The sequence below is a fragment of the Streptomyces sp. AMJ-169 genome, from assembly GCF_055597585.1.
In genome coordinates, this window is record NZ_JBVLTJ010000008.1 from 285,869 (window position 1) to 343,539 (window position 57,671).

At 72.8% G+C, this 57,671-nt stretch carries 40 protein-coding genes and 1 pseudogene (2 of these 41 running past the window's edge); 20 read left to right on the plus strand and 21 right to left on the minus strand.

Features of this window, described 5'->3' with window-relative positions:
* From meaB to ACYUD3_RS21815, 7 genes are all read right to left on the minus strand, one after another.
* Positions 1-542: the 5' portion of a methylmalonyl Co-A mutase-associated GTPase MeaB gene (gene meaB, locus ACYUD3_RS21785; protein WP_470972341.1), read on the minus strand. 457 nt of this gene lie to the left of the window's left edge; the window shows 542 of its 999 coding nt (coding positions 1-542); its start codon is at positions 540-542; its stop codon lies beyond the left edge, outside the window.
* Positions 539-2,713, minus strand: coding sequence for a methylmalonyl-CoA mutase (gene scpA, locus ACYUD3_RS21790; protein WP_470972343.1), 2,175 nt, complete (start codon positions 2,711-2,713; stop codon positions 539-541). The genes meaB and scpA overlap by 4 nt, the downstream gene beginning before the upstream one ends.
* Positions 2,713-4,512: a methylmalonyl-CoA mutase subunit beta gene (locus ACYUD3_RS21795; protein WP_470972345.1), complete on the minus strand. Its 1,800-nt coding sequence runs from the start codon at positions 4,510-4,512 to the stop codon at positions 2,713-2,715. Before ACYUD3_RS21795 ends, scpA begins: the two co-directional genes overlap by 1 nt.
* A gap of 175 nt (positions 4,513-4,687) precedes the next feature.
* A complete protein-coding gene (locus tag ACYUD3_RS21800; RefSeq protein ID WP_470972347.1) occupies positions 4,688-5,368 on the minus strand; it encodes a polysaccharide deacetylase family protein in 681 nt (226 codons plus the stop codon).
* A gap of 1 nt (position 5,369) precedes the next feature.
* Positions 5,370-6,065 (minus strand): glycoside hydrolase family 11 protein, encoded by a 696-nt coding sequence (locus tag ACYUD3_RS21805; protein WP_470972349.1) that lies wholly within the window; start codon positions 6,063-6,065, stop codon positions 5,370-5,372.
* 338 nt (positions 6,066-6,403) lie between these two features.
* Positions 6,404-7,741, minus strand: coding sequence for a jacalin-like lectin (locus ACYUD3_RS21810; protein ID WP_470972350.1), 1,338 nt, complete (start codon positions 7,739-7,741; stop codon positions 6,404-6,406).
* A 136-nt stretch (positions 7,742-7,877) separates the two neighbouring features.
* On the minus strand, positions 7,878-8,471 hold the full coding sequence (locus ACYUD3_RS21815; RefSeq protein WP_470972530.1) for an LmrA/YxaF family transcription factor: 594 nt from the start codon (positions 8,469-8,471) through the stop codon (positions 7,878-7,880).
* A gap of 98 nt (positions 8,472-8,569) precedes the next feature.
* Between ACYUD3_RS21815 and ACYUD3_RS21820 the strand changes: the two genes are divergently transcribed.
* Complete coding sequence (locus ACYUD3_RS21820; protein WP_470972352.1) at positions 8,570-9,445, plus strand: NAD(P)-dependent oxidoreductase; 876 nt, start codon at positions 8,570-8,572, stop codon at positions 9,443-9,445.
* A 256-nt stretch (positions 9,446-9,701) separates the two neighbouring features.
* Here the strand turns inward: ACYUD3_RS21820 and ACYUD3_RS21825 are convergent, their stop codons facing one another.
* Positions 9,702-10,604: a LysR family transcriptional regulator gene (locus tag ACYUD3_RS21825; RefSeq protein ID WP_470972354.1), complete on the minus strand. Its 903-nt coding sequence runs from the start codon at positions 10,602-10,604 to the stop codon at positions 9,702-9,704.
* A gap of 94 nt (positions 10,605-10,698) precedes the next feature.
* On the opposite strand from ACYUD3_RS21825, the gene ACYUD3_RS21830 reads away from it, so the two are divergent.
* The 7 genes from ACYUD3_RS21830 to ACYUD3_RS21860 all read left to right on the plus strand — a co-directional run bounded on the left by ACYUD3_RS21830 (position 10,699) and on the right by ACYUD3_RS21860 (position 22,148).
* Entirely contained in the window at positions 10,699-11,949 is a 1,251-nt protein-coding gene (locus ACYUD3_RS21830) for an MFS transporter (RefSeq protein WP_470972356.1), read from the plus strand.
* Between the two features lie 335 nt (positions 11,950-12,284).
* Positions 12,285-13,337: a threonine aldolase family protein gene (locus ACYUD3_RS21835; protein ID WP_470972358.1), complete on the plus strand. Its 1,053-nt coding sequence runs from the start codon at positions 12,285-12,287 to the stop codon at positions 13,335-13,337.
* Positions 13,338-13,413: 76 nt separating this feature from the next.
* Positions 13,414-14,190, plus strand: coding sequence for an SAM-dependent methyltransferase (locus ACYUD3_RS21840; RefSeq protein ID WP_470972360.1), 777 nt, complete (start codon positions 13,414-13,416; stop codon positions 14,188-14,190).
* Positions 14,191-14,272: 82 nt separating this feature from the next.
* Positions 14,273-14,917 (plus strand): dihydrofolate reductase family protein, encoded by a 645-nt coding sequence (locus ACYUD3_RS21845; protein WP_470972362.1) that lies wholly within the window; start codon positions 14,273-14,275, stop codon positions 14,915-14,917.
* A gap of 42 nt (positions 14,918-14,959) precedes the next feature.
* On the plus strand, positions 14,960-15,841 hold the full coding sequence (locus ACYUD3_RS21850) for an aminoglycoside phosphotransferase family protein (protein WP_470972364.1): 882 nt from the start codon (positions 14,960-14,962) through the stop codon (positions 15,839-15,841).
* Positions 15,842-16,010: 169 nt separating this feature from the next.
* On the plus strand, positions 16,011-18,818 hold the full coding sequence (locus tag ACYUD3_RS21855; RefSeq protein ID WP_470972366.1) for a family 78 glycoside hydrolase catalytic domain: 2,808 nt from the start codon (positions 16,011-16,013) through the stop codon (positions 18,816-18,818).
* A 210-nt stretch (positions 18,819-19,028) separates the two neighbouring features.
* Positions 19,029-22,148, plus strand: a complete 3,120-nt coding sequence (locus ACYUD3_RS21860; protein ID WP_470972368.1) for an amidohydrolase family protein — start codon at positions 19,029-19,031, stop codon at positions 22,146-22,148.
* 86 nt (positions 22,149-22,234) lie between these two features.
* Here the strand turns inward: ACYUD3_RS21860 and ACYUD3_RS21865 are convergent, their stop codons facing one another.
* Both ACYUD3_RS21865 and ACYUD3_RS21870 read right to left on the minus strand, forming a co-directional pair.
* Complete coding sequence (locus ACYUD3_RS21865; protein ID WP_470972370.1) at positions 22,235-22,981, minus strand: AfsR/SARP family transcriptional regulator; 747 nt, start codon at positions 22,979-22,981, stop codon at positions 22,235-22,237.
* A gap of 281 nt (positions 22,982-23,262) precedes the next feature.
* Positions 23,263-23,643: a RidA family protein gene (locus ACYUD3_RS21870; RefSeq protein ID WP_470972372.1), complete on the minus strand. Its 381-nt coding sequence runs from the start codon at positions 23,641-23,643 to the stop codon at positions 23,263-23,265.
* Positions 23,644-23,807: 164 nt separating this feature from the next.
* On the opposite strand from ACYUD3_RS21870, the gene ACYUD3_RS21875 reads away from it, so the two are divergent.
* Entirely contained in the window at positions 23,808-24,821 is a 1,014-nt protein-coding gene (locus tag ACYUD3_RS21875) for a pyridoxal-phosphate dependent enzyme (protein ID WP_470972374.1), read from the plus strand.
* A 73-nt stretch (positions 24,822-24,894) separates the two neighbouring features.
* On the opposite strand, the gene ACYUD3_RS21880 is transcribed toward ACYUD3_RS21875, so the two are convergent.
* From ACYUD3_RS21880 to ACYUD3_RS21895, 4 genes are read right to left on the minus strand one after another with little or no spacing between them, the layout of a single operon-like run.
* Positions 24,895-25,392 carry a flavin reductase family protein gene (locus ACYUD3_RS21880; protein ID WP_470972376.1) on the minus strand — a complete coding sequence of 166 codons (498 nt, stop codon included), beginning with the start codon at positions 25,390-25,392 and terminating at the stop codon, positions 24,895-24,897.
* A complete protein-coding gene (locus ACYUD3_RS21885) occupies positions 25,389-26,588 on the minus strand; it encodes a PLP-dependent aminotransferase family protein (RefSeq protein WP_470972378.1) in 1,200 nt (399 codons plus the stop codon). Before ACYUD3_RS21885 ends, ACYUD3_RS21880 begins: the two co-directional genes overlap by 4 nt.
* Positions 26,589-26,626: 38 nt before the next feature.
* A complete protein-coding gene (locus tag ACYUD3_RS21890; protein WP_470972380.1) occupies positions 26,627-27,097 on the minus strand; it encodes a nuclear transport factor 2 family protein in 471 nt (156 codons plus the stop codon).
* A 42-nt stretch (positions 27,098-27,139) separates the two neighbouring features.
* Positions 27,140-28,324 (minus strand): LLM class flavin-dependent oxidoreductase, encoded by a 1,185-nt coding sequence (locus tag ACYUD3_RS21895; protein WP_470972381.1) that lies wholly within the window; start codon positions 28,322-28,324, stop codon positions 27,140-27,142.
* 233 nt (positions 28,325-28,557) lie between these two features.
* On the opposite strand from ACYUD3_RS21895, the gene ACYUD3_RS21900 reads away from it, so the two are divergent.
* Positions 28,558-29,928 carry an aminotransferase family protein gene (locus ACYUD3_RS21900; protein ID WP_470972383.1) on the plus strand — a complete coding sequence of 457 codons (1,371 nt, stop codon included), beginning with the start codon at positions 28,558-28,560 and terminating at the stop codon, positions 29,926-29,928.
* 64 nt (positions 29,929-29,992) lie between these two features.
* Here the strand turns inward: ACYUD3_RS21900 and ACYUD3_RS21905 are convergent, their stop codons facing one another.
* Positions 29,993-30,991: an aldo/keto reductase gene (locus ACYUD3_RS21905; protein WP_470972385.1), complete on the minus strand. Its 999-nt coding sequence runs from the start codon at positions 30,989-30,991 to the stop codon at positions 29,993-29,995.
* A gap of 185 nt (positions 30,992-31,176) precedes the next feature.
* Between ACYUD3_RS21905 and ACYUD3_RS21910 the strand changes: the two genes are divergently transcribed.
* The 5 genes and pseudogenes from ACYUD3_RS21910 to argJ all read left to right on the plus strand — a co-directional run bounded on the left by ACYUD3_RS21910 (position 31,177) and on the right by argJ (position 37,644).
* Positions 31,177-32,853, plus strand: a complete 1,677-nt coding sequence (locus tag ACYUD3_RS21910; protein ID WP_470972387.1) for a thiamine pyrophosphate-binding protein — start codon at positions 31,177-31,179, stop codon at positions 32,851-32,853.
* A 3-nt stretch (positions 32,854-32,856) separates the two neighbouring features.
* Entirely contained in the window at positions 32,857-34,386 is a 1,530-nt protein-coding gene (locus tag ACYUD3_RS21915) for an asparagine synthase-related protein (RefSeq protein WP_470972388.1), read from the plus strand.
* Positions 34,383-35,345, plus strand: a pseudogene (speB, locus tag ACYUD3_RS21920) (agmatinase); the annotation flags it as partial. The gene ACYUD3_RS21915 and the pseudogene speB, both read left to right, overlap by 4 nt.
* 81 nt (positions 35,346-35,426) lie before the next feature.
* Positions 35,427-36,404, plus strand: coding sequence for a clavaminate synthase Cs1 (gene cs1, locus ACYUD3_RS21925; RefSeq protein ID WP_470972532.1), 978 nt, complete (start codon positions 35,427-35,429; stop codon positions 36,402-36,404).
* An 82-nt stretch (positions 36,405-36,486) separates the two neighbouring features.
* Positions 36,487-37,644: a bifunctional glutamate N-acetyltransferase/amino-acid acetyltransferase ArgJ gene (gene argJ / locus ACYUD3_RS21930; protein WP_470972390.1), complete on the plus strand. Its 1,158-nt coding sequence runs from the start codon at positions 36,487-36,489 to the stop codon at positions 37,642-37,644.
* Between the two features lie 86 nt (positions 37,645-37,730).
* Here argJ and ACYUD3_RS21935 read toward each other — a convergent pair whose 3' ends face one another.
* The 5 genes from ACYUD3_RS21935 to ACYUD3_RS21955 form a co-directional block, all read right to left on the minus strand.
* On the minus strand, positions 37,731-40,901 hold the full coding sequence (locus ACYUD3_RS21935; RefSeq protein ID WP_470972392.1) for a BTAD domain-containing putative transcriptional regulator: 3,171 nt from the start codon (positions 40,899-40,901) through the stop codon (positions 37,731-37,733).
* Positions 40,902-41,202: 301 nt separating this feature from the next.
* Positions 41,203-42,195 carry an alpha/beta fold hydrolase gene (locus ACYUD3_RS21940; RefSeq protein WP_470972394.1) on the minus strand — a complete coding sequence of 331 codons (993 nt, stop codon included), beginning with the start codon at positions 42,193-42,195 and terminating at the stop codon, positions 41,203-41,205.
* A gap of 183 nt (positions 42,196-42,378) precedes the next feature.
* Positions 42,379-42,693 carry an AzlD domain-containing protein gene (locus ACYUD3_RS21945; RefSeq protein ID WP_470972396.1) on the minus strand — a complete coding sequence of 105 codons (315 nt, stop codon included), beginning with the start codon at positions 42,691-42,693 and terminating at the stop codon, positions 42,379-42,381.
* On the minus strand, positions 42,687-43,478 hold the full coding sequence (locus tag ACYUD3_RS21950; RefSeq protein ID WP_470972398.1) for an AzlC family ABC transporter permease: 792 nt from the start codon (positions 43,476-43,478) through the stop codon (positions 42,687-42,689). Before ACYUD3_RS21950 ends, ACYUD3_RS21945 begins: the two co-directional genes overlap by 7 nt.
* A gap of 131 nt (positions 43,479-43,609) precedes the next feature.
* Positions 43,610-44,776, minus strand: coding sequence for a pyridoxal phosphate-dependent aminotransferase (locus ACYUD3_RS21955; RefSeq protein WP_470972400.1), 1,167 nt, complete (start codon positions 44,774-44,776; stop codon positions 43,610-43,612).
* 214 nt (positions 44,777-44,990) lie between these two features.
* Between ACYUD3_RS21955 and ACYUD3_RS21960 the strand changes: the two genes are divergently transcribed.
* Entirely contained in the window at positions 44,991-45,821 is an 831-nt protein-coding gene (locus tag ACYUD3_RS21960) for a 2OG-Fe(II)-dependent halogenase WelO5 family protein (protein ID WP_470972402.1), read from the plus strand.
* Positions 45,822-45,977: 156 nt separating this feature from the next.
* Here ACYUD3_RS21960 and ACYUD3_RS21965 read toward each other — a convergent pair whose 3' ends face one another.
* Positions 45,978-46,973, minus strand: a complete 996-nt coding sequence (locus ACYUD3_RS21965; RefSeq protein WP_470972404.1) for a LuxR C-terminal-related transcriptional regulator — start codon at positions 46,971-46,973, stop codon at positions 45,978-45,980.
* Positions 46,974-47,168: 195 nt separating this feature from the next.
* On the opposite strand from ACYUD3_RS21965, the gene ACYUD3_RS21970 reads away from it, so the two are divergent.
* The 4 genes from ACYUD3_RS21970 to ACYUD3_RS21985 all read left to right on the plus strand — a co-directional run.
* Positions 47,169-47,531 (plus strand): hypothetical protein, encoded by a 363-nt coding sequence (locus ACYUD3_RS21970; RefSeq protein ID WP_470972406.1) that lies wholly within the window; start codon positions 47,169-47,171, stop codon positions 47,529-47,531.
* Between the two features lie 180 nt (positions 47,532-47,711).
* Complete coding sequence (locus ACYUD3_RS21975) at positions 47,712-50,126, plus strand: thioester reductase domain-containing protein (RefSeq protein ID WP_470972408.1); 2,415 nt, start codon at positions 47,712-47,714, stop codon at positions 50,124-50,126.
* Positions 50,123-51,295, plus strand: a complete 1,173-nt coding sequence (locus tag ACYUD3_RS21980) for an alpha/beta hydrolase (protein WP_470972410.1) — start codon at positions 50,123-50,125, stop codon at positions 51,293-51,295. Before ACYUD3_RS21975 ends, ACYUD3_RS21980 begins: the two co-directional genes overlap by 4 nt.
* Before the next feature lie 92 nt (positions 51,296-51,387).
* Positions 51,388-57,671 carry the 5' portion of a type I polyketide synthase gene (locus ACYUD3_RS21985; RefSeq protein ID WP_470972412.1) on the plus strand. The gene runs 2,947 nt beyond the window's last position, so 6,284 of the gene's 9,231 nt are visible here — the first part of the coding sequence; the start codon lies at positions 51,388-51,390; the stop codon falls past the right edge of the window.

Sequence of the window (57,671 nt, forward strand, 5' to 3'; positions counted from 1 at the left end):
TGGAGCTGATCCCCGGTGCGGGCCAGGGTGAGCAGCAGGAACGAGTCGACCATGTTCGCCACCGCCGTCTCCGACTGCCCGACCCCCACGGTCTCGACCAGCACGACGTCGTACCCGGCGGCCTCCATCACCACGATCGACTCGCGCGTCGCCTTCGCCACCCCGCCCAGCGTCCCCGACGTGGGGGAGGGGCGCACGAACGCGTACGGGTCGACCGCGAGCCGCTCCATGCGCGTCTTGTCGCCGAGGATCGAACCGCCGGTCCGGGTGGAGGACGGGTCGACGGCGAGGACGGCGACCCGGTGGCCCAGGGCCGTCAGCATCGTCCCGAACGCGTCGATGAACGTCGACTTGCCGACGCCCGGCACCCCGCTCACGCCGATCCGGTGCGCCCGGCCGCTGTGCGGCAGCAGCGCCGTCAGCACCTGCTGGGCCAGCGCCCGGTGCTGCGGCCGGGTGGACTCCACGAGGGTGATCGCCCGCGCGATCACCGCCCGCTTGCCGTCCAGGACACCCTTCACATAGGCGTCGACATCGATCACAGGTCGTGCCCCAGGTCGGCCGCCAGCCGCCGCACCAGGTCGTGGGCCGCGTCAGGGATCACCGTCCCGGGCGGGAAGACCGCCGCCGCGCCCATCTCCAGGAGCGTCGGCACGTCCTGCGGCGGGATGACACCGCCGACCACGATCATGATGTCCGGGCGGCCCTCCTCGGCCAGCTCCTCCTTCAGCGCCGGGACGAGCGTGAGATGGCCCGCCGCCAGCGACGACACCCCGACGATGTGCACGTCCGCCTCGACCGCCTGCCGGGCGACCTCCGCCGGGGTCTGGAACAGCGGGCCGACGTCGACGTCGAAGCCCAGGTCGGCGAAGGCGGTCGCGATCACCTTCTGCCCCCGGTCATGACCGTCCTGGCCCATCTTCGCGACCAGGATGCGCGGCCGGCGCCCCTCGGCCTCACCGAAGGCGTCCACCAGCGCCCGGGTGCGCTCCACGTGCGGCGACTCCCCTGCCTCGTTGCGGTACACACCGGAGATCGTACGGATCTGGCTCGCGTGCCGCCCGTACACCTTCTCCAGGGCGTCGGAGATCTCCCCGACCGTCGCCTTCGCGCGCGCCGCGCGCACCGCCAGCTCCAGCAGGTTGCCGTCGCCGCCCGCCGCCCGGGTCAGCGCGTCCAGCGCGTCCTGGCAGGCCCGCTCGTCCCGCTCCGCGCGCAGCCGCCGCAGCTTCTCGATCTGCTGGGCGCGCACCGAGGAGTTGTCGACCTTCAGGACCTCGATCTGCTCGTCGCTGTCCACCCGGTACTTGTTCACGCCGATCACCGGCTGCCGGCCGGAGTCGATCCGCGCCTGCGTGCGCGCCGCCGCCTCCTCGACCCGCAGCTTCGGGATGCCCGCGTCGATGGCCTGCGCCATGCCGCCCGCCTGCTCGACCTCCTGGATGTGCTGCCAGGTCTTGCGCGCCAGGTCGTAGGTGAGCCGCTCGACATAAGCGCTGCCGCCCCACGGGTCGATGACCCGGGTCGTCCCCGACTCCTGCTGGATCAGCAGCTGCGTGTTGCGGGCGATGCGCGCCGAGAAGTCCGTCGGCAGCGCGAGGGCCTCGTCCAGGGCGTTGGTGTGCAGCGACTGGGTGTGCCCCTGCGTCGCCGCCATCGCCTCCACGGCCGTCCGCGTCACGTTGTTGAACACGTCCTGCGCGGTCAGCGACCAGCCCGACGTCTGCGAATGGGTGCGCAGGGAAAGGGACTTGGCGTTCTGCGGGTCGAACTGCCTGACCAGCTTCGCCCACAGCAGGCGCGCGGCGCGGAGTTTGGCGACCTCCATGAAGAAGTTCATGCCGATCGCCCAGAAGAACGACAGCCGGGGCGCGAACGCGTCGACGTCCAGGCCCGCCTCACGGCCCGCGCGGATGTACTCGACACCGTCGGCGAGGGTGTACGCCAGCTCCAGGTCGGCCGTCGCGCCCGCCTCCTGGATGTGGTAGCCGGAGATGGAGATCGAGTTGTAGCGCGGCATCCGCTGCGAGGTGAACGCGAAGATGTCGGAGATGATCCGCATCGACGGCTTCGGCGGATAGATGTAGGTGTTGCGGACCATGAACTCTTTGAGGATGTCGTTCTGGATGGTCCCCGCCAGCTGCTCCGGCGCCACCCCCTGCTCCTCCGCCGCCACGATGTACAGCGCCAGCACCGGCAGCACGGCGCCGTTCATCGTCATCGACACCGTCATCCTGTCCAGCGGGATCCCGTCGAACAGCTGCCGCATGTCGTAGATCGAGTCGATCGCCACGCCCGCCATGCCGACGTCGCCGGTCACCCGGGGGTGGTCGCTGTCGTAGCCCCGGTGCGTGGGCAGGTCGAACGCGACCGACAGGCCCTTCTGACCGGCCGCCAGGTTGCGCCGGTAGAAGGCGTTGGACTCCTCCGCCGTGGAGAAGCCCGCGTACTGGCGGATCGTCCACGGCTGGTTGACGTACATCGTCGGATAGGGCCCGCGCAGATAGGGCGCCGCGCCCGGGTACGTCGCCAGGAAGTCCAGGCCCTCCAGGTCACGGCCGGTGTACAGCGGCTTGACCGGGATGCCCTCCGGGGTCTCCCACAGCAGGTCGTCGCCATGAGCGGCGTGCTTGAGAGCCGCCCGCCACTCGTCGGCGCCGCCGTCGGCTCCCGGGGTCCCCAGCTCGATGCCGGTGAAGTCGGGGATTCCCATCAGGACACTCCCATACGGTCGAGGGTGGCGGACAGGACGGCGACGGCGTCACAGCCCGCGAAGACGTGCGCGTCGACGCCCGGATACTCGCCGCGCCCGGCGAGGAACAGATAGGTGGCGCCCGCTTCCTTCAGCCGGGCCGCCTCCGCCGCCGCCCGCTCTTCGTAGAGGGCGTCGCTGGAGCACAGCACCGCCTCGGTGGCGCCGCTGCCGGCGAAGTCCCCTTCGGAGACCGGCTCGATGCCGCCCGCCTGGAACAGGTTCGCGGCGAACGTGAGCCGCGCGGTGTGCGCGGCGGCCGGGCCGAGCGCGGCCAGGAAGATCTTCGGCCGGGCGCCGGTCGCGGCCAGATGCGCGTCCGAGCGGGCCCGCAGCGCCTCGTACGCCTCGTCGCGCCGCACCCTCGGCAGCCCGCCCGACAGCGCCTTGGGCGCGGGCTCGCGCACCACCGGCTTCTCGGCGAGGAAGGGGAACTCGCTGACGCCCGTGACGGGTTCGCGCCGCTTGGCGAGCTTCACGCTGCGCGCCGCCCACGTCGTCGCCAGGTCGTCCTTCAGCCGGCCCGAGCGCAGGACCTCGGCGAGGCCGCCGTCGCGTTCGATCGAGCGGAAGAACTCCCAGGCGGCGTGGGCGAGTTCGTCGGTCAGCCGCTCCACGTACCAGGAGCCGCCCGCCGGGTCGATCACCCGGGCCAGGTGCGACTCCTCGATCAGGATCGTCGAGGTGTTGCGGGCGATGCGGCGCGCGAACGCGTCCGGCAGGCCCAGCGCGTCGTCGAACGGCAGCACCGTCACCGCGTCCGCGCCGCCCGTGCCCGCCGCGAGCGTCGCCACCGTCGTGCGCAGCATGTTCACCCACGGGTCCCGGCGCGACATCATCACCGGCGACGTCACCGCGTGCTGCCGCTGCGCGCCCGCGCCCGGCGCCCCGCTGGCCTCGGCGACCCGCGCCCACAGCCGGCGCGCCGCCCGGAACTTGGCGATCGTCAGGAACTGGTCGGCGGTCGCCGCGTACCGGAACTCCAGCTGCCCCAGGGCCTGTTCGACGCTCAGCCCGGCCGCCGTCAGCTCCCGCAGGTACGCCACCCCGGCCGCGAGCGACGCGCCCAGCTCCTGCCCGGCCGAACCGCCGGCCTCGTGATACGGCAGCGCGTCGACCGTGACCGCCCGCAGCCCCGGGTACTCCTCGGCGCACAACCGGGCGAGTGTGAGCGGGAGTTCGGCGGGCTGCCCGGTACGGGCCTCGTAACCCAGAGGATCGGCGCCCAGGTTGCCGCGCGCCGCGTCCTTCGCGACCCCGCGCTCCGCGTACAGCCGCAGCAACTCCCGCGCGGCGGGCTCGGTCTCGGCGCCCGCGTCGAGGACGACCGGCGCCAGATCGAGGTAGACGCCCTCCAGTGTGGAGGCCAACGACGCGACGGGCAGGCCGCCCTGACCGGCCGTCAGCCACAGGGAGGTGACGCCGTTCTCCAGATCGGAGAGGACCGCCGCGTTGTCGGCGACCGTGTGCCGCTGCCGCACGTCCCAGCCGCCCAGCGCGCCGCCCTCGGCCCGGCCGCCGCGCAGATAGGGCGCGAAGCCCGGCAGACCGGGGTCGGGCGCGGTGTCACGGGCGGTGTACAGAGGCCGGGTGACCAGGCCGTCTTCCAAGGCGGTCGACAGCGCCCGCTCGGCTTCCGGTCTCTCCACCTCCTTGCCGGACTTGCGCAACACCCCGGCTACGAGGCGCTGCCACTCCTCGTGGGGCACCTCAGGGAACTCGGAGGCCAGTTCAAGCCCGTCGTCGGGCAACACCGTCATGCCCGGATGCTAGGACACCGGTGCGAAGGAGCAGTAGCGCGACGGGCTGTGACCTTGCCCTCGCGGCGACCGTGACCTGCGCCTCTTTCCGTTTCGCACCAGGTGACGGAGTGCGCGAGTCGGTAACCGGGCGCGGCGGGGGAGGGGCCGCCGCGCCGGTGTGCTACAGCGGCCCTCAGGAAGGGGCCACCGCCCGTCCGGTCGACGGGGAGATCATGCCCGCGCACAGGCCCTTGGCGGCCAGCGTCCGGGCGATACGGGGGATCGCGGCCAGCGTGTTCGCCGGCCAGTCGTGCATCAGGATGATCTGACCGTTGGTCATCCGGTTCACGGCGGCGACGATCGCGTCCTGGCTCGCGCTGTTCCAGTCCTGCGAGTCGACGTCCCAGATGATCTGGGTCAGCCCGTATTTCGCGGCCACCCCCTGCACGGTCGCGTTCGTCTCGCCGTACGGCGGTCTGAACAGCCTCGGTGTGCCGCCGCCGGCGCCCGCGATCGCGGACTGGGTGCGCGACAGCTCCGAGTCGACCTGGGCCTGGCTGAGCTGGGTGAGGTGGGGGTGGGTGTAGCTGTGGTTGCCGACCCACATCCCGGCCGATACCTGGGCCCGCACCAGCGCCGGGTTCGCGGCGGCGTTCTGGCCCGTGTTGAACATCGTGGCCCGCAGCCCGTTCGCCCGCAGCGAGTTGAGCAGCGACTGCGTGGTACCGCCAGGACCGTCGTCGAAGGTCAGCCCGACGTACCCGTTGCAAGCGGCGGCCTGAGCCGGACCAGTGTTGACGGCGATGCTCCCTACGACGGCCAGTGCGGCGACGGCGGTTGCGAGGGCCAGCGGACGTAACGCGTGGCTCCTCATCTCAGTTCACCGTGATGCTGGAGTTGCCGCTGCTCTGGTAACCCTCGGTCGCGAGGATCTGGTAGTACGAGAACGCGCCCAGGTTCAGGCCGGTGCGGGCCCACGCGTCGAAGTGGTTGCCGGCCGTGATGGTCCCGCCGGTCCGCTTCGACTGCCGCACGCTCCAGTACTGGTTGAACGTCCTCGTGCCCTCGACGGACGGCGCGTTGTACCGCGTCGTCATGTAGATGTCGTACGTGCCGCCGTCGCTGTTGACGGTGCCCTTGTACGTGCCCGTCGGCCGGTAGGTGCCCCAGTTGTCGACGATGTAGTACTCGACCAGCGGGTTCGACGTCCAGCCGTACAGCGTCAGATAGGCGTTGCCCGACGGGTTGAAGCTGCCCGAGTACGACACCGTGCGGCGGGCGCCGTTGCTCCAGCCCTTGCCGGCCACGAAGTTGCCCGTGTTGCTCCACGAGGTGCTGTAGCCGCCGCCGGCCTTGAGCGTCATGGAGACGGTGCCCTGCGCGTCCGTCCAGAACGAGTAGTAGTAACCGCTGTTCGTGCCGGTCTGGTTGGTGGAGATGGTGGTGTCCGCGTGCGCGGTGCCCGGCAGGAGCAGCGCCGAGGCGGCAGCCGCCGCGCCGGTGCCCAGGATCGTGCGCCGGGACAGCTGCGGCAGGTGGGGGAGGCTGCGGGGTGCGGGTGCGTCGTTCATGCGTCTGTTTCCTCCTCGCCTTCATGAGGCTGGTGGGGGTTCTGACGCGGAACAGTGTTGGGACAGCTCCGTCGACTGTCAATATTTTCGGCAGCCGCTTCGAAACATTCGGTGGCTATTGGATATTGAAAAGGAGGTTTCCTGCCTGATGAGGCCGCTGATGGGGAAGGTCGAACAGAATTCGACAATTAATGTCAGGGTGCTCAAGATCGGCTCTCGGCACCGGAATTCCGAATGTTTCGAAGGCTTTCCGGTCACCCGAAGGGTTTTTGGTCATGCGAAAGCCCCCGCGGGCGGGGAGCCCGCGGGGGCTTTCAGGTGCGGGGCGCTGAGATGGGTCAGCGCTTGGTGTAGATGAACCCGACCTTGTCCAGCTCGTCCCCGGCGCGGCCGTGGAAGCCGGCGATCTGCCAGCCTGCCGGGGCGGTGCGGGTGACGCAGTCCGAGGTCGTGGTGCCACCGGCGAGGGTGTTGCCCAGGTTGGTGGTGAACTTGGCGTAGAAGATCCGGGTGTTGCCGTCCTTCTGCGCCTGACAGAGGTACGCCGACGTCACGTACTCGTTGCTGCCGAGGGTCAGCGAGGACGCCGTGCCGCCGGTGCCGCCGTGGGTCAGCGACGTGCCGTCGGCGAGGGTGATGCCGACCTGGTCGACGCGGGCGGCGGCGCGCAGCGAGATCGTGGTGGCGCGGGCGCCGGGCGCGACCTTGTCGATGTCCTGGTAGTAGTCGCCGTGCGGACCGCCGTACTGGTCGCTCAGCTCGAAGGCGGTGTTCTGCGACCAGGAGAACCCGACCGAGATCGGGTCGTGGTCGGAGAGCATCTTGCCGTCCGCGTTGAGGAACTTGGCGTGCTCGTTGCTGTACGACGTCGCGTTCAGGTTCACCAGCTTGCTGCCGCGGTACAGGACCTTGTCGACGACCTCGCAGGTGTTCGGCACGGTCGCGCCGGTCTGGTCGCACACCAGCGCGTCGCTGCCCTTGGCCGGCGCGCTGCCGCCGCGGATCAGCTTGACCCACGCGTCGGTGAGGCCGTTGGCCGCCCCGAACTCCGCGATCGTGTCGGCGGCGCGGGTGTAACGGGTGTTGGTGTCACCCATCACCACGACCGCGTTGCCGGCCGAGTGGCTCTTGATGAACGCCGTCAGCTGGCTGAGGTTGTCGGCGCGGGAGGTCTGGTCGCCGGCGTTCGTGCCCGCGTTGGTGTGCAGGTTGTAGAAGTCGACGTACACCCCCTCCGCGAGCCGCTCGCGCATGAAGGTGAAGCCCTTCGGGGTGAGGCAGTCGCCCGAGTCGAGCTGGCAGGAGTTCCACCGCGCGCGCTCGAAGTCGTCGCCGTCCCACGCGTAGTTGGAGACGGTGTTCAGCCCGCTGCCGATCCCGGCGCCGCCACTGGTGGCGGTCCGGTTGGCGTGGGTGTCCGTCGAGTACAGGTAGGCGTGGTAGTTGAAGTCCTCCTGCACGTTGACGATGTCGTACGGCGCGATACGGCGGCCGATCTCGGTCGTGCTCGCGGCGCGCGGCGTCGATGCGCTCGACAGGGACTCGGGCAGTCCGGCGACGTTGTAGGTGAGCACGCTGAAGCTGCCCGAAGCGGCGGCCGACGCCGGGGCGGCGGTCGCGACGAGCCCGCCTATGGCCGCCGTGGCGGCGGCGAGGCAGGCGAAAAGTCTGCGCATGGGAAAGGGCCTCCTGGGGGTGACAGACGGTCACAGTGTTGAGGGCATGTCAGAACGTAGTGACACGGGGACGTGTCTGCCACACCTGGAACGTGTGAATCACAGGTTTCTCGCGCAGGTCTCGGCTCGATAGAGGTCAACCGGCTTGCTGTACCGCCGAGTCGAGCAGCGGCCCCAGCTCCTCCGCCACCGCCTCCAGCGCCCGCACGTCCCCCTCCGCGCGCGCCATGAGGATCGCCCCCTCCAGCGAACTGATCATCAGCGTCGCCAGCGCCTGCGTACGCGCGACCGGGACCCCCAACCGCGCGAGCGCGTCCGCCACCGGCTCCCGCCAGGCGGCGAACGCGGCGGCGGCAGCCTGGCGGGTCGCCTCGGAACGCGCGCGGTCCACGGTCGCGGCGGCCACCGGACAGCCGCCCGCGAACCCCTCGGCCGCGTACTCGTCCGTCCACTGCCGGACCATCGCCGCGAACAGGGCGCTCGGCGCCGGCTCGGGAAGGGCGGCGAGGAAACGGGCGACGCGGCTCGCGGCGTACCGGCCGGCCCAGGCCACCGCCTCGCCCACCAACTGCTCCTTGCCGCCGGGGAAGTAGTGCTGGAGCGAGCCGCGCGGCGCGCCCGCGTGCGCGGCGACCTCGCGCATCCCGGTCGCGCCGACGCCCTCGCGCCGGATCAGCTGCGCCGCGCTGAAGACCATCCGCTCCCGCGGCCCGCGTTCGGACACCGGCATCCCTCTCGTCGTCCCGTCACCCCATCCTATGACCGCTGTCATAGGGGCGGGCTACTATGACAGCGGTCATAGCGGAGCGACGGCACGGGCGGTGCGGCATGGACACAGGTTTCATCGGACTCGGGACCATGGGCCGCCCCATGGCGCTCAACCTCGCCCGCGCGGGCGTCCCCCTCACCGTCTGGAACCGCACCCCGGCCCGCTGCGAACCCCTGCGCGCGGCGGGCGCCGAGGTCGCGGCGGACCCCGCCGAGGTGTTCGCCCGCACGCAGACGGTGATCCTGATGCTGGCCGACGAACCGGCCATGGACGCGGTCCTCGCGCGCGGCACCCCGGACTTCGCCGCCCGGGTCGCGGGCCGCACGCTCGTCCACATGGGCACCACCTCGGCGGAGTACTCGGCCGCCCTCGAAGCGGACGTCCGCGCGGCCGGCGGCCGGTACGCCGAGGCCCCCGTCTCCGGCTCCCGGGTCCCCGCCGAACAGGGCGAACTGGTCGCGCTGCTGGCGGGCGCCGACGACACGGCGGCGGCCGTACGGCCGCTGCTGGCGCCCATGTGCCGCGAGACGTTCGGCTGCGGGGCCGTGCCGGGGGCGCTGCTGATGAAGTTCTCGGTCAACCTCTTCCTCATCACCCTCGTCACCGGCCTCGCCGAGGCCTTCCACTTCGCCGACCGGCACGGCCTCGACCAGGGGCTGCTGCGGGACGTCCTCGACGCGGGGCCGATGGCGAGCGCGGTGTCGCGGGTGAAGGGGGCCAAGCTGCTGGACCGGGACTTCGGGGTCCAGGCCGGCGCGGCGGACGTCCTCAAGAACAACCGCTTGATCGCGGAGGCGGCGCGGAAGGCGGGGGTCGCGTCGCCGCTGCTGGATGTCTGCCATGCGCTGTACGGGGAGACGGTCGCGCGGGGGTTCGGGGGTGAGGACATGGTGGCGGTGGTGCGGGCGCTGGAGGGGCGGACGGAGGGGAGCTGAGGCGTGCGGGGCGGGGTTCTCGGCTTCCGGCGGAGAACGCGGAGCGGGTTGAGGTGGGTTGGTGGTGGCTGGTCTCGGTGTCTTGTCCGGACGCGGGCCGGGTCGGGGTGGGTTGGTGGTGGTTGGTCTCGGTGTCTTGTCCGGACGCGGGCCGGGTCGAGGAGGGCTGGCGACGGCCGGCCCTGGCATCTCGCCCGAACGCCCGCCTCGCCTCGTCTGAATGCCTGCCGTACTTCGCCCGAACGCCCGCCGCCCCTCATCCCGACCCGCCGGCCCCCTCTCCCCCCGCCCCGATCTCCGCCAGAAACGCCGCCGCCACCGGAGCCGCCCCGAACGCGTTCCACACCACGTGTTCCACCCGTCTCGGAGCGTCGTCCAGGCGTAGGACGTGGAGCCGGGAGCGGTGTGGCAGGCCGGCGGTCACCGCCTCCGGGACCATCCCGACCCCCAGCCCCGCCGCGACCAGCTCCGCCAGGGCGTGTGCGCTGGTCACCTCAAGGTCGACCTCCGCGTTCAACCCGGCCGCCGTGAAGGCGAGTTCACGCTGGCGCCGGGCGGCGGAGCCGGCGGGGAAGTCCACGAACGTCTCCCCGGCCAGCTCCGCCAGCGCGGCCCGCTCCCGCCCGGCGAGCCGGTGCCCGGCCGGGACCACCGCCACCAACTCGCCCTGGGCCAGCGCCCGATGCCCCACCCCGGCCGGCTCCATCCCCGGCGCGAGCCCGGTGAACGCCACGTCCAGCAGCCCCTGGCGCACCTGCTCGATCAGCTCCTCGCTCATCCCGCTGCGCAGCATCACCCGCACCTGCGGCCGCCGGGCCCGGAACCGGGCCAGCGCGCGCGGCAGATCCACACACGCCACCGTCGAGATCGCGCCCACGGCGAGCCGCCCGCGCAGCCCGGCGGTCACCGCCTCGACCTCCGCCCGCGCCCGCCCGGCCGCGTCCAGCGCCTGCCGGGCCACCGGCAAGAACGCCTCCCCGGCCGTCGTCAGCCGCACGCTCCGGCTCGTCCGGTGGAAGAGCCGCGCCCCCAACTCCTGTTCCAGGCGCGCGATCTGATGACTCAAGGCCGACTGCACGACGTGACAGCGCTCGGCGGCCCGGGTGAACCCGCCGGTCTCGGCGACGGCGACGACGTAACGCATCTGCTGGAGTTCCACGCTGGCGATCGTACCCAAGCATCTCGGAACGCGATCGATGAAGTGAAAACGATGCATTGGACTCATCGCGGGGCCGGTGCCGAGACTGGGCGGCATGACAGACCCCGCACGGACGCAGCAGCCCCTGAGTGAAGCCGACGCCGAGACAGACACCCGCCCCGATCCCGCCCCGCCCGCCCGACTCCGGCGCGGGCTCCTGCTGCTGATGTCCGTCTCCGCCGGCCTCTCGGTCGCCGGGAACTATTTCGCACAGCCCCTGCTCGACGTCATCTCCCGCGACCTGGCGCTCGGCGACTCCGCCGCCGGGCTCGTCGTGACCGTCGCGCAGGTCGGGTACGGGCTCGGGCTGCTCCTCCTCGTCCCGCTCGGTGACCTCGTCGAGCGGCGCCGGCTCGCCGTCGTGCTCAGTGCGCTGACCGCTGGCTTCCTGCTGGTCACGGCCACGGCGACGAGCGCGGCCCAGCTGCTCGCCGGGACCGCGCTGACCGGGCTCGTCTCCGTCGGCGCCCAGGTCGTCATCCCCTTCGCCGCGACGCTCTCCGCGCCCGCCGAGCGGGGGCGGACCGTCGGTACCGTCATGACCGGGCTGCTGCTCGGCATCCTCCTGGCCCGCACCGCCGCCGGACTGCTCGCCGACGCGGGCGGCTGGCGCACCGTCTACTGGGTCAACGCCGGACTGATGGCGCTCATGGCCGTCCTGCTGCACTTGCGGCTGCCCGCCCTGCGCACCCCGGCCGGGCTCCGCTACGGCCGCCTCCTCGGCTCCACCCTGAAACTCCTCGCGCACGAACCCGTCCTGCGCCGCCGCTCCGCGCTCGGCGCGCTCGCGTTCGCCGTGTTCAGCGTCTTCTGGACGGCCGTGGCGTTCCTGCTCTCCGGGCCCGGCTACGGCTGGTCGGAGTCCGCGATCGGGCTGCTCGGCCTCGCCGGGGCGGCCGGCTCCCTCTCAGCGTCCCTCGTCGGCCGGCTCGCCGACCGCGGCTTCGTCCACCACGCGACCGGCGCCGCGGCCGTCCTCCTCCTGCTCTCCTGGGCCCTGCTCGCCCCGGCCGGCGCGGGCGGGGCGGCCGGGGTCGCGGCGCTGCTCGCCGGGGTGCTCGTGCTCGACCTGGCCGTCCAGGGCCTGCACGTCAGCAACCAGAACGTGCTCTACGCGCTGGCCCCCGAGGTCAGGGGCCGCATGAACTCGGTCTACATGACCCTCTACTTCGCCGGCGGCGCGATCGGCTCCGCGACGGCGTCCGCACTGTGGGGCTGGGCGGGCTGGACCGGGGTCTGCACGGCGGGGGCGGTGCTTTCGGCGGCGCTGGTCGGGGTGTGGGGGTGGGAGAGGGCAGTGCGCTGAGCGGGGGGCGGGGGCGGGGGCGGGGGCGGGGGCGGGGGCGGACCGGCGTCCGGGACGGGGCCGAGTTGCCTCGCCGGGCTCGATTCCGTCCGGGGCCGGGTGCTGGCCGCTCGCCGGCCCGGCGTCCTTGCCGGAGCCCGTGCCGTTCGCCGGACCGGCGTGCTCGCCGGAGCCCGAGCGGCTCGCCGAACCGGCGTCCGGGCCAGGGCCGAGCCGTCCGCCGGACACGACTCCGTCCGGGACCCCGGGGCCTGGCCGCCCGCCGGCCCAGCATCCTCGCCGCCCCCGAGCCGCCCCCGAACCCCTCCGATACGACGTACCGTACACTGACCCACATGACCCCTCCCGCCCGCATCTTCAGCAGTGACAACGCCGCCGGCACCGCCCCCGAGATCCTCGCCGCCCTCACCCGCGCGGCCACCGGACCGGCCCTGCCCTACGGCGCCGACGACAGCACCGCCTCGGTCCGGCGGCGGATGAGTGAGCTGTTCGAGCGGGAGGTGGACGTGCTGCCGGTCTCGACCGGTACCGCCGCCAACGCGCTCGCCCTCGCCGCGCTGACGCCCCCGTGGGGCAGCGTGCTGTGCCACCGGGAGAGCCACATCAACAACGACGAGTGCGGGGCGCCGGAGTTCTACACGGCGGGCGCGAAACTCGTCCCGCTCGGCGGCGCCGACGCCAAGCTGGACCCCGGGGAGCTGCGGGCCGCCGCCGGGCACAAGCGGGGCGACGTGCACAGCGTCGAGCCGTCCGTGGTGAGCGTCACCCAGGCCACCGAGACCGGCGCCGTCTACACCCCCGGCGAACTCGGCGCCCTGGGCGAGCTCGCCAAGGGCGCGGGCCTGCGGCTGCACATGGACGGCGCCCGCTTCGCCGGAGCCGTCGCCTCCCTCGGCGCCGCCCCCGCCGACCTCACCTGGCGGGCCGGCGTCGACGTCCTGTCCTTCGGCGCGACCAAGAACGGGACGATGACGGCCGACGCGATCGTCGTCTTCGATCGTTCCCTCACCCCCGAACTCTCCTTCCGCGCCAAGCGGGCGGGCCAGCTCACCTCCAAGATGCGCTTCCAGTCCGCCCAGCTGGACGCCTACCTCACGGACGGCCTCTGGCTGCGCAACGCCGCCCATGCGGGCGCCATGGCCGCCCGCCTCCAGGACGGCCTCAAGGCGCTCCCCGGTGTCGTGCTGCCCGGCGCCGCCGACGCCAACATCGTCTTCTGCCGGCTGCCCCGGCCGGTCATCGACGGCCTCCTCGCCGACGGCTTCGCCTTCTACCACGACCGCTGGGAGCCCGGCGTCGTCCGCCTCGTCACCTCTTTCGCGACCACCGAGGCCGATGTCGACGACCTGATCTCGGCCGCGTCCGCGCACGCGCGCCGCGAGAGGTGAACGGACCTGCCTGATCAGGGAGTTGCGGGGCACGCTTAAAGTGGCGTCATCTCCACCGCGACCGAAGAAGGCCAGGATGACCCTCGACATCGACACCAGCCGTGCGCATCCCGCCCGCATGTACGACTACTACCTCGGCGGCAAGGACCACTACCCGGTCGACGAGGCGGCGGCGAAGCGCACGATCACCCTGGTCCCCGAGATCGTCGAGGTCGCCCGCGCCAACCGGGACTTCATGCACCGCGCCGCCCGGCTGCTGGCCCGGCGCGGTGTCGGCCAGTTCCTGGACATCGGCACCGGCATCCCCACCGAGCCGAACCTCCACCAGGTCGTCCAGGAGGTGAACCCCGCCGCCCGGGTCGTGTACGTCGACTACGACCCGATCGTCCTGCGCCACGCGGAGGCCCTCCTCCAGAGCACCCCCGAGGGCAGCACCGACTACATACAGGCCGACGTCCGCGACCCCGCCAAGATCCTCCAAGAGGCCTCCCGGACCCTCGACTTCGACCGGCCGGTCGCCCTCTCCCTGATCGCCCTGCTGCACTTCATCTCCGACGAGTTCCACCCCTACGACCTCGTCGGACAGCTCCTCGACCCGCTCGCCGAGGGCAGCTGCCTCGTCCTCTCGCACGTGACCGGCGACTTCAACCCCGAGGGCTGGGCCAAGGCCGTCGAGCTGTACCGCGCCAACGGCATCCCCGCCCAGGTCCGCTCCCAGCAGGAGTGCGCCCGCTTCTTCACCGGCCTCGAACTCCTCGGCCCCGGCGTCCGTACCGCCCCGCGGTGGCACCCGGAAGGCGGCGAGGAGGACGGGGACGACCTGGCCGTGTACGTCGGAGTGGGCCGGAAGTAGGCCGCATGGCCGCGCGCCGATGAGTTTCGCCGGCGGAGGGAGTCTCATGGGACGACAGCACCAGCACGCAGGGAGAGAACCCATGGGACAGCTGCTGAGAGTCCAGAACTTCACCGTCTCCAGCGACGGCGTCGCCGCAGGCGAGGAACAGAGCCTGGAGCGGCCCTTCGGACACGTCGACCCCGGCCGCATGTTCGCCTGGGCCTGGCCCACGGCCAGCTGGCCGAACCGGACCGACCCGGGCGGCAGCAGAGGCCTGGACGACCACCTCGTCCGCGACTTCTCGCACAACATCGGCGCCGAGATCATGGGCCGCAACAAGTTCGGCCCCCAGCGCGGCCCCTGGCCGGACGAGGACTGGAAGGGCTGGTGGGGCGAGGAGCCGCCCTTCCACACCCCGGTCTTCGTCCTCACCCACCACCCCCGCCCCTCCTTCACCCTCTCCGACACCACCTTCCACTTCATCGACGCCGACCCCGCGACGGCCCTGGAGGAGGCCAAGAAGGCGGCCGACGGCAAGGACGTCCGCCTCGGCGGCGGCGTCAGCACCATCCGCGCCTTCCTCGACGCCGACCTGGTCGACACCCTCCACATCGCCGTCGCCCCCATCGAGTGGGGCAGCGGCCTGCGGCTGTGGGACTCCCCGGACGACCTCCTGGACCGCTTCCACCGCGACGTCGTACCGAGCCCGAGCGGGGTGGTCCACCACCTGTACTGGCGGAAATAAATCGCGAAGGCCGGCCCGCCCCGCGCGCGTAGGGTCCGGGGGGTGATCGAGATTCCGGCCGGCCTGGTGGCGGCGCAGAAGAGGGCGAACGGGGCGGCGGGGCTCGCGTTCCTCGCGGAACTCCCCGAGCTGGCAGGGGAGTTCTGCCGGAGGTGGGACCTGCGCCTGGACGGGCCGCCGATGCACGGCATGGCCGCGCTGGTCCTGCCCGTCGTACGCCCCGGCGACGGGCTGCGCGCCGTGCTCAAGCTCCAGCTGCTCGACGACGAGAGCCGGGGCGAGCCGGTCGCGCTGCGGGCGTGGGACGGGGACGGGGCCGTACGGCTGCTCGGGCACGACCCGGGGACCGGGACGCTGCTCCTCGAACGGCTCGACCCCGAGCGGATGCTGGCGCACCACCCCGACGCGCGCGCGTCCGTGCGGATCATCGCCGGGCTCCTCGCCCACCTCACCGCCGGGCCCGCCCCGGCCGGCCTGCGCACCCTCGCCGGCATCGCCGGGTCGATGCTGGAGCGCACCCCGGCCGCCCTCGCGAGGATCCCCGACCCGGAGCAGCGCCGGATCGTCGCCGCGTGCGCGTCCGCCGTACGGGAGGTCGCCGGCGAGCCCGGCGACCGGCTGCTGCACTGGGACCTGCACGACGAGAACGTCCTCGCCGCCGACCGCGCCCCCTGGCTCGCGATCGACCCCAAACCCCTTGCGGGCGACCCCGGTTACGAACTCTGGCCGGCCCTCGCCAACCGCTTCGACCCCGCCGACGTGCGCTGGCGGTTCGACGCGATGACCGGCATCCTCGGCCTCGACCGGGAACGCGCGCGGGCCTGGACGCTGGGGCGGCTGCTGGAGAACTCCCTGTGGAACGTCGAGGACGGGGAGCCGCTGGGCGAGGTGGATCTGGAGATCGCGCGGCGGCTGGGGGTGTAGGGCGGGGAAGCGCGGCGCGCCCGGAAGCTGAAACGTACTCAGGTCCCGGTCAACACTTCTGACACGGTGACAGCACCCGAACAGTCCCGATCCTGCTTGGAGTTGCGCTCGGGCGGCTAGAACGTCTCAAAGGCCTCGCACGACACCTTCTCCAGCGAAGGGAACCCTTGTGAGAACCCCCCACTCCGCCACCGCGACGGCGCTCGCGGCGCTGCTGGCCCTCGCCCTCCCCGACATGGCCCAGGCCGCACCGGGGAAAGCGCAACACATGCTGTCTCCCGTGGACTTGAGGACGGACGACAAGGTAGACCCGATCGGCATCGACGCCCCCGCCCCGCTGCTGTCCTGGCGGCTCGACGGCGCCGGCCGAGGGGGCAGGCAGGCCGCCTACGAGATCAGGGCGGCCCGCACGGCCGAAGGACTGCGCGCCGGGAAGGGAGGTGTGTGGCACTCCGGGAAGGTCAAGTCGCCCACGACGGCGGGCGTCTCCTTCCCCGCCCGGCTGCGGGCCCGCGACAGCGTCGTCTGGCAGGTCAGGGTCTGGGACGACCGCGGCGAGGGCTCGGGCTGGAGCGCTCCGGCGAGCTTCGAGATGGGGCTGCTGAACCCCGCGGACTGGTCGGCCCGCTGGATCGAGAACCCCGCCTACGCCTACACCAGCCCCGACGGCAAGGAGATGCCGCTGCCGGTCTTCGGCAAGGCGTTCACGGTGACCGGCCGGGTCGCCAAGGCCCGGCTCTACCTGACCGGCCTCGGCATGTACGCGGCCACCCTCAACGGCAAGCCGTTCACCCCGGCCGTCCTGGAGCCGGGCCAGACGACGTACTCCGCCGAGGTCGACTACCGCGCCTACGACCTCACCGGACGGCTGAACGCGGGCGTCAACACCCTCGGCGTCGAGACCGGCAGCGGCGCCTACCAGCGGGTCAAGACACCGGGCCGCTACTTCTTCGGCGGCAGCCTGGAGACGTACACCGTCTTCGGCGAGCCGAAGGTCATCGCGCAGCTGGAGATCACCTACGCCGACGGCCGCCAGGAGACGGTCACCTCGGACACCTCCTGGCGCACGGCGCTCGGCCCGACGACGTACTCGTCCTGGTGGAGCGGCGAGGAGTACGACGCCCGGCGCGCGGCGAGCGCGCCCACCTCGGCGGGGCGGCTGGAGGGGCCCGGCTGGCAGGACGCGGCGCTCGCGCGGCTCAGCTCCACCACCACCCCGCGCGACACGACGCCGCTGCGGGCCGACCCGCGCCCCCCGGTCACCGTCGCCCGCACCGTCCGCCCGCAGTCCGTCAAGCCCGCGGGCGCCGGCTCGTACATCCTCGACTTCGGCGCCAACTACTCGGGATGGCCGCATCTGAAGGTCTCCGGGGCCGCCGGGACGACCGTCACGATGATCCCGTCCGAGCGGATCAACACCGACGGCAGCCTGAACATCGCCTCGACCGGCGCGACCGCGACGAACCGCATCGCCTACCGCTACACCCTCTCCGGACAGGGCACCGAGACCTGGCACCCGCAGTTCACCTACAGCGGCTTCCGCTATCTGAAGGTCGACGGACTGCCCGCCGCGCCCGCCGCCGACACCGTCACCCTCCAGGTCGTGCACGCCTCCAACGAACGCGCCGGTGACTTCAGTTCCTCCAGCCCGCTGCTCGACGAGATCCACGCCATCACCCTGCGGGCCATGCAGGGCAACATGATGTCGGTCCTCACCGACTGCCCCGACCGGGAGAAGGGCCCCTACACGGGCGACAACCTCCACAACATCGACGCCCTCCTGACGGACTACGACCTGTCCGGCTACGAGACGCAGCTGGTGCGCAACATGGCGACCGCCCAGCGGCAGCCCGGCGACGAGTTCCCCGGGCTGATCGCGAACATCGCCCCCGAGTTCCACCGCGTCGCCCCCGTCAAGCTCCCGCACCCGCAGGGCATCATCGAGTACCTCGACGAGGTCAACTGGGGCGGCGCCGTCGTCCGCATCCCGTGGAAGCTGTACCGCACCTACGGCGACACCCGCACCATGAGCGAGCTCTACGACACCATGGTCCGCTGGCTCGCCTACGAGGACGGCAACAAGGCCGCCAACAACGGCGACATCCCCGGCCTCGGCGACTGGTCCGCGACCGACAACTCCACCCCGATGCAGCTGGCGATCGTCGCCGGGCACTACACGGCCGTCCAGGACATGGCGCAGATCGCCGGGGTGCTGGGCAGGCCGGCCGACCGGGACCTGTACGGGGCCAAGGCGCAGGCGCTGGCCCGCGAGTTCAACGACCGCTTCCGGCACACGGACGCGAACGGGGTGTTCTACGGCAGCGACAGCGAGACCTCCAACGCCATGGCCCTGGACGCCGGTCTCGTCGCCCCGGCCGACCGGCCGCACGTCCTCGCCCGCCTCGTCGCCGCCGTCCGCCGGGCCGGCAACCACATCACCAGCGGCTCGGTCGGCATCGGCCCGCTCTTCCGGGCGCTGCACGCGGGCGGGCGTGACGACGTGATCTACGACATGGTCGTCAACCCCACCTCGCCCGGCTACGGCTACCTCGTCGCCAGCGGGCACACCACCCTCGCCGAGTCGCTGACCGGGAGCGGCTCGCAGAACCACCACTTCTTCGGGCAGGTGGACGCCTGGCTGGTCGCCGGGCCTGCCGGGATCGACCAGGCGGCGGGGTCGGTGGGCTACCGGCAGCTGGAGATCGCCCCCCAGGTGGTCGGCGGGCTGACCCACGCGGCCGGCAGCTACCGCACCCCGCAGGGCATGGTCACCAGCAGCTGGCGCAAGGACAGCCACGGCCAGTTCACCCTCAACATCGCGGTCCCGGTGGGGAGTTCGGCGACCGTGCGGGTGCCCGCGCCGAAGGGCGCGGCGGTGACGGCGTCCGGGACGAGCAGGCCGCGGCCGGCGGGGCGGACGGGGACGGCGGCGGTGTATCAGGTGCCGGCGGGGACGTTCGCGTTCACGGTGGGGTGAGCGTTCACGGGGGAGTGGGCTGAGCGTTCTCGCTGAGGGAAGCGCGCCGGGCAGGCTCTTCGCCGGGCGCGCTTCCCGGCGGGCTCCCCAGCTGACCGGCGTGCTTTCCGGACATGCTTCCCGGCCACCCGGGTGACTGGCCGAAAACGGCTGGATAGCCCCGCCCCCTCCCCGGGGTATGGCCTGACCATGTCACCTGAAGATATTCACATGAGTGAACGTCAGTTCGACATCAGCCGCAGAGGTTTCCTCGCGGCCACCGCGCTGGCCGGGGCCGCCGGCGCGACCCTTCTCCCGGCACCGCCCGCGACCGCCGCCACCGGAGAGAGCGCGAGCCGCGCCCTGACCTTCACCGCCGGCACCAACGCGGGCGTCACCGCCTCGCCCGACGGCACACGGCTGCTGCTGGAGGTGCAGGGCGTCCTGTGGTCGCTGCCCCGCCAGGGCGGCCGGGCCACGGCCCTCACCACTCCCGACCTCGAACCGACCCGCCCCGCCTGGTCCCCGGACGGCACGCGGATCGCCTTCTGCGCCTACCGAGACGGCGGCTTCCACCTGTGGACGATGGCCCCCGACGGCTCGGACCTGAGACAGCTGACCTCGGGCCCCTGGGACGACCGGGGCGTCAGCTGGTCGCCGGACGGCCGCCGGCTCGCCTTCTCCTCCGAACGCGGCAGCGACGACGTGAACGGCGGCTCCTACGACATCTGGACCGTCGAGACCGCCACCGGCCGCCTCACCCGCCTCACCCGCGACAGCGCCGCCGAGGACTACGACCCCGCCTGGCATCCGGACGGCGACCGGATTTTGTTCGTCCGCCAGGAGAACGCCCTCTCCCGCACGATCGCCTCGGTGCCCGCGGCCGGCGGCGCGGTGAGCGTCGTACGGACCGTGGACGCCGGCAAGGTGCTCGCCCCGGCCGTCGCCCCCGACGGGCGGCTCGCCTACGTGTGGCTGGGCGACCCCGTCCTCGCCACCTACTCCGCGCACGCCTCGCTGGTCGTCGACGGTGTCGTCGTGTCGGGGGACGAGGACGTCTCGCCGCAGCCGCCGTCCTGGACCGCCGACGGCGCGGTCGTCTACTTCGCCGACGGGCACGTCACCCGCCGCGCGCGCTCGCTGACGACGGCCGAGCGGGTTCCGTTCCGGGCCCGCACGGAGGTGCCCCGGCCCCAGTACCCGCGCAAGAAGCGGGATTTCGGCTCCACGGCCGAGCGCGCGGTGCGCGGTGTCCACCTCCCGGCGCTCGCGCCCGACGGCCGGTCCGCGGCCTTCTGCGCGCTCGGCGCCCTGTGGCACCTGCCGTTCGGCGGCAAGCCCCGGCAGCTGGTGCGGGCCGAGCCCGCGCACTACGTGCAGATGCCGTCGTGGAGCAAGGACGGCCGCAGCCTCGTCTACGTCCACGACCAAGGCGGGCTCGCCGCCGTCCACCGCGTCGGCCTCGACGGCGGCAAGGACACCGTCCTCGTGGACGGCGGCCGGATCAGCCCCGTGCTGTCGCCCGACGGGACCCGGCTCGCCTGCCTCGACATCACCGGCAACCTGATGATCGTCGACCTCGCCGACGGCGGCGAGACCAAGCTCGCCGCGCCGCTGGGCGCCAACGGGGTGCCGGGCAAGCCGAGTTGGTCACCGGACGGCCGCTATATCGCGCTCTGCGACCGCAACCGGCTCAACCAGCGGTTCCGGGAGGGCTACAACGTCATCCGGGTCCTCGACACCCGCGACGGCTCCTCCCGCAGCTTCCTGCCCCGCCCGCACACCTCCGTCGCCGACCGCTACGACAGCGGACCCGTCTGGTCCCCCGACGGAAAGTCCCTCGCCCTCGTCATCGAGTCGGCGCTGTGGATCCTGCCCGTACAGCCCGACGGCACCCCGGCGGGCGAACCCCGGCGGATCACCGACGAGGCCGCCGACCACCCCACCTGGTCCGGCGACTCCCGCCACCTCCTCTACCTCTCCGGCGGCGCCCTGCGCCTGATCGCCCCGGACGGCACCGGCCGCCGCACCGTCCCCGTCCCCCTGCGCACCGCCCGCAGGCTGCCGCCGCGCACGGACGTCGTCCGCGTCCACGCGGGGAGGCTCTGGGACGGCACGGGCGAGCGGGTCCGCGCGGACGTCGACATCGTCGTCACCGGCAACCGGATCACCGCCGTCGAACCCCACCGCGCGGCCCGCGCGGGGGAGCGGGCCGTCGACGCCTCGCGGCAGACCGTCCTGCCCGGACTGTGGGACGCCCACACCCACCCCTACCAGAACATCTACGGCGGCCGGCAGTCCCGCCTGAACCTCGCCTACGGCGTCACCAGCAACGCCTCCCTCGGCGGGTTCGCCTACGAACAGGCCCGGCTGCGCGAGTCGTCGGACGCCGGCAGCCTGCTCGGGCCCCGGCTGTTCACCACCGGCGAGCTGAACGACGGCAGCCGCGTCGCCTACAGCATGGGCCGCGCCCACACCACCCGCGACGGCGCCCGCCGCACCTTCGACCGCGCCGCCTGGCTGGAGTACGACTTCGTCAAGACCTACGTCCGCGCCCCCGCCTGGCTGATGGCCGAGGCCGCCCGCACCGCGCACCGCCTCGGCGTCCCCGCCGGCAGCCACCTCCTCACCCCCGGCATCCAGTCCGGCCAGGACCTCACCACCCACCTCCTGGCCACCCAGCGCCAGGACTACGGCCGCGTCACCTCACCCACCGGACACGCCTACGCCGACGTCCACGAGATCTACCGCGCCGGGGACTTCGCCCTCGTCATCACCCCGTTCTCCGCGCTGCCCCTGCTCGGCGACGACCCCTCCCTGGCCCGCGACCCGCGCGTCACGTCCCTGATGCCGCCCTGGGACACCGCGACCGTCCAGGCCACCTTGCCCTCGACGCCCGAGCAGCGGCAGGGCCTCGGCATCGAGATGGGCATCTACCGGCAGGTCGTCGACGAGGGCGGCGCGCTCGCCCTCGGCACCGACGCCCCGCTCGTCCCCGTCGGCCTCCACCTCCACCTCGGCCTGCGCGCCCTGCACCGCTACGCGGGCCTCACCCCGGCCCAGGCCCTGCGCACGGCCACCGTCGAACCCGCCCGCCTCTTCGGCGCCGCCGACGACCTCGGGACCGTCGAACCCGGCAAGCTCGCCGACCTCACGGCCGTCGACGGCGACCCGTTCCACGACTTCGACGACCTCGTGCGCACCGCGTGGGTGATGCGCGACGGGGCCGTCCACACCCAGGCCGACCTCGTCACCGGCGCCGACCCCGCCCCGCACGCGCTCAAGGCGGACGGCACCGACTGGCACGCGGTCGGGGAGATCCTGCGGCGCGACGGGTGCTGCGCGCCCTGAGAGCGGCGCCCGCCTGAACCGGGCGCGCCTCAGGACTGACGCCGGCCTGAGCCGGGCGTGCCTCTGGACCGGGGCGGCCGCCCGGCTCAGGCGACGATCGTCTGGTACACGCTGTGCAGCCTGCCGCCCACCTTGATGCCGAGCTCGCCCAGGCTGGAACGGGTGCGCTCGTAGATGGAGAGGGCGTCGGCGCGGCGGTCGGACTGCTTGAGGGCGACCATGAACGTGGCCGCCAGATCCTCGCGCAGGGGATAGCGGTTCACCGCCGGCGCCAGCAGGTCGGCCGCCGCGCCGTGGTCGCCGAGCTTCAGCAGACACTCCGCCTGCCCGGCCACCGCCGCGAGCCGCACCTCTTCGAGCCGCGTCATCTCGGCGACCGCGAACTCGTACCGCGACAGATCGCCGTACGGGGCGTCGTCCCACAAGGCGAACGCCGCCGAGAACGCCTCCGAGGCCTCCGTGACCCGGCCGGTGTGGAGCAGGCCCCGGCCGCGGGCCGTGAGTTTCTCGAAGCGGTCCGCCGTCACCTGCGCGGGATCGATCCGCAATATGTAGCCCGGCGCGAAATACTGAATCGACGGCGACTTCGCCAGGTCGGCGCCCGATAAGATTCTGCGCAATCGCGAAACGTATGCCTGGACGCTTTTCCTGGGCTGGCTCGGCGGTGTGGAAAGCCAGAGGGAATCGATGATGGTATCCACGGTGACCATCTCGTTCCGGTGGATGGCGAGAAGCGCCAGGAGCGCCCGCTGATGCGCGGGGCCTATGTTCAGGTATTCATCGCCGCTGATTACGGAGAAACGGTTGAACGCGTTGATCTCCAGTTTCGCCATGCCCTTGTGCCCCTCTTGCAAAAGATCTGCTGCGTGCCCCCAGTTCTCGCACGTCGCGGTTGAATCGTCAAGTAGGCGGGTGACCGTTGCATCACGCAATCAGGAAACCTTTGCGGAGATTCCGCAGGCAATTTTTTGGTGATTTTTTCATTGGCAATGATTGTGCTGCTATCGGGGTGTTTGGGAGCCGCCGCGGGGCGGGGCGGCATCCGGTTGCGCCCGAACGGAAGGGGGAGGGGACACCGATCGGACGCAACCGGACACCGCCGGGGCGTTACGGGTCAGCCGACCACGGCGAGCACGTCGATCTCGACCAGCATCCCGGGCGGCAGCCCCACGAAGACCGTCGTACGGCACGGGAACGGCTCGCTCAGGAACTTCGCGTACACCTCGTTCATCGGGGCGAAGTCGGCGGCCTGCGTGATGTAGATGCGGGCGGTGACGACGTCGGCGAACGACGCGCCCGCGTTCTTCAGGATGGTCTCCAGGTTCGTCATCACCTGCCGGGTCTGCTCGGCGATGCCGCCCTCCACCATCTTGCCCGTGGCCGGGTCGAGGCCGACCTGCCCCGACACCGAGACGATGTTGCCCCGGCGCACCGCCTGCGAGTACGGGCCCGCCGGAGTGGGCGCGTCGCCGGTCGTGAACACCTGAGTCTTCATGGCACCTCCAAGGTGACGAGTGGGAACGGCTACGACGGTGGCACCGGGCCCTTGCGATCCCCTGGGCCCCGGCCTGACGCCCGCGCGGTCAGCCGTACGCAAGCGGGCGCTGGCACAGTCGACGCCCGTCAGCGGCGCCCACCCCGAAATGAGGTGCTCAGAACATGCGAACGGACGTCACACCGGCGGACGCCGGACCGGACCCGAGCGACGCGGCCCCGGCCGGAGTGAGCGAACAGGACCTGCGCACCGCCGCCGCCCGGCTGGCCGGCCGGGTGCTGCACACCCCCCTGCTGCCCTGCGAGGAACTCTCCCGCGAACTCGGCTGCCAGTTGCTGCTCAAGGCCGAGAACCTCCAGCACACCGGCAGCTTCAAGGTGCGCGGCGCGACCAACGCGCTGCTCGCCCGGCGCGAGCGCGGCGAACGCCCGCCCGAGGCCGTCACGTTCTCCGCCGGCAACCACGGCGCCGCCCTCGCCTACGCCGCCCGCCGGCTCGGCGTCCCCGCCACCGTCTTCGTGCCCCCCGGCGCGATCGCCGCCAAGGTCGAGGCGATCCGCGGCTACGGCGCCACCGTCATCGAGAGCGCCGACTTCGTGGCCGCCGCACGGGAGTTCGCCGAGCGCGGCGGCTCGCTGCTGCTGCACCCCTTCGACGACCTCGACGTCATCCGCGGCGCCGGCACCGTCGGCCTGGAGACGCTCGACGCCGTGCCCTGGGTCGACGTCCTGCTCGCCCCCATCGGCGGGGGCGGACTGCTCAGCGGGCTCGGCGCCGCCTGCGCCGCGCTCTCCCCGGGCACCCGCGTCGTCGGCGTCGAACCCCTCGCCGCCCGCACCCTCGCGCACGCCGTCGAGTCCGGCGGCCCCGTCCCGCTGCCCGCCCGCCCCGCCTCCCTCGCCGACGGCCTCAACGCGCCGTTCGCCGGCGTCCACACCTACGACCAGGTGCTGCGCCACACCCATCAGCTGGTCGAGGTCACCGAGGAGGACATCCGGCAGGCCTGGCTCGACCTCGTGCGCACCACCCGCCTGCTCGTCGAACCCTCCGCCGCCGTCGGCCTCGCCGCCCTGCGCACCGGCGAGGTGCCGGTACCGGCCGGCGGCGTCGTCGTGCTGATCCTGTCGGGCGGCAACACCGACCTCGCGGCGCTGGCGGCGGCGCACCTGGAGACGTGAGCGCCGCACACACCACGAGGCCGCTCCCCGCGGAGAAAAGCGGGGAGCGGCCTCGGAGCGTGAGCGCGGAACGTCAGTCGGGCACCGGCGCCGGGCACGGGACGCACGCCCCGAACTCCCCGCGCAGGAACAGCAGCGGCTCGCCCGGGTGCTGGACCTGGAGGCGGCGGACGCGGCCGGTGACGAACCAGTGGTCGCCCGCCTCGGTCTCGCCGGCCACGTCGCAGTCGATCCAGGCGAGCGCGTCGTGCAGCAGCGGCGCCCCGGAGGGCGCGAGGCCGTGCGGGATCCGCCAGCGGCCCGGGTCACGCGAGACGAACGCCTCGCAGACCGCCTGCTGCCCGGCGCCCAGGACGTTGGCGCAGAAGCGGCCCGCCGCCCGGATGCGCGGCCAGCTCGTCGACGACTTCGCCGGCAGGAACCCCACCAGCGGCGGGTCGAGGGAGACGGAGGTGAACGTGCCGACGACCATGCCGGCCGGCGGGTCGCCGGGGCCGGTGACGAGCACCACCCCGGTGGGGTAGTGCCCGAGCACCGACCGCAGCCGGGTCGCGTCGAGGGCCGCGATCATCGCGCGCCGAGGGGTTCGAGCGGCCCGGCGAACGCGACTCCCGGATAGGACAGCGCGAGGGTGGCGACGTCCTCGGCGATCTCCCCGGGCGCCTCGCCCCGCAGCAGCAGCCGGGCCAGCAGATCGGCGACCACCGCCATGTCGCTCTCCTTCATGCCCCACCGGGTCAGTTCCTGTGTGCCCAGGCGCAGTCCGGGCGTGCCGGTCGTCGGCAGCGGCACCGTCGTCGAGCGGACGTTCGCCGCCGTCAGCGTCCGCCCCCACGCGTGCGGCTCCGCGCCCTCCGGGAAGTGCACCCACACCTGGTGGGTGTCGGAGTACCCGAACGACTCCCCGGCCACGTCGAAGCCCCGCCGCGCCAACTGGGCGCCCAGCGCACGGGCGTTGGCGATGGTCTGGCGGGCGTAGGCGGCCCGGTGCGGCAGCAGCTCCTCCAGCGTGACGGCGAGGGAGCCCACGCTCGCCGAGTGCGAACTCGACGCCGTGTACGGGATGCGGGCGCCGATCAGCTCCGCCAGCCGGTCGCTGTTGGTGACCAGCAGCCCCTTCTGCGGCCCAGGCAGCGTCTTGTGGGTGCTGCCCGAGATGCTGTCGAAACCGCCGTCCAGGACGAGGGTCTGCGGCGCCACCGGCAGCAGGCCCAGCAGGTGCGAGGCGTCCAGGCAGATCAGCGCGTCCGGCGCGGCGGCCCGCAGCCTGCGCGCGTCGGGGAAGCGCAGCGTCGTCGACGCGTCCAGGTAGATGAGGTCGACGTGCCGCTCGGCCGCCTTCGCCGCCAGCTTGCCGTAGTCGATCTCCAGCGTGCTGCGGTCGAACGGCAGGAAGTCGACCTCGTGGCCGTACCCCCGGCAGATGACCTGGGTGGCGTAGTGCCCGCCGTCCTCGGGTGCCAGCATCAGCACCCGGTCGCCCGCCTTCGCGAGGGCCGTGATCACCGTGTGCATGGTGTGCAGCCCGGACAGGAAGTTCACGAAGCCGTGCCGGGCCCCGTAGAACCGCTTCGTCAGGTCGACGCAGTACGTGAACACGTCGTTGAGGCCCGAGACGTCGCCGTAGACGGCCACGTCCGTCTCCGAGTACGGGTAGCGGTTGTTCGCGTCGGAGGCGAGCGCCTCCAGGGCCCTGGGGGAGAGGCGGTTCTCTATCGGGAAGAGGTTCAGGCTCGGCTGCCTGCGCAAGGTGGCGAGGACGTCCATGGTCGGTTCCTTCGGGGGTGCGAAGCGGTCGGGTGAGGTCAGGAACGGGAGTCGGGCAGCCACGGGTAGCGGGCGGTGTCCTGGCCGGCGTAGTCCGGGTCCAGGTAGATGAAGCAGCGCTGGATCAGCCCGTCGCGGATCTCGAAGACCCCGCAGAACCGGCCGGCCGCCCAGTCCGGCACCCCGACCCGCCAGGGCCCGTCGCGGTGCTCGCCGTGCGTGGTGCCCTCCGCGACGATCACGTCCGAGCCGTCCTGGACCCAGTTGAACGACTCGAAGTGATGACTGATCGACTTCACCGTCGGCCCCAGGTCCCCGAAGAGCCGCGAGATCTCCGCCTTGCCCTTCGCCAGGCCCCACTTGGGGAAGAAGAAGTGCGCGTCCTCGGCGAAGAAGTCGAGGACACCGCGGCCGTCGGCGCCGACGCCGCCGTTGTCGAACGCCTTGAGATACCCGATGACGACGGCCTTGCGCCGCTCGTTCGCCGTCGCGTCCTGGTCCATGGGCATGGCTCTCCTTGAGAAGGTCGGGAAACGGGACAGGGAGGGGTCCTACAGCCAGTTGGGCGCGATCTCCGTCGCCCACAGCTCCAGGCTGCGCATCTGCACGTCGTGCGGGATCAGCCCGGAGTACTGGCACTGGAGCAGGTACTCGGGGGAGTGGTGCTCCACCAGCCGCTCGATCTTGCGGTTGATGTCGTCGGGCGTGCCCACCCACTCCAGGCCCCGCTCCAGCAGCGTGTCGTAGTCCGAACCGATCGGACCCGTCTCGCCGGTGCGGCGCAGCGCCTCGGTGAAACCCATCGGGCCGAACCAGTTGTCGAAGATGAAACCGCCGCCGCGCCGCGCCCAGTAGTGCGCCTGCTCCGCGTCCCGCGACACCAGCACGTCCTTCATCACCCCGACGCTCTCCCCCCGGGCGAGCGTCCCGCGCCCCGACAGCTCCGCCTCCTCGGTGTAGATGTCGAGCAACTGGCCGACCTTCTGCGGATCGGTGTGCATCAGGATCGGTACGACGCCCTCGCGGGCGCAGAAGCGGAAGGTGTCCTCACTGAAGCTGAACGGCTGGAACACCGGCGGATGCGGACGCTGGTACGGCTTCGGCGCGATCCCCACCTCGGTGATCCGGCCGGCCTCGTCCTGCCCCTTGCCGTAGCGGCGCACCGCGTCGTAGGGGAACTCCAGGTCCTTCGGCGGGATCGTCCACTGCTCGCCCTCATGGGTGAACGTCTCGGTCGTCCACGCCTTCTTGATGATCTCCCAGTGCTCCTCGAACAGCCGCCGGTTGCGCCGGTCGCTCTCGCTGCGGTCGGAGAGGGTGCCGCCCACGCCGTACACCTGGCCCATGACCTCCGCCCAGCGGCGCTGGAAGCCGCGGGCGATGCCGACGAAGGTCCGCCCGCGCATCATGTGGTCCAGCATCGACAGGTCCTCGGCCAGCCGGATCGGATTGTGCAGCGGGAGCACGTTCGCCATCTGGCCGACGCGGATGTTCCGGGTCCGCAGCCCCATGTACAGGCCCAGCAGAATCGGGTTGTTGGAGACCTCGAAACCCTCGATGTGGAAATGGTGTTCGGTGAAGGAGACCCCCCAGTAGCCCATTTCGTCGGCCGCGCGCACCTGGTGGGTCAGCTGCCAGAGCATGTTCTGGTAATTCGCGGGATTGGTTCCCGCCATTCCCTGGGTGATCTGCCGGTGGCTGCCCGTGCTCGGCAGATAGAACAGAATCGACTTCACTCGGCACTCCTCCTTGTTTCCCGGAGGGGACCCGCCTGTCCCGGCGGGTCCCGGCCATTGGCCAGAACCGAAGGTCTCAGGCGCGGTTTGCAAACAGCTGGATTCACCGCATGCGTGTCACCCGGCGCTCCTCGTCCAACTGCGGGCAATCCCCGCTCGTGAGACTGGCGCGGGCGACGGCGGGGCCGACCGCCGCCGCGTCCCGTCCCCCAGTTTCCGGAGGTACGTTTCCGATGACCGCTTCCCCCGAGCTCTCCCGCACCCGGCGCACGGCAGGTGAGCTGGCCCGCCTGGACCGCGAGCGCATCCTGCACCCCCTGCTGCCCGAGGGCCGCGAGGACCGCACCGTCCTGGTCGGCGGCGAGGGCTGCCACGTCCGGGACGCCGAAGGCCGCAGCTACCTGGACGCCTCCGCGGTCCTCGGCCTGATGCAGGTCGGCCACGGCAGGCCCGAACTGGCCGCCGCCGCCGCCGACCAGATGGGCCGGCTGGAGTTCTTCCACACCTGGGGCACCCTCACCAACGACCGCGCGATCGAACTCGCCACCCGCCTCACCGACCTTGCCCCCGAAGGCCTCGACCGGGTCTTCTTCACCAGCGGCGGCGCCGAGGGCAACGAGATCGCGCTGCGCCTGGCCCGCTTCTACCACCACCGCAAGGGCGCCGCCGACCGCACCTGGGTCCTGTCGCGCCACACCTCCTACCACGGCATCGGCTACGGCAGCGGCAGCCTCTCCGGCATGCCCGTCTACCACGAGGGCTTCGGCCCCGTCGTCCCCGACATCCACTTCCTGACCGCCCCCCACCCCTACCAGCGCGAGTGGTACGACGGCGAGGACCCCACCGACTTCTGCGTGCGCGAACTGGAGGCGGCCATCGAACGGATCGGCCCCGACCGGATCGCCGCCATGATCGGCGAACCCGTCATGGGCGGCTACGGCGCCGTCGTCCCGCCCGCCGACTACTGGCCCCGCGTCCGCGAGGTCCTCGACCGGCACGGCATCCTGCTCATCTTCGACGAGGTCGTCACCGCCTTCGGCCGCACCGGCGCCTGGTACGCCGCCGAACACTTCGGCGTCGTCCCCGACATCCTCGTCACCGCCAAGGGCATCACCTCCGGCTACGTCCCGCACGGCGCCGTCCTCGTCAGCGAGGAGGTCGCCCAGGTGGTCGGATCCGGCGGCGGGTTCCCCATCGGCTACACCTACACCGGCCACCCCACCGCCTGCGCCGTCGCCCTCGCCAACCTCGACCTCATCGAGAAGGAAGGCCTCCTCGCCAACGCCACCGACACCGGCGCCTATCTCGCGGCCGGGCTGCGCCGGGAACTGCTCGGACTGCCGGCCGTGGGCGACGTACGGCAGATCGGGCTGATGCTCGCCGTGCAGCTCGTCTCCGACCAGGAGACCCGCGCCGACCTGCCCGGCGGCACCCTGCGGGTCACCGACGCGCTGCGCGAGCAGGCCGGGATCATCGTCCGCGCCAACCCGCACGCCCTCGTCGTCACCCCGCCCCTCGTCCTCGACCGGCCGCTCGCCGACAAGCTCGTCGACGGCTTCCGCTTCGTCCTCGAACGGCTCGGCACGGACGGGTTCGTGCGCTGAGCGCGGCTGTGGCCGCGCCGCCCCCTGGGAGAAGGGGCGGCGCGGCCACCGGCGTGTTTGGGGGTCAGTGCCCCGTCATCGCCAGCATGTGCGGCTGGTAGCGCTCGCCGTGCACCGGGACCGCCGAGATGTCCTCCAGCGCCGCGAGGTCGGCCGCGGTCAGCGCCAGCCGGGTCGCCGCCAGGTTGTCCGACAGGTGCGAGGCGTGCGTGGTGCCCGGGATCGGCACCACGTCCGCGCCCTGATGGTGCAGCCACGCCAGCGCGAGGCGCGCCGGGGACACCCCGAGCCTCCCGGCCAGCGCCGAAAGCCGCCGCACGAGAACCAGGTTGCGGGGCAGGTTCTCCGGCTGGAACCGGGGCAGCCCCTGCCGGAAGTCACCGTCCGCCAGCTGCTCGTGGGAGCGGATCGCCCCCGTCAGGAAACCGCGCCCCAGCGGCGCGTACGCCACCACGCCCACCCCCAGCCGCCGGCAGGCGCCCAGTACCTCCCGCTCGATGTCCCGCGACCACAGGCTCCACTCGCTCTGCACGGCCGTCACCGGGAACTCCGCGTCCGCACGCCGCAGGCTCCGCGCGGACGGCTCCGACATGCCGTAGGCGCGGACCTTGCCCTCCTTCACCAGCTCCGCGACCGCCCCGGCCGTCTCCTCCACCGGCACCTCGCGGTCGGTCCAGTGCTGGTAGTACAGGTCGATCCGGTCCGTCCGCAGCCGGCGCAGGCTGGCCTCGCACGCCTCGCGGACGTACTCGGGGCGCCCGCACAGCCCGAGGAACGAGCCGTCGGGGCCGCGCCGCATACCGAACTTCGTCGCGATCAGCACCTCGTCGCGCCGCCCGGCGAGCACCTCACCGAGCAACTCCTCGCCCGCGCCCTGCCCTTGGACGTCGGCGGTGTCGAACAGGGTCACGCCCGCGTCCAGCGCGGCACGCAGCACCGCTTCGGCCTTCGCGCGTTTGGGGGCGCCGTAGAAGGCCGTGGTCGGCAGACAGCCGAAGCCCTGCGCCGTCACGTCCAGGTGACGCAAGGTACGGGTGGGGGGAGGCGTGGGCGGTGATTGCACCTGGTTCTCCTTGCTCTCTTCGTGCTCCTGGGTCCACGGGGGTCCGGCCAGTGATGACAGCGCCCCCGGTTGGCGAGCCGCTGGACGTTCCCAGGGCAAGCCGGAGGTCCACCCGAACGCAAGAGGGCCTGCCGAGAGTGAGTGACGTCAACCCCCCTGTTCCCGGACCGGACAAAGCGAGGTTCATGATGGCCAGCAAGAAGACCGCGGAGCTGTTGCTGAAGCGTCTGCACGAATACGGTGTCGACCATGTCTTCGGTGTCGTCGGCCGGGAGGCCGAGGCCATCCTCTTCGACGAGGTGGACGGCCTCGAATTCGTCCTGACCCGGCACGAGTTCACCGCCGGCGTGATGGCCGACGTCCTCGCCCGCCTCACCAACCGCCCGCAGGCCTGCTTCGCCACCCTCGGCCCCGGCATGACCAACCTGTCGACCGGCGTGGCCACCTCCGCCCTGGACCGCAGCTCGGTCATCGCGCTCGCGGCCCAGTCCGAGTCGCACGACTGCTTCCCCAACGTCACCCACCAGTGCGTGGACAGCGTCGCCGTGATGAAACCGCTGACCAAGTTCAGCGCCCAGCTGGAACGCTCCGCCGACATCACCTCCCTCGTCGACTCCGCCGTCCTCAACAGCGTGTCCGAGCCCGTCGGCCCGAGCTTCATCAGCCTGCCCATCGACCTGCTCTCCGCCGACGTACCCGAGTCGGAGATCCAGGACACCCCGCCGCTGGCCGCCGGCAAGAAGGTCACCGTCGACCCGGCCTGGACCGGGAGCCTGCCGGAGATCGCCGCGAAGATCTCCGCCGCCCGCCACCCCGTCCTCGTCGTCGGCAGCGCCGTCATCCGCGCCGGCGGCGTCGAGCCCCTGCGCGCCTTCGCCGAGCGGCTGCGGCTGCCCGTCGTCACCACCTACACCGCCAAGGGCGTGCTGCCCTCCGACCACCCCCTCAACTACGGCGCGATCAGCGGCTACATGGACGGCATCCTGTCCTTCCCCGCCCTCGACCACATCTTCGGCCCCGTCGACCTCATCGTCGCCCTCGGCTACGACTACGCCGAGGACCTGCGGCCCTCCATGTGGAAGCGCGGCGAGACCAAGGAGGTCGTGCGGGTCGCCGCCAGCGTCAACCCGATCCCGTCCGTCTTCCGCCCCGAGATCGACGTCGTCGCCGACCCGCGCGAAGTCATCGAGGCCCTCGACAAGGCCACCGCCGACCTCGCCCCGAAGACCCCGCACGACATCGAGCCGCTGCGCGCCCGCGTCGCCGAATTCCTCGCCGACAGCGAGGAGTACACCGACGGCATGCGCGTCCACCAGGTCATCGACTGCATGAACTCCGTCCTCGAGAACGGCACGTTCGTCAGCGACATCGGCTTCTTCCGCCACTACGGCGTCCTGTTCGCCAAGTCCGACCAGCCCTACGGATTCCTCACCTCCGCCGGCTGCTCCAGCTTCGGCTACGGACTGCCCGCCGCGATGGCCGCCCAGATCGCCCGCCCCGACCAGCCCGTCTTCCTCATCGCAGGCGACGGCGGCTTCCACTCCAACAGCGCAGACCTGGAGACGGCCGTCCGCCTCGGACTGCCGCTCGTCATGGTCGTCGTCAACAACGACCGCAACGGCCTCATCGAGCTCTACCAGAACAAGGGCCACCAGCGCTCCCACGCGCCCGCCGTCGCCTTCAAGAGCGTCGACTTCGTCCAGCTCGCCGAGGCCAACGGCTGCGAGGCCGTCCGCGCCAACGACCGGGAATCGCTGGTGGAGGCGCTGCGCAAGGGCGTCGAACTGGGCCGGCCGTTCCTCATCGAGGTGCCCGTGGCCTACGACTTCCAGTCCGGCGGCTTCGAGGCACTGGACATCTGAGCCATGATCGGACCGAGCCTCGTCGTGGGCTTCCGGGCACGTGTGTCGTGGTCACCGCGCCGCGCCGAACCGGACACCCCGCGCTTCGCGACCCAGGGCCACGCCACCGCCGTCTCGGCGGCCAGCGCCGGCCGCCACCTCGAAGGGACCGCCGTCAGCCTCGGCGCCCCCGACACCCTCGTCAGCGACGACGGCGTCCACCTCCTGCTCGCCGGCGAGATCTACAACCGCGAGGACATCGCCCGCGCCCTCGGCGACACCACCGTCCTGCACGCGAGCGACGCGGCGCTGGTGCTGGCCTCCTGGCAGCACTGGGGCATCGCCGCCTTCCGCATCCTGAGCGGCCGCTTCGCCGCCGTCCTCCTCGACACCGGCGGCCGGATCGTCGTCGCCACCGACCACGCCGGGTCCGTCCCGCTGTGGCTGCGCGCCGACGGCTACGGCGTCGACGTCACCACCGAGGCCAAGACCCTCGCCGGGCTCCCCGGCAGCCCGGTCGACATCGGCGGTGCACAGCGGCTGGTCGGCGCCGCCGGTGTGCACCGGGTGCCGGCCGGGACCGCGCTCATCCTGGAGACCGTCCAGGGCGAGGTGCGCACCGTCAGCCAGGTCCGCACCTGGACGCCCCCGCTGTCCCGGGACGCCGTCGACGAGGAGACGGCCGTCGCCCAGGTCCGCACGCTGCTCGAACAGGCGGTGCGCACCCGGCTCAAGGACGATCCGCAGCCGACCGTCGTGCTCTCCGGCGGCATCGACTCCAGCGGCGTCGCCGCCCACGCCAGTGCCCACAGCGGCCTCGTGCACTCCGTCTCCATGGGCACCGAGACCTCCGACGAGTTCGCCCCCGCCAAGGTCGTCGCGGGCCATCTCGGCACCGACCACTCCGAGATCACCATCCACAGCTCCGACCTGGTGCGGGAACTGCCCTGGGCGGTGTGGGCCGCGGAGATCGCCGACCACACCATCCTGGAGTACCTCCTCCCGCTCGTCGCCCTCTACCGCAGGCTGCCGCCCGGACCCCGGCGCGTCCTGACCGGGTACGGCGCCGACATCCCGCTCGGCGGCATGCACCGGCGCACCGAACGGCTCGACTTCCTCGACGCCGTCATCGCCCACGACATGGCCACCTTCGACGGTCTCAACGAGATGTCCCCGGTCGTCTCCGGCGTCGCCGGCATCTGGTCCACCCACCCCTACTGGGACCGCGACCTCCTCGACCGGCTCGTCTCCCTCGACCCCGGCCTCAAGCGCCGCTACGGGCGCGACAAATGGGTCCTGCGCGAGTCCCTCAACCGGATGCTGCCCGCCGAGACCCTGTCGCGGCCCAAGCTCGGCATCCACGAGGGCTCCGGCACCTCCAGCTCCTGGACCGCGCGCCTGCTGGAGGCGGGCATCCCCGCCGAGCGGGCCGAGGAGAGCAAGGCGGCGATGGCGCAGCGGATGCACGAACTGATCGTGCTGCGCACCCGGCACCCCGACGAGATCTCCTTCGACGAGGTGCTGGCGGACACGGAGAAGGGGCGGACGCGATGAACACACCCGCCGACGGCAGCGACTTCGCGACCTCCGGCAAGACCCAGCTCAGCAGCGGCTCCTCGCCCCGCTACGCCCAGCTCGCCACCTTCATGCGGCTCCAGCACGACCCGAGCCCCGTCGGCCGGGACGTCGTCGTCATCGGCGCCCCCTACGACGGCGGCACCAGCTACCGCCCCGGCGCCCGCTTCGCACCGCGCGCCATCCGGCACGAGTCCTGCCTGATCCACGGCACCGGCATCGACCGCGGGCCCAACGTCTTCGACCTGATCGACGTCGTCGACGGCGGCGACATCGACCTGAGCCCGTTCTCCCAGGACCTCGCCATCCGGACCGCGACCGACGCCCTCACCGGCCTGCTCGCCGACAACGACGCCTTCCTGATGCTGGGCGGCGACCACTCGCTGTCGCTGGCCGCGATGAGAGCCGTCCACGCCCGCCACGGCAAACTCGCCGTCCTGCACCTCGACGCCCACAGCGACACCAACCCGCCCGTCTACGGCGGCACCTTCCACCACGGCACCCCGTTCCGCTGGGCCATCGAGGAGGGGCTGGTCGAGCCGGACCACATGGTCCAGCTCGGCATCCGCGGCCACAACCCGCGCCCCGACTCCCTCGACTACGCCCGCGGCCACGGCGTGCGCGTCATCACCGCGCACGAGGTCTTCACCCGCCCGCTCGCCGAGATCGCCGCCGAGATCCGCGCGGTCGCGGGCGACCTGCCGCTGTACGTGTCGGTCGACATCGACGTCACCGACCCCGCGTACGCCCCCGGCACCGGCACCCCGGCCCCCGGCGGGCTCTCCTCGCGGGAGGTCCTCGCGCTGCTCCAGGTCGTGGGCGACCTCAACCCGGTCGGCGCCGACATCGTCGAGGTGCTGCCCACCCACGACCCGGCCGGCATCACCTCGCTGCTCGCCGCCGAGATCGGCGCCGAACTCCTCTTCCAGTACGCGCGCGGCACCGGGCGGGCCCAGGCGACGGCGCCTGCCCCGCCCCGGCCGCGCACCACGCACCGAGGCACGTCGAAAGGAACCGAGATGACCATCACGCAACCCGAGATCGTGCGGTGCGAGGACGACGCGGGCCGTCTCCTCGCCCTGCGCGAACGACTGCCCCGGGTGCCGCGCCTCGATCTCAGCGACTTCTTCGCCACCGCCGGCGATCTGTCGCGCGAGCTGCCGGACCATCTGCGCGCCGCCCTGCGGGAGTTCAGGGCCGTCGGCAACGAGGCCGGCTACCTGCTGCTGACCGGGCTCCCGGTCGGCGACGACGAACTCCCCGAGACCCCCACCTCCACGCCCGCCCCGACCGAGCGGCCCCTGCTGTCCATGGAGGCGTGGCTCACCCTCGTCGGCATGGAACTCGGCCTGCCCACCGGCTACCGGGAACTGCGCTCGGGCACCATCCTCCAGGACGTCTACCCCTCGCCGGGCGCGCACTACCTGTCCTCGGAGACCTCCGAGACGCTGCTGGAGTTCCACACCGAGATGGCGTACCACAAGAAGCAGCCGCACTACGTGATGCTGGCCTGCTCCCGCGCCGACCACGAGGGCAAGGCCGCCACGCTCGTCGGCTCCGTCCGCAAGGCCCTCGCCCGCCTCGACGACGCCACCCGCAAGGAGCTGTACCGCAAGCCCATGCGCTGCCACGTCGACATGGCCTTCCGCCCCGCCGCCGGCGCCGACCCGCTGTACGAGGTCTCCGTCCTCGACGGCCACCGCGACGACCCGCTGCTCGCCTACGACCGTGAGCTGCTCGACCCGGTGGACCTGCCCGCCAAGCAGGCCCTGGCCGCGCTCTCCGACGCCCTCGACGACGTCACCGAGCCCGTCCACCTGAAGCCCGGCAGCCTCCTCATCGTCGACAACTACCGCACCACACACGCCCGTACGCCGTTCACCCCCCGCTGGGACGGCAAGGACCGCTGGCTGCACCGCATGTACATCCGCGTCCCCGAGCGCATGACCGACACCGCCGCCCAGGCGGGCGAGGTCGTCGACTTCATCGGGCGCTGAGCCGCACCTGAATCCGGCGGGGCCGGCCATCCGGGCCGGTCCCGCCGGAGTACGATCACCGCGAGCTTCAGAGAGGACCGCGATGACCACGTTGTTCTTACCGCAAGGGTTCCGTACGCACACCGGGCGCGCAGGCATCCGTGACGACCGCGACGACTTCATGGTCGTCGCCTCCGACGTGCCGGCCGCCCTGAGCGCCGTCTTCACCCGCTCCCGGTTCGCCGGGCCCAGCGTCGTCCTCAGCCGTGCGGCCGCCGCCTCGAAGACGGGCCGCGGCGTCATCGCGCTGTCGGGCAACGCCAACGTCGCCACCGGGGAGGGCGGGCTCGCCGACGCGCGCGAGGTCAGGGCGAGCGTCGCCCGGACCCTCGGGGTCACCGACGACGACCTGCTCATCACCTCCACCGGACTCATCGGCCAGCGCTACCCCATGCCGGCCGTCCGCGAGCACCTGGCGACCCTTCAAGCACCTTTCCAGGACGCCGGCTTCGAGGCCGCCGCCAAGGCCTTCATGACCACCGACACCCGCCACAAGATCCGCTCCGCCCGCTGCGGCGACGCGCGCCTCGTGGGCATCGCCAAGGGCGTCGGCATGATGGAGCCGAACATGGCGACCCTGCTGACGTTCTTCTTCACCGACGCCCGGCTCGACCCCGAGGTCCTGGACGCCGTGTTCCGCCGCGTCATGGACCGCACCTTCAACGCGCTCAGCATCGACACCGACACCTCCACCAGCGACTCCGCCGCGATCCTCGCCAACGGACTCGCCGGGGACGTCGACGCCGAGGAGTTCGAGAAGGAGCTGTACGCCGTCGCCCTCGGCCTGGTCAAGGACATCGCCCGCGACGGCGAGGGCGCGACCAAGCTCATCGAGGTCGCCGTCACCGGCGCCCGCGACACCGCCCAGGCCCGCCGGGTCGGCAAGACGGTCGTCAACTCGCCGCTGGTGAAGACGGCCGTGCACGGCGCCGACCCCAACTGGGGCCGGGTCGCCATGGCCGTCGGCAAGTGCGAGGAGGACACCGACATCGCCCCGGAGCAGGTCACCATCGGCTTCGGCGACGTCGACGTCTACCCCGAACTCCCCGACGCCCAGCGCCTGGCGGAGGTCGCCGAGCACCTCAAGGGCGACGACGTCCTCATCAAGGTCGGCCTCGGCACCGGCGACGCGGCCTTCCACGTGTACGGCTGCGATCTGACCGAGGGGTACGTCCGGCTCAACGCCGACTACTCGACGTGAGCCGCCGGCCCTGAGCCCCGCGACCCGCGGGGCCCCGGGGCCGGGCCGCACCCGACACGTGTCACCACCTGCCGTACGTCACACCGTCACGCGGCGTACGGCAGGGCCCGCCACGGCAGCAGGTGCGGCGGCAGCGAGTTGAGGTACACGACCTCGCCGGTCTGCGCCACGAGCCGCCGCAGCCGGCGCAGATAGGCGTGCGCCTCCCTCGGGCGGCCCGAGACCCGCTCCGCGTCCGACACCAGCGCGAGCCCCAGCGTCACCAGCCGCGTCCCCGCCAGCTCCGCCCGCGCCAGCGACGCGCGCGCCACCGCGAAGTCCGCCGGACCCGCCTGGCCCAGCCGGGCGTTCGCCCACACCAGCACGGCGTCGATCAGCCACTGCCAGCGCGGCGTCCACCGCCTGCGCACCGGCTCCGCCGCCGCGATCGCGTCGCGCCGGGCGCCCCGGGGATCGTCCTCCAGGACCCGCAGCACGGCCTCCACGGTGTGCGTGAGACTCGTCGTCCACGGCACCCCCTCCCGCCACGAGGCCACCCCCCGGATGTCCTCCATGCCGCGCCACGCCTCCGCGGGGCGCCCTTGAAGCCACTCGATCATCACCTTCCGCAGCCGCACCCCGAGATACATCGCCCACGAGGTCACCCCCTCGTGCGGCACCTGCTCCGCGAGCGCGAGACCCGCGTCGGCCGAGGCCCGTGCGGAACCCAGCTCGCCGCGCGCGTAGTGCACCCCGCACCATCCGAAGTGCGCCACGAACTCCAGATACGGGTCCTTCTCCTGCCGGGCCAGCCCCAGCAGCAGCGACGCCGTCGCCTGCGCCGCCGACAGGTCCGCGTGCGCGATCTGGTCGGAGAGCCGGCTCGGCAGGATCGCCGCCGTCTGCGGCAGCCCCAGATAACGGCCCAGCTGACGCACCAGGTCCCGCAGCGCGTCCCGGGAGCGCGGCGCCGGGTCCTGCACCACGTGCAGCAGGTCCAGGCGGCGGCTCTGCACGTCCAGTTCGGCCTGCGCGTACCGCTGGTCCCCGTCCGGGGTGCGCAGCATGTCCGCCAGCAGATCCAGCCAGCCGAGCCCCACGTCGTACAGACCGAGCCGGACCGACTTCTCCACCTCCTCGATCACCGGGCGCAGCACCTGCGCGGGCGGCGCGGACCGCAGTGCCGCGCGGGCGTGGGCGCCGACCGAGTCGCGTACGTCGGCCGGGTGCGCGCCGTCCAGCAGCGCCGGCACCGCGCGCCGGTGCAGCTCGCCGCGCTCCGCGTGCGCCAGCGTGCGGCGCACCGTGTCCCGCAGCAGCGGATGCACGAACTCGAGATGCCGTTCCCCGGACGCGGCCGGCGTCAGCAGCCCCCCGCGGACCGCCTGCTGGATCGCCGAACCCGTCCCGACGTCGAGACCGTCGCCCACGACCCGGCCCAGCACCGGCGCCGTGCAGTCCTCCCCGAGCACCGTGCACGCCCGCAGCACGTCGTTCACCGGCTCCGGAAGCATCGTCAGCCGCTCCAGGACCACCTCCTCCAGCGTGTCCGGCAGCAGACTGTCCAGCGCCGCCGCCGACATGTCCGGCGTCAGCTGCTTCAGCAGCTCGACCAGGAAGTACGGGTTGCCCTGCGTCCGCCGGTACAGCGTGTCGGCGACCGCGTCGGACAGCGGCCGGCCCGTCGCCCGCGCGAACTGTCTGCTCTCCTCGGGGGTCAGCCCGTCGAGGATGATCTCGTCGGACACCGGCAGCTCCCGCAGCGCCGCCAGCAGCGCCCGCATGTCCGGGTCGGTGCCGGCCCGGAAGGTGCGCGAGGTGACCACCAGCAGCAGCCGGGAGTCGGCCAGTTGACTGGCGAGGAAGCGCAGCAGCCGCAGCGAGGCGACGTCCGCCCAGTGCAGATCCTCCACGACCAGCACCAGCGGCCGGCGGCCCAGCGCCAGCAGTGCGCGGGCCACCGCCTCCTGCACCCCGAAGTCGTCGGCCACCGGCGCCGGGCCGCCCGGGGCCGCCGCACGGTCCCAGCCCGGCAGCAGCCCCGCGAGCGTCGCCAGCACATCGGCCGGCAGCGCCCGCACCGTCTGCGGCCAGCGCTCGTCGGCCGCCCGCAGCACCTGCTTCCACGGCCAGTGCGTCGGCAGCGCGTCCGCCTTCGGACAGTTCACGGTCAGCACGTCCACCTCGCGCTCGGCGAGATCGCGGCGCAGCTCCCGCAGCAGCGTCGTCTTGCCGACCCCGCTCTCCCCCAGCAGGCTCACCACCCCGCCCCGGCCCGCGCAGGCCCGGTCGACGGCCGCCCGCAGCACCGAAAGCTCCCGCCGCCGCCCCATGAACGGCATGCCCCGCGCCGGCGTCCGCTCCCGCTCCACCGCGGGGCCCGCCGCCGGCGCCGGACGCTGCACCGGCACCACCGGCTCCGGCGCAGGCGCGTGCACCGGGGCCAGCGAGGGCGCCTGGCGCAGGATCTCCTCGTGCGTACGCCGCAGTTCGGGACCGACGTCGACGCCGAGCTCGGTGGACAGATAGCGCCGGGTGCGGTCGAAGACCTGGAGCGCGTCCGCCTGCCGGCCGCCCCGGTACTGCGCCTGCATCAGCAGCCGCACCAGCCGCTCGCGCGTCGGATGGTGGGCCGCCTCGCGCTCCAGGTCGTGCAGGATCTCGCCGCTGCGGCCCAGCCGGAGCGCGGCCTCGGCCCGCCCCTCCACGGCCGAGAGCCGCAACTGGCTGAGCCGGCCCGCCTCCTGGCAGGCGAAGTCGTACTCGGACAGATCCTCGAAGGGCGGCGCCGTCCACTCGCGTAACGACGCCGACAGCAGCCCGAACGCGAGTGCCGGGTCACCGTGCCGCTCGGCCGCGAGACCACGGGCGACCAGCCGCTCGAAACGCACGGCGTCGATGTTCTCCGGGGCCACGTCCAGGACGTAGCCGTGACTGCGGTACTGCAAGGTCAGCTCCGAGCCGTCGGCGAGCGGCCGGTGCACGATGAGCTTGCGCAGCCGGGACACGTACGACTGGAGGGTGGTCACCGCGTGGTCGGGGAGGTCGCTGCCCCACAGGCCTTCGAGGATGGTCGGGATCGAGACCACCGTGCCGGCGCGCATCACGAGCAGCGCGAGGACCGCGCGGCGGCGGGGCGGGCCCATCTCCAGGGGCTGGCCGGCGAACTGGATGGTCGTCTTGCCGAAGACGCGGACGGGCGCCTCCGGGCGGGACAGGGCGGCCGGCTCCTCCTGCTGCGCAGGAACGGTCGGGGCCGGTGCGATACGTACGGACATGCTGTTTCTCCTGCGGCTTCCGGTGCGGGAGAACACCGGTCGGGGGTGTGCGTGGAGGTCAGCGTGCGGGGGTGGCGCGAAGGACGTCGGAGAGAAAGAGGGGACGGTAGGGGACAGGGAGGGGGGAGGGAGGTCGGCCGGGCCGGCGGACAACTGCTTCGAGAGGGCGCCGCCGGCCGGTCGAGCGGGCTTCGCCACGGCCCTTTGCACGAACGGACCTTGGAGACTCTGTCTTTCGGGGGGTGCTTTCAAACGGTTCCCAGTGGTTTCACGGGCGGGCGCTCGATGCGGGGCGGAGGTGTCAGGGGCGGCCGGCACCCACCGGAGTGCGCTCCATCAGGCGTGACAGGGCGCTGGAGACGAACGCGCGGTCCTCGGCGCTCGCCCCTGAGCCCGCCAGATGCCCCCACGCGCCCGGTATCACGCTCAGCGCCGACCGCGGGATCAGCCGGGCCGCCGCCGCCTCGTCCTCGGGCGGGAAGCACTGGTCGCGCAGCCCCGGCAGCAGCACGGTGTCCGCCTGCACCGCCTCCAGCGCCGCCCGCGCGTCCCCGTACCCGCGGGTCGCGCCGACGTCGGAGCGCTCCCATGTACCGATCATCACCAGCAGGTCGTCGACGTCGCGGCTGGTGAAGAACGCGTCCCAGAAGTCCCGGAGATAGCCGTCCCGGTCGGCGAAGCCCAGCTCCCGGTGCAGCTCCCGCGCCCAGAACTCGTGCGAGGCCGCCCACCCGGCGAAGACCCGCGCCGCCGCCCGCAGCCGCCGCTCGGCGGGCCCGCCGGAGCGCAGCGCCGAACCCAGCGCCGACAGGAACACCCGGGTCGCCCCACTCGTCGTCGCCGCCCCGCAGACCGGCGCCAGCCGCGCCACCATGTCCGGATACGACACCGCCCACTGGTAGGAGTGCATCGCCCCCATCGACCACCCCGTCACCAGCGCCAGCTCGCTCGCCCCCAACTCCTCGGTGACCAGCTGATGCTGGGCGACGACGTTGTCACGCGAGGAGATCGCGGGAAAGTCCGTGCCGCTTCGGTGATTGCTCGGCGAGCTGGAGCACCCGTTGCCGAACAGACCGGGCACGACCACGCAGTAGCGGTCGGTGTCCAGCGGCCGTCCGCTGCCGATCAGCCAGTCGTAGCCCGTGTGGTCGCCGCCGAAGAAGGTCGGGCACAGGACGAGGTTGCGCCGGTCGGACGCGAGCCGGCCGTGCAGGGCGTACACGATCCGCGCGTCCCGCAGGACCTCGCCGCTCTCCAGGGGCAGATCGCCCAGACGGTAGGTGGCCAGTGACATGAGGGTCTCCCAGGGCAGTTCCGGACACAGAGGGATGGAAGGGATATCAGCTGGTCGGTGGGGGTTCGGGGGGACCGGGCGTACGCGAGGTGTCACAGTGCGTGGAGACATCGTGACAGGGGCGTTTGCCCGCCGCTTGACGGCCGGTTGAACGCCGCTTGATCGACTCCCCGTCCCCGCAGGTCAGGAAAGTCCACAGAGCCGCAACAGGGCCGTGGTGCCGGCCGCCGCGAGCACGATGACGGCGAACGACGTCCGGCGCAGCGCCAGCACCAGCCCGACGGCGACCCCGGCGGGCCGCGCCCACCCCGCGAAGGCCACCCCCTCGAACACCGCCCCCGTCACACACAGCGCGGTCAGCGGCACGGCCGCCATGACCGGCAGCAGCCGTACGACGGTCTCGGGCAGCGTCAGCCGGTGGTGCAGCAGCGGACCGGCCAGCCGGGCGAGGTAGGTGCCGAGGGCCAGGACGGCGACGGCGAGAGTCATCGTCAGCATCGGGGGGCCTCCTCGCCGGCGGGAGAGTCGGGGGTCGGGGAGGGTGCGGATATCGGTGCGGATATCGGCGCGGATGCGGGGTCGCGGCCGGGGCCGGGTAGGGGGTCGGGTCGCGGTGGCCGGCGTCTCGCCGCCGGCAGGGCCAGCGCCAGGGCCAGCAGGGACAGCATCAAGGGGATGCCGGCCGGGAGCAGCGGGGTGGTCAGCAGGGCGAGCGCGGAGCCGGCCAACGCCGCGTCCCGCGTCGCCCTTTCGCGCAGTGAGGGCAGGACGAGGGCGAGCAGGCCGGCCGGGAACGCCGTGTCCAGACCGAACGCGTTCGGGTCGCCGATGCTGTTGCCGAGCAGCACCCCGAGCGCCGTACCGCCGTCCCACGCGAAGGTCAGCGCGATCCCGCAGGCCCAGAAGGCGCGTCTGCGGGCGGCGCCCTCCGGGCGGCTCAGCGCGAACGCCACCGACTCGTCGCTGATCAGCTGGCTGCCCGCGATCCGTGCCCACCACGTGTCGCCCAGGGTGTCGCGCAGGGCGAGGCCGAACGGCAGATGGCGGGCGTTCAGCAGCAGTCCGCCGACCACCGCCGCCACCGGGTTGCCCGCCGCCAGCAGCCCGACGGACAGGAACTGGGCGCCGCCGGCGTGGATGAACACCGACATGGCGATCGCCAGCCAGCCCGGCACACCGGAGGCCACCGCGATCGCGCCGAAGGAGACACCGATGACGGCAGCGGCGACGCTGAGCGCGCCGAGGGCCGACCACATCTCACGGTCAGGGGGGTGCTGTTTCACGTGGAACCGTCCAGAGGGTGGTCGGGCCGGGGGAGGGAGTCGGGCGAAGGCGGTCCTGGGGCTGTCTCGAAGGGGGCTGTTTCTTGAAGGGGGCTCAGGGCTCTTTGGCGGGCCGTCTCTTGAGCCGCGGCTCAGGGTGTCTCGGTGCGCAGGAAGTCCTCCAGTCGCTTCAGGCCCTGCTCCAGCGTCTCGGGGTCGCGTACGAACGTCGTGCGGATCCACTCGCCGCCCACGGCCGGGTCGGCGAAGAACGCGGTGCCCGGTGCGACCAGCACCCCCGCCCGCTCCAGCAGCCGGGCCGCGAACACGTCCGCCGGCAGCGGCGTGACCTTCCCGATCCGCGCGAACACGAACCAGCCGCCCTCCGGCGGGAACACGTCGAACCCGGCCGCCGTCATCCGCGCGGTCATCGTGTCCCGGGTCGCCCGGAAGTCCGCCGCCCCGGAGTTGCCGGTGCTGACGGCGGCGGCGCCGGCCTGGAGCGGGGCCGCGGCGCAGACCGTCGTCCGCTCCACCACCCGCCGCAGCCCCGCGGTCAGTTCGGGGGAGGCCACGCAGTAGCCGAGGCGCCAGCCGGACATCTGGAGGGACTTGGAGAAGCTGCCCACCGCCACGAAGTGGCCGCGCGCGCCCGGCAGGTCCAGCGGCGAGGCCATCTCGCAGCGGCCGTACACGAACCCGTCGTACACCTCGTCCGTCACACACACCAGGCCGTGCGCCACGCACAGCTCCATCAGCGCGGCCAGCTCGGCGGCCGAGAAGACGCGGCCGGTGGGGTTGTGCGGGGTGTTGAGCAGGATCACCCGGGTCCGCGGACCGATCGCGGCGCGTACGGCGTCCAGGTCGAGCCGCCACGTGCCGGGCGTCAGCGGCAGCGGCCTCGGCACCGCGCCGACCAGCCGGACCGTGCTCGGGTACGACTCGAACCAGGGCTCGGGGACGAGGACTTCGTCGCCGGGGTCGGTGCAGGCCAGCAGCGCGGCCAGCACCCCCTCGGTGGCGCCGCTGGTGACGGTGACCTCGTGCTCGGGGTCCACGACCGCCGCCCGCTCGCGCAGCAGCCGTTCGGCGACCGCCGCCCGCAGCCGGGGGTCGCCCGCGCCGGGGGCGTACTGGTTGCGGCCCGAGCGCATCGCCTCGGCCGCCGCGGTGAGGACGGCGTCGGGCGGATTGCCCAGCGGCACCCCGCTCGCCAGGTCGACCGCGCCCCGCTCCCGCGCGGTCGCCGCCAGCCGGGCCAGGGACATCGGGGCCAGCGAGGCGGCCCGTTGGGACAGCAGCGTCTTCCTGAGGCTCATGGACACCCACGGTCACCTGCGCCGCTTGAGCCCGGCCGGACAGCCGGTATGCCGCGCCCGCCGCCGCCTTGTCCCTTGGTGCACGCGGCGCCACAGCGGGATCGTCCAGCGGGCCGCCAAGGCGGCGGCGTGAGGATGAGGCTCCCGTGGCGGTCATGAGGGCCGTCGGAGCCGGCCTCGCACCGGACGGAGTCTTGACTTGAGGAGATGAGCAGTGAAGCCGACTGACGCCGACCACCTGATCCGCAACACGAAAGTCGTCCAGCAGGTCGACCCGCTGTTCGACGCCGAGTCCGTCTCGCCGCTGAGCCGCGACTCCCTGCTGCGGCTCGCCGCCGGCACCCTCGGCGCGGTCCGGGTGCCCGCCATGCTCACCCCGCAGGCCTGCGAACAGATCACCGCGCAGCTCGACGGCACCGAGTTCAGCACCTACGACGAGCGCCGCATCTGGCCGCCGATCGCCAAGTTCGGACCGGCCGTCTACGACTACTACCTCGACGGCGAACTGCGCCCGGAGTACTGGCACGACGCCCGCAAGGCCGAGGAGCAGTGGGCGCGCGCCATGGGCGCCGACGATCCGATGGACACGCTGGTCGCGCAGATAGCGGCCGCCTGGGACGGCCCGGTCACCCGGGCCACCGTCGGCGGGCAGCGCCTGTTCGCGGGGATGGTGCGCGAGCTGAAGGGCGACCCGCGGATGCACTTCGACGAGGTCGTACGGGAGTTCCCCGGCGTCTTCGACCACACCCCGGTCGCCCAGCTCGGGTTCAACTGCTACATCAGCCTGCCGGAGGACGGCGGGGAGCTCAACGTCTTCCGGCGCCGCTGGCGGCCCGTCGACGACGAGGACCGCATCGGCTTCGGCTGGTCCCAGACCATCGTCGCGCGCGAACCGGGCCTCACCCTGACCCCGGAGCTGGGGGAGGGGATCTTCTTCGACACCCGCAACTACCACTTCATCACCCCCAGCACACAGGGACGGCGGCTGACGATCGCGTTCTTCGTGGGCGTGACGGCGGACAACCGCCTGATCATCTGGGCGTGACACACGTCGGGGCCGTGCCGGGAACGTTCGGCACGGCCTTGCGGGGCTTGTGGGGGAGTCCGGGGGCCGGGGCCGGGGGGCCTCGCGGCGGTGGGGAGGTGTCACCCGGGCCGGTGGGACGGAGCGGCAGCGTCGGCGCCCGTCCTCGGCAGGGGGTCAGGCCTGGTCGGTGAGCCAGCCCCGCGCGACCGCCCGGGCGCCGGCCTGGAAACGGCTGCGGGCGCCGAGCTTGTCCATCAGATCGGCGGCGATGCGGCGCGCGGTGCGCGGGGAGACACCGAGCCGCTTGGCCACGGTCTCGTCGGTGTGCCCCTGCGCCAGCAGCCGCAGCACCTCCAGCTCCTGCGGGGTGGCGGGGTCGGCCGTGGGGGCCGGGGGACGGGCGCCCAGCGGGGCGGCCTGGTCCCACACCGCGTCGAAGAGGGCGCACAGCGCGGCCACCGGACCCGGGCAGGTGACGACGAGGGCGCCGGCGCTACTGTCCTCGCCGTCCAGGGGGATCAGCGCCGTCGTACGGTCCGCGACCGCCAGCCGGACCGGCAGGCTCAGGGCGGTGCGGACCTGGCCGCCCGACTCCGCCAGCCAGTGCGCGTAGGAGAGGGTCGCCGGGTTGCAGCGGATGCTGTCGAGATAGACCGTGCGCATCCGCACCCCGCGCCGCAGCAGCGACTCGTCCTGCGGCCGGGCCACCGCCATGCCCGCCGCACTCTGCGCCCCGCCCGGCGCGAAGGCCAGGTACTCGGTGGTGACGCTCCCCGACAGCAGCCGGATCCGGTCACGGACCTCCTCCACACCGCTCAGCCGCTCGATGCCCTTCAGCTCATGTAAGCGCGCGGCGGAGAATTCCTCGGTCAGCCGCAGCGCGGTCAGGCGTATCCGCTCCACCCGCCGCTGCTCCTTCGCTATCCGCGCCTGCTGCTGCGCGATCAGGGCCTCTATACCGATAGCGGGATTCACCGCCTGAAGCACCAGCGGCTCGCTCGACATCTCCCGGATGAGGGCGAGTTCACTGAGCCGGTCGAGACTTTCGGCCAGTTCCCGCTCGCTCATTCCCAGTCGGCCGCGCAACTCGGCGAAACCGGCCTGCGGCTGGCCGAGGAGGGTGCGGTAGACGTGTGTACAGGTCTCGTCGAGACCGAGAACCTCCAGCATATGCGGTCCCTTCCACGGGTATTCGTGACAGCGGAAAAATTCTCTGGAATGTTCAACCAACGCCCATAGCCTAACCGTGACCGTTGGGTATGCCACCTACCTCGGGGGCTGATTTCAGACACTCTTACGGTCCGATGCATACTCCGGCCAGTAGGAAACCTTGAAGTAACCGCCGAGCTCGGGGAGGCTCCTGTTATGCACCTGATCCATGTGCAAATCAGCGTTCCGGAATATTTTCGGCCATTCGATTCGATGAAGAAGGTTTTGTGCTCATTTGCCGGGGAGGGGGAGGGAGTCGAACACGTAAGTGTGCACCTTTCGCCACCCGGTGGACTCACCGTAGGTTTCTATGTGAAAGCTGTGCGAGTGGCCGCCGCGGAGGTTACCGCGCAGTCCGTCACGGAGCGCGCACTGCGCGGAGATGACCGATTCAGAGGCTGTCGGGTGGTCAATTCCTGCGCCGCACTGGTCGGTTTGTACTTCGACCGGCTGCTCGCCGCGCCCGATCCCGCAGGACGGTTTATGCAGGTGCCGGATGAGGACACCAGGGGGAGATGACAGCGCGGGTACCCGGCGGAGATGGTTGTATGGCGAAGGAATCTTCCCTGCCGAAAGGAGGCGTCGTGCACAAGGAAATACGTGAGGAGTCCCGCACCACCGGCTGGGACTAACGAAGTCCGGCATTTCATCGAAGGTCTGCTGTGGCTGTGGTGAGAGCAAGAGGTATCGAGGAAACGCATGAGTGAGACATTGGGTGGCGCCGGCCACGGCCATCGGGGGCAGGACGCGGTGAGCAGCCTGCTGAACCGGGTACGGAAGCGGGACGCGGGGGCGGGGGCGCCGGGGGCCGGGGAATTACCTGGGGGGAATGCGGGGAGTGCGGCGAGCGGGGGCGCTGCGGACGCCGTGAAATCCGTCGCGGAGCTGGCCGCCGAGATCGCCGCCACCGCGACCCGCCTGCTCGGCACCGCGGACGTCGACCCCGAGACCGACCTGTTCGACGCCGGCGCCTCCTCCGTCACCGCCGTCGAGTTCGTCGCCGCCCTCCGCCGCGACCACGGTATGCGGCTCAGCCTGGACGACGTCTTCGCGGACGCCCGGCCGAGGAGGCTGGCGGAGAGGTGGCTGGGGGTGGAGAGCACGGAGGGGGCTGCCGGAGTTGCCGGAGCCGCAGGAGTTGCGGGAGCCGCCGTCGCCGGAGTTGCCGGAGCCGCCGAGAACGCCGCCGCCCTGGCCACCCGCCCCGGCACCTCAGCCGCCCTCGCCCCCTCCTCCACCCCCTCTTCCTCCACCCCCTCCTCCACCCCCGACATAGACCTCCCCCTCATCCTCGGCGACCTGGCCCGCGTGGACGCCCTCCCCTTCGTCCCCGCCCCCGACCCGGTCGAGCCCCGCAGGATCCTCCTCACCGGGGCCACCGGATTCCTCGGCGGGCACCTCCTCTTCGACCTCCTGCGCCGCAGCGACGCGCACGTCGTCTGTCTGGTGCGCGCCGCCGACGAGGAGGCGGCCGAGCGGAAGCTGGCCGACGCCCTCACCGGCTACCTCCTGCCCTGGTCGGGCGAGCTGCGCCGGCGCATCACCGCCCTGCCCGGCGACATCGGCAAGCCGCACCTCGGCCTCGACGACACCACCTGGCACAAGCTGGCCGACGAGGTCGACTCCATCGTCAGCTGCGCCGCCGCCGTCGACTTCCTGCGCGGGTACGCCTCCCTGCGCCGCAGCAACGTCCTCGGCCCGCTCACCCTCGCCGAACTCGCCACGACCGGCCGCCCCAAGCCGCTGCACCAGGTCTCCTCGACGGCCGTCTACAACGAGATCGGCATCGCGGCGATGGACGAGGACTCGCCGCTCGGCCGCGTCGACCGGATGATCGGCGGCTACAACCAGTCCAAGTGGGCCGCGGAAGTCGCGCTGCGCCGGGCCCGGGAACACGGGCTGCGCGTCACGCTGATGCGCCCCGGCGGCATCGCCGGACACACCGTCACCGGCGCCCACAACCCGCTCGACCTCAGCACGGGCCTGCTCGGCGCCTTCACCCGGATGCGGACCCTGCCCGCGTTCCGCAGCATGAACGTCGCCCCCGTCGACTGGATCAGCCGCGTCGTCGCCGCCGTCGTCTGCGACCCCGACGCCTGGGGGCAGACGTACAACCTCACCGGGCGGCCCGCGACCCTCGACGGCATGGTCCGCGAGATGCAGCTCAGCGGGATGAACGTCGAGGTCGTCGGCTGGGAGGAGTGGCGGGAGGACTTCCTCGCCTGGGCGAAGGAGGCCGAGCTGCCCCAACTCGACTTCCTGGTGCGGATGATGGAGAGCCACACCGCGCGGAAGCTGTGCGAGGCGTTCCTGCACTCCCCGCCCGCCACCAGCGACCGCACCGACGCCTTCGTGGCCCGCCACAACCTGCCGCCCGCGAAGGTGTACGACGCCGAGGCGCAGACCGCGTCCTTCGAGAAGATGGCCGACAGCGGCGTGGCCCGCCTCCCGCACCGCGACGACGAGCCGTACGTCGCCTTCGCGGAGACCATGCGCGGCCGGCTCGGCGCGGCCGGCGGACAGCCCGACACGTTCGCCCTGATGAAGCTGACGCTGTCCGTCGCCGGCATGTACCAGCTGGTCAAGCACCGCCGCGTCGACGTCCGCGAGGGCGGCACGCTGCGCTGCGCCCGCCTGCACGCCGAGCCGCTGACGGTCGTCGACGGCGACCTGTGGGTACGGCCCCAGCACGGGGTCCCGCACGGACCCGGCGTCCGCCACCCCCTGCTGCGCTACCGGCTGCGGCTGCGCGACGCCGACGGCGGGATGTGGTGGCTGGAGGGCCAGAAGACCGCCCGCGCCCGCCGCGACCTGCTCGCCCAGTGCTTCACCCTCGCCGTCGAGATCGGCCGCGAGGGCGAGGAGGCCACCGTCAAGGGCGTCCTCAAGGTCCCCCGCAAGAGCTACCTCCCCGAACAGGTCGACGGCATCAGGCTCAAGTCCACGCTGTCGCCGAAGGAACGCCGGCTCGCCAAACTCACCTGGATGGCCTGGTTCGGCTCCCAGATCGGACAGGGGCTCATGGAACCCATGCTGCGCGCCGGCGCCGAACTCCTCGACCTGCGCGCCGAGACCGCCCCCCGCCCGACCGACCGCAAGGAACTGACCCGATGATCCCGCGCTCCCTCAGGCGCGCCGGCCGGATCGCCGCCCGCACCGCCCCCGCCCCGCTGCGCCGCGGCCTCGACGGCGTCCGCGTGCGCCCGCGCCCTCTCGTCGCCCACGGCCTCACCGACGCCGTCGTCGAACACATCCCGCTGCGCGTCGCCGACGGCACCCAGCTCGCCCTGTCCCGCGTCCACCGCGACGACGACCGCGACCGCCCCGCCGTCCTGCTGCTGCACGGACACACCGCGTCCGCCGACATGTTCACCCTCCCCGAGACCCGCAACCTCACCGAGGCGCTGCTCGACGCGGGCTACGAACCCTGGCTCCTGGACTGGCGCGGCAGCTGCCGCCTCCCCTACAACGAACGCGGCCCGCGCTACAGCTACGACGACGTCGCCCTGTACGACATCCCCGAAGCCGTCGCCCACATCCGCGGCCGCATCGGCGCCGGCGCACAGCTCTTCGCCGTCGCCCACTGCATCGGCGCCCTCACCCTCTCCCTCAGCCTCACCGCGGGGCTGGTCACCGGCCTCTCCGGCGTCGTCGCCCAGGGCGTCTTCCTCACCCCCAAGCTGTACAGCAAGTCCCGGCTGCCGATGATGATCGGCCCCGAACTCCTGCGCGGCCGCCTGAACTACCAGGCCGTCGACATCCGCAAGGCGGGCCTGTTCTCCGCCCAGACCCTCGCCTTCGCGCTCGCCGCGCGCGGCGCCGAGTGCACCGACCCCACCTGCCAGATCCTGCACAACTCGGCCTGGGGCATGGGCGCCTCGCTCTACGTCCACGAGAACCTGCACCCGCGCACCCACGACCGGCTCGCCGAACTCTTCGGCTCCGCGCCGCTGTCGACGACCGCGCACCTGCGCCAGATGGACCTCGCCCACACCGTCGGCCGCTGGCACCAGCGCGACCGCCGCTACGCCGCCCTCCCCGAGAACGCCGTCACCGCCGCCGGCCGCATCGACTGCCCGGTCCTGCTGATCTCCGGCAGCGAGAACAAACTGTGGGCCGACTCCAACAAGGTCTGCCACGAGGTCCTGACCACCCGGCACCCCCAACTGGACGTCCGCTACACGGAGATCGCCGGATACGGCCACGTCGACCCGTTCATCGGACGGGGCGCCGCCTTCGACGTGTTCGGGCACATCGTCAACTTCCTGGACGAGCTGCGCTAGAGCCGACGGCCCCGGCGGAGCGCCCCTCCCCGCGCTCCGCCCGCGCGCTCCCCTCTCCCCAACCCCCTCTCTTTTCCTGCAAAGGGCTCCCCATGAACCAGTCGGCACCGCCGGTCGACTCCGCGTCCGCTCCTTCTGAACCCATCGCTGTCATCGGCCTCTCCTGCCGGCTCCCCGGCGCCCAGCACCCCGCCGCCTACTGGGAGTTGATCGAGCAGGGCCGGGACGCGGTCGGCGAGGTGCCCGAGGAGCGCTGGCCGGCCGGGAGCGCCGGCGGCCACCGCAGGGCCGGGCTGATCGACGACGTCGCCGGCTTCGACGCCGCGTTCTTCGGCATCCCGCCTTACGAGGCGACCGCGATGGACCCCCAGCAGCGGCTCACTCTCGAACTCGCCTGGCAGGCCCTGGAGGACGCCCGGATCGTCCCCGAGCGGCTGCGCGACTCGGCGACCGGCGTGTTCATCGGGGCCATCGGCGACGACTACGCCGTCCTGCACGACCGCCACGCCACCGGCTCCGCCTACCAGCTCGTCGGCACCCAGCGCGGCATCATCGCGGGCCGCGTCTCGCACCTGCTCGGCCTGCGCGGACCGAGCATGACCGTCGACACCGGCCAGTCCTCCTCGCTGGTCGCCGTGCACGCGGCCTGCGAGAGCCTGCGCCGGGGCGAGACCCAGGTCGCGCTCGCGGGCGGTGTCAACCTCGCCCTGCTCGCGGAGACCACCGACACCATCGGCCGCTTCGGCGCCCTCTCGCCCGACGGCCGCTGCCACGTCTTCGACGCCCGCGCCAACGGCTACGTCCGCGGCGAGGGCGGCGCCGTCGTCGTCCTCAAGCCGCTGTCCGCCGCGCTCGCCGACGGGGACCCGGTGCTCAGCGTCATCCTCGGGGGCGCCGTCAACAACGACGGCGGGGGCACGGGGCTGACCGTGCCGGACGCGGAGGCCCAGCGGGACGTCATCCGTACCGCTTGCGCGCGGGCGGGGGTGGCCCCGGAGAGTGTCCAGTACGTCGAACTCCACGGCACCGGCACGCCGGTCGGCGACCCGGTGGAGGCCGCCGCGCTCGGTGCCGCGCTGGGCGCGGGGGCCGGGCGGGAGCCGGGGGAGCGGCTGCTGGTCGGGTCGGTGAAGACCAACATCGGGCATCTGGAAGGGGCCGCCGGGGTCGCGGGGCTGCTGAAGGTGGTCCTCAGCATCCGCAACCGGCGGATCGCCCCGACCCTGCACCACAGCACGCCGCACCCCGAGATCCCGCTCGGTGAACTGGGGTTGACCGTCGCGGACCAGGCGCAGGACTGGCCCGCGACGGAGCGGCGGCTGGTCGCGGGGGTCAGCTCGTTCGGGATGGGCGGCACGAACTGCCATCTGGTGCTGGCGGAGCCGCCGGGGCGTGAACTGACGGGCGACGCCGGGGAGTCGGAGGAGACACGCGCGTCCTCCGAAACCCCCGCCCCCTGGATCCTCACCGCCCGCACCACCCCCGCCCTCCGCGCCCAAGCCGCAGCCCTCTCCGCCCACTTGACGGACCCTCAGGACCCGGCCGCCGTCGCCGCCTCCCTCGTCCGCACCCGCGCCGAGTTCGACCACCGCGCGGTCCTCCTCGCCGCCGACCGCCCCGCCCTGGAAGCCCTCGCCCAAGGCGCACCCCACGACAACCTCGTCACAGGAACTGCCACCACCCCCGCCCGCACCGCCTTCCTCTTCCCCGGCCAGGGCACCGAATGGCCCGCCATGGCCCGCCAACTCCTCGCGGAAGAGCCGGTGTTCGCGGCCCGCCTCGACGAGTGCCGCGCCGCCCTCGCCCCCCACCTCGACGACGACATCCTCCCCGTCCTCAAGGGCGAGGCCCCCGGCCTCGACCGCATGGAGATCCTCCAGCCCGCCCTCTGGGCCGTGATGGTCTCCCTCGCCGCTCTCTGGGAGGCGCACGGCGTCACCCCCGACCTCGTCATCGGCCACTCGCAGGGCGAGATCGCCGCCGCGACCGTCACCGGCGCCCTCAGCCTGGCGGACGGCGCCCGCGTCGTCGCCCTGCGCGCCCGGATCATCACCCAACTCGCCGGCCGGGGCAGCGGCATGCTGTCGGTCACCGCGTCCCGCGAGGAACTGACCCTCCCGGACGGCGTGTCGGTCGCCGTCGTCAACGGCCCCCGCGCCACCGTCCTCGGCGGACCGGTCACCGAACTCACCGCCCTCGCCGAGCAGTTGGAGCGCGACGGGCACCGCACCCGGCTGCTGCCGATCGCCTTCGCCTCGCACTCCGCGCTCGTCGAGGAGGTCCGTGAGGAACTGCTGGCCGCGCTCGCCCCGGTCCGCCCGCGCGCGACCACGGTCCCGTTCGTCTCCACGGTCACCGGCGGCCTCCTCGACACCGCCCGCCTGGACGCCGGCTACTGGTACGCCAACCTCCGCGAGACCGTCGAACTCACCCAGGCCCTCGAAACGGCCCTCGGGCACGGCTGCGGCGTGTTCGTCGAGTGCAGCACCCACCCGGTCCTGCTGGACGCCGTCGAGCAGACGGCCGAGTCGACAGGCCGTACGGCGACGGGCGTCGGTACCCTGCGCCGCGACGAGGGCGGCAGGCCCCGCTTCGTCCGCGCCCTCGCCGAGGCCTACGTCCACGGCGCCCCCGTCGACCGCACCACCCTCGCCCCCGGCACCCGCACGGTCCCGCTCCCGACGTACGCCTTCCAGCGCGAGCGGTACTGGCTGGGCGAGGAGCCCGTCGCGGCCCGGCCGCAGCGCGCCGCCGACCGGCGTCCGGCGCGCGAGCTGCTGCGGATGGTCCGCGACATCGTCGGCGGGGTCAGCGGGGCCGAAGTCACCGACACCGGGCTGCCGTTCAAGGAACTGGGGCTCGACTCGCTGGGCACGCTGGAGCTGCGCCGCCGGCTCGCCGCCGCCACCGGGCTCACCCTGCCCGCGTCGGTGACCTTCGACTTCCCGACCCCGCGCCGGCTCGCCGAGGAGCTGCGGGCCCGGCTCGACGACGCCCCCCGCACCCCGCCCGCGCCCACCGCACCCCGGGTGCGCGGCGCGGCCGACGACCCGGTCGTCATCGTCGGCATGGCCTGCCGCTACCCCGGAGGCGTCGAGACGCCCGAGGACCTGTGGCGGGTGGTGACCGAACACGCCGACTGCACCAGCGAGTTCCCCACCAACCGGGGCTGGGACCTGGAGGCGCTGGCCGCCGGGGACGGACCCGGGACCAGCTACGTCCGGCGCGGCGGATTCCTGCACGACGCCGACGAGTTCGACGCGCCGTTCTTCGGGATCAGCCCCCGCGAGGCCGCCGCCATGGACCCGCAGCAGCGGCTGCTGCTGGAGACCTCCTGGGAGGCGCTGGAGCGGGCCGGCATCGACCCGGAGACCCTGCGCGGCTCCGACACCGGTGTGTTCGCCGGGCTCATGGCCAGCGACTACGGCCCCCGCCTGGACCGGCCCGCGCCCGGCACCGACGGCCACCTGCTGACCGGCTCCCAGCTGAGCGTCGCCTCCGGGCGCGTCGCCTACGTCTTCGGCTTCAACGGGCCCGCGATGTCCGTCGACACCGCCTGCTCCTCCTCGGCGGTCGCCCTGCACCTGGCCGTCGAGGCGCTGAAGCGCGGCGAGTGCTCGCTCGCCCTCGCCGGCGGCGTCACCCTGATGTCCAGGCCCGGCACGTTCGTCGAGTTCAGCCGCCAGAAGGGCCTCTCGCCCGACGGCCGCTGCAAGCCCTTCTCGGCCACCGCCGACGGCACCGCCTTCGCCGAGGGCGCCGGCATGCTCGTCGTCGAACGCCGCTCCGACGCCCGCCGCCTCGGCCACCGGATCCTGGCCGTCGTCCGCGGCTCGGCCGTCAACCAGGACGGCGCGAGCAACGGCCTGACCGCCCCCAACGGGCCCGCGCAGGAGCAGGTCGTACGGCGTGCCCTCGCCGTCGCCGGGCTCGGCGCCGGGGACGTCGACGTCGTCGAGGCGCACGGCACCGGCACCTCGCTCGGCGACCCGATCGAGGCCGAGGCGCTCATCGCGACCTACGGGCAGGGGCGTACCCCCGGACAGCCGCTGCTCATCGGGTCCGTGAAGTCCAACATCGGCCACACGCAGGCCGCTTCGGGCGCCGCCGGCGTCATCAAGATGATCCACGCCATGCGGTACGGCACCCTGCCCGGCATCGTCAACTTCACCGAGCCGAGCCCGCACGTCGACTGGAGCGAGGGGACGGTCGCGCCGCTCGCCGAGGCCCGCGCGTGGCCCGAGGTGGACCGGCCGCGCCGCGCCGCGATCTCGTCCTTCGGGATCAGCGGGACCAACGCGCACATCATCCTCGAACAGGCCCCGGCCGAACCGGAGTCGACGGCCGAACCGGAGCCGGCGGGTGGGCCGGAGTCGGGGGGTGAGCCCGCTGCCGACGCCCCCTTGGTGTGGCCCCTCAGCGCCGCCACCGAGACCTCCCTGCGCGGCCAGGCCGCCCGCCTGTACGACCGGATCGCCGCCGACCCCGCCCTGCGCCCGCCGGACGTCGCCCACTCGCTCGCCGCGACCCGCGCCCGCCTCGACCACCGCGCCGCCCTCCTCGGCCGCACCCGCGCCGACCTCCTCACCGCACTCGCCGACCTGCGCGACCGGGGCCCGGAGGCGAACGCCGTCACCGGCACCGCGCGCTCCGGCGCGCAGACCGCGTTCCTCTTCACCGGACAGGGCGGCCAGCGCCCCGGCATGGGACGCGAACTGCACGCCGCCTTCCCGGTGTTCGCCGCCGCCTTCGACGAGACCGTGGCCGCCCTCGACGCCCACCTCGACCGCCCGCTGAAGCAGATCATGTGGGCCGAGCCCGGCACCGAGGACGCCGCGCTCCTCGACGCGACCGCGTACACCCAGCCCGCCCTCTTCGCCTACCAGGTCGCCGCCCACCGCCTGCTGGAGTCCGTCGGGGTCCGCCCCGACGAGGTCGCGGGCCACTCCGTCGGCGCCGTCGCCGCCGCCCACATCGCGGGCGTGTGGAGCCTCGCCGACGCCGCCCGTCTCATCACCGCGCGCGGCCGGCTCATGCAGGACCTCAAGGCACCGGGCGCCATGGTCGCGATCGCCGCCTCGCACGAGGAGGTCCTGGAAAGCCTCGCGGGACAGGAGGACAAGCTGGGCGTCGGAGCCGTCAACGGGCCGACCAGCGTGGTGATTTCCGGCGACGAGACCGCCGCCCTCGCCCTCGCCGACGTATGGCGCGAGCGCGGCCGGCGCGTCAAGCGGCTCACCGTCTCGCACGCCTTCCACTCACCCCTGATGGCGCCCATGGTCGCCGAGTTCGCCGCGGTCCTCGACGAACTCACTTTCCACGAGCCCGAGTTGTCCTACGTCCCCGATCTGATCGGCACCGTCGACGCCGGCTGGCACGAGCCCGCGTACTGGCTGGAGCAGGTGCGCCGCACGGTGATGTTCCGCGCGGCCGTCGCCGAACTGGAGGAGCGCCGCACCACCGCGTACGTCGAGGTCGGCCCGCGCGCCGTGCTCGCCGCGATGACGCAGGAGTCGCTGGCCGCCCCGGCCACCGTCGCCCCCCTGCACCGCCGCGACCGGGCCGAGCCGGACGCCTTCCTCGCGGCGCTCGCCGAGGCCCACTGCGCCGGCGTCCCCGTCGACCTCGCCGCCCTCACCCCCGGCGGCCGGCGGATCGACCTGCCGACCTACGCCTTCGACAAGCACCGCGCCTGGATCACCGAGGACCACTCCGTCGACGTCGGCTCCGCCGGCCTCGCCACGGCCGAACACCCCATGCTGCGCGCCCAGTTGGAGCGCGCCGACGGCACCGGCACGATCGCCACGGGCCGGCTCGCCCTCGCCGACCTGCCCTGGCTCGCCGACCACCGCATGGGCGGCCGGCTCATCGTCCCCGGCACCGCCGTCCTCGACCTCGTCCTGGACGCCGCCGCGCAACTCGGCCTCGCCCGCGTCGAGGAGCTGATGTTCGAGGCCCCGCTGGTCCTCCCCGAGGACGGCGCCCTGCACCTCCAGGTCACCGCCCAGGACACCACCGTCCACGTCCACTCCCGCACCGACACCGCCGGCGAGTGGATCCGCAACGCCACCGCGACGGTCGCCGCCTCGGCCGCCCCGGGCTTCTTCGACTGGGCGGCCACCTGGCCCCCGGCCGACGCCACCCCGGCCGACTTCTCCTACGACCGCCTCGCCGAGACCGGCTACGAGTACGGGCCCGCCTTCCAGGCCGTACGGCAGGTCTGGCGGCGCGGCGCGGAGACCTTCGCGGAGGTCGCCCTCACCGAGGGCCTCGGCGCCGACGGCTTCGGCGTGCACCCCGTCCTCCTGGACGCGGCCCTGCACCCCTACGTCGCCGCCGACCCGAACGGCGAACTGCGGCTGCCCTTCGCCTTCCA

Bases quoted from the DNA above. Each gene is read 5' to 3' on its own strand.
- scpA (WP_470972343.1), bottom strand. From the start codon at position 2,713: ATGGGAATCCCCGACTTCACCGGCATCGAGCTGGGGACCCCGGGAGCC.
- ACYUD3_RS21795 (WP_470972345.1), bottom strand. From the start codon at position 4,512: ATGACGGTGTTGCCCGACGACGGGCTTGAACTGGCCTCCGAGTTCCCT.
- ACYUD3_RS21800 (WP_470972347.1), bottom strand. From the start codon at position 5,368: ATGAGGAGCCACGCGTTACGTCCGCTGGCCCTCGCAACCGCCGTCGCC.
- ACYUD3_RS21805 (WP_470972349.1), bottom strand. From the start codon at position 6,065: ATGAACGACGCACCCGCACCCCGCAGCCTCCCCCACCTGCCGCAGCTG.
- ACYUD3_RS21810 (WP_470972350.1), bottom strand. From the start codon at position 7,741: ATGCGCAGACTTTTCGCCTGCCTCGCCGCCGCCACGGCGGCCATAGGC.
- ACYUD3_RS21815 (WP_470972530.1), bottom strand. From the start codon at position 8,471: ATGCCGGTGTCCGAACGCGGGCCGCGGGAGCGGATGGTCTTCAGCGCG.
- ACYUD3_RS21820 (WP_470972352.1), top strand. From the start codon at position 8,570: ATGGACACAGGTTTCATCGGACTCGGGACCATGGGCCGCCCCATGGCG.
- ACYUD3_RS21830 (WP_470972356.1), top strand. From the start codon at position 10,699: ATGACAGACCCCGCACGGACGCAGCAGCCCCTGAGTGAAGCCGACGCC.
- ACYUD3_RS21835 (WP_470972358.1), top strand. From the start codon at position 12,285: ATGACCCCTCCCGCCCGCATCTTCAGCAGTGACAACGCCGCCGGCACC.
- ACYUD3_RS21840 (WP_470972360.1), top strand. From the start codon at position 13,414: ATGACCCTCGACATCGACACCAGCCGTGCGCATCCCGCCCGCATGTAC.
- ACYUD3_RS21845 (WP_470972362.1), top strand. From the start codon at position 14,273: ATGGGACAGCTGCTGAGAGTCCAGAACTTCACCGTCTCCAGCGACGGC.
- ACYUD3_RS21860 (WP_470972368.1), top strand. From the start codon at position 19,029: ATGAGTGAACGTCAGTTCGACATCAGCCGCAGAGGTTTCCTCGCGGCC.
- ACYUD3_RS21865 (WP_470972370.1), bottom strand. From the start codon at position 22,981: ATGGCGAAACTGGAGATCAACGCGTTCAACCGTTTCTCCGTAATCAGC.
- ACYUD3_RS21870 (WP_470972372.1), bottom strand. From the start codon at position 23,643: ATGAAGACTCAGGTGTTCACGACCGGCGACGCGCCCACTCCGGCGGGC.
- ACYUD3_RS21875 (WP_470972374.1), top strand. From the start codon at position 23,808: ATGCGAACGGACGTCACACCGGCGGACGCCGGACCGGACCCGAGCGAC.
- ACYUD3_RS21880 (WP_470972376.1), bottom strand. From the start codon at position 25,392: ATGATCGCGGCCCTCGACGCGACCCGGCTGCGGTCGGTGCTCGGGCAC.
- ACYUD3_RS21885 (WP_470972378.1), bottom strand. From the start codon at position 26,588: ATGGACGTCCTCGCCACCTTGCGCAGGCAGCCGAGCCTGAACCTCTTC.
- ACYUD3_RS21890 (WP_470972380.1), bottom strand. From the start codon at position 27,097: ATGCCCATGGACCAGGACGCGACGGCGAACGAGCGGCGCAAGGCCGTC.
- ACYUD3_RS21900 (WP_470972383.1), top strand. From the start codon at position 28,558: ATGACCGCTTCCCCCGAGCTCTCCCGCACCCGGCGCACGGCAGGTGAG.
- ACYUD3_RS21910 (WP_470972387.1), top strand. From the start codon at position 31,177: ATGATGGCCAGCAAGAAGACCGCGGAGCTGTTGCTGAAGCGTCTGCAC.
- ACYUD3_RS21915 (WP_470972388.1), top strand. From the start codon at position 32,857: ATGATCGGACCGAGCCTCGTCGTGGGCTTCCGGGCACGTGTGTCGTGG.
- cs1 (WP_470972532.1), top strand. From the start codon at position 35,427: ATGACCATCACGCAACCCGAGATCGTGCGGTGCGAGGACGACGCGGGC.
- argJ (WP_470972390.1), top strand. From the start codon at position 36,487: ATGACCACGTTGTTCTTACCGCAAGGGTTCCGTACGCACACCGGGCGC.
- ACYUD3_RS21935 (WP_470972392.1), bottom strand. From the start codon at position 40,901: ATGTCCGTACGTATCGCACCGGCCCCGACCGTTCCTGCGCAGCAGGAG.
- ACYUD3_RS21940 (WP_470972394.1), bottom strand. From the start codon at position 42,195: ATGTCACTGGCCACCTACCGTCTGGGCGATCTGCCCCTGGAGAGCGGC.
- ACYUD3_RS21945 (WP_470972396.1), bottom strand. From the start codon at position 42,693: ATGCTGACGATGACTCTCGCCGTCGCCGTCCTGGCCCTCGGCACCTAC.
- ACYUD3_RS21955 (WP_470972400.1), bottom strand. From the start codon at position 44,776: ATGAGCCTCAGGAAGACGCTGCTGTCCCAACGGGCCGCCTCGCTGGCC.
- ACYUD3_RS21965 (WP_470972404.1), bottom strand. From the start codon at position 46,973: ATGCTGGAGGTTCTCGGTCTCGACGAGACCTGTACACACGTCTACCGC.
- ACYUD3_RS21970 (WP_470972406.1), top strand. From the start codon at position 47,169: ATGCACCTGATCCATGTGCAAATCAGCGTTCCGGAATATTTTCGGCCA.
- ACYUD3_RS21975 (WP_470972408.1), top strand. From the start codon at position 47,712: ATGAGTGAGACATTGGGTGGCGCCGGCCACGGCCATCGGGGGCAGGAC.
- ACYUD3_RS21980 (WP_470972410.1), top strand. From the start codon at position 50,123: ATGATCCCGCGCTCCCTCAGGCGCGCCGGCCGGATCGCCGCCCGCACC.